Origin of the sequence: Paenibacillus arenosi, from assembly GCF_014841135.1 — a bacterium.
Classification (GTDB): Bacteria; Bacillota; Bacilli; order Paenibacillales; family Paenibacillaceae; genus Paenibacillus_B; species Paenibacillus_B arenosi.
In genome coordinates this window covers 1-57,671 of record NZ_JACYTN010000026.1, presented here as the reverse complement: position 1 = coordinate 57,671, position 57,671 = coordinate 1, and the positions used below count along the sequence as shown (strand labels likewise).

At 44.8% G+C, this 57,671-nt stretch carries 58 protein-coding genes, 1 rRNA gene and 2 riboswitches (1 of these 61 running past the window's edge); of the genes, 2 read left to right on the top strand and 57 right to left on the bottom strand.

The genetic code is table 11. The annotated features are described in order from the left end of the window. From IFO66_RS20705 to IFO66_RS20480, 46 genes are all read right to left on the bottom strand, one after another. Nucleotides 1–716: the 5' portion of an aminotransferase class IV gene (locus IFO66_RS20705; protein ID WP_192026942.1), read on the bottom strand. The gene continues 166 nt to the left of window position 1, outside the view; the window shows 716 of its 882 coding nt (coding positions 1–716); it begins with the start codon at nt 714–716; the stop codon falls past the left edge of the window. Continuing rightward, a complete protein-coding gene (locus tag IFO66_RS20700; protein WP_192026941.1) occupies nt 717–1,292 on the bottom strand; it encodes an anthranilate synthase component II in 576 nt (191 codons plus the stop codon). Nucleotides 1,293–1,523: 231 nt separating this feature from the next. Further along, the gene (cysK, locus tag IFO66_RS20695; RefSeq protein WP_192026940.1) at nt 1,524–2,462 is read right to left on the bottom strand and encodes a cysteine synthase A; all 939 of its coding nucleotides are present in this window, start codon (nt 2,460–2,462) and stop codon (nt 1,524–1,526) included. Between the two features lie 171 nt (nt 2,463–2,633). Then, the gene (locus IFO66_RS20690) at nt 2,634–3,566 is read right to left on the bottom strand and encodes a peptidyl-prolyl cis-trans isomerase (RefSeq protein WP_192026939.1); all 933 of its coding nucleotides are present in this window, start codon (nt 3,564–3,566) and stop codon (nt 2,634–2,636) included. A 48-nt stretch (nt 3,567–3,614) separates the two neighbouring features. Further along, complete coding sequence (hslO, locus tag IFO66_RS20685) at nt 3,615–4,529, bottom strand: Hsp33 family molecular chaperone HslO (RefSeq protein ID WP_192026938.1); 915 nt, start codon at nt 4,527–4,529, stop codon at nt 3,615–3,617. A 117-nt stretch (nt 4,530–4,646) separates the two neighbouring features. Then, nucleotides 4,647–5,417 (bottom strand): type III pantothenate kinase, encoded by a 771-nt coding sequence (locus tag IFO66_RS20680; protein ID WP_192026937.1) that lies wholly within the window; start codon nt 5,415–5,417, stop codon nt 4,647–4,649. Between the two features lie 4 nt (nt 5,418–5,421). Continuing rightward, nucleotides 5,422–6,285: a carboxylating nicotinate-nucleotide diphosphorylase gene (gene nadC, locus IFO66_RS20675; RefSeq protein WP_192026936.1), complete on the bottom strand. Its 864-nt coding sequence runs from the start codon at nt 6,283–6,285 to the stop codon at nt 5,422–5,424. Then, nucleotides 6,278–7,894 carry an L-aspartate oxidase gene (gene nadB, locus IFO66_RS20670; protein WP_192026935.1) on the bottom strand — a complete coding sequence of 539 codons (1,617 nt, stop codon included), beginning with the start codon at nt 7,892–7,894 and terminating at the stop codon, nt 6,278–6,280. The genes nadC and nadB overlap by 8 nt, the downstream gene beginning before the upstream one ends. 70 nt (nt 7,895–7,964) lie before the next feature. Then, complete coding sequence (gene nadA, locus IFO66_RS20665) at nt 7,965–8,903, bottom strand: quinolinate synthase NadA (RefSeq protein WP_028595182.1); 939 nt, start codon at nt 8,901–8,903, stop codon at nt 7,965–7,967. A gap of 244 nt (nt 8,904–9,147) precedes the next feature. Then, entirely contained in the window at nt 9,148–11,292 is a 2,145-nt protein-coding gene (gene ftsH, locus IFO66_RS20660) for an ATP-dependent zinc metalloprotease FtsH (protein WP_192026934.1), read from the bottom strand. A gap of 96 nt (nt 11,293–11,388) precedes the next feature. Continuing rightward, nucleotides 11,389–11,928, bottom strand: a complete 540-nt coding sequence (gene hpt / locus IFO66_RS20655) for a hypoxanthine phosphoribosyltransferase (RefSeq protein ID WP_192026933.1) — start codon at nt 11,926–11,928, stop codon at nt 11,389–11,391. Between the two features lie 168 nt (nt 11,929–12,096). Next, nucleotides 12,097–13,677, bottom strand: coding sequence for a tRNA lysidine(34) synthetase TilS (gene tilS / locus IFO66_RS20650; protein WP_192026932.1), 1,581 nt, complete (start codon nt 13,675–13,677; stop codon nt 12,097–12,099). A 71-nt stretch (nt 13,678–13,748) separates the two neighbouring features. Beyond that, nucleotides 13,749–14,753: a protein kinase domain-containing protein gene (locus IFO66_RS20645; RefSeq protein ID WP_192026931.1), complete on the bottom strand. Its 1,005-nt coding sequence runs from the start codon at nt 14,751–14,753 to the stop codon at nt 13,749–13,751. Nucleotides 14,754–14,775: 22 nt separating this feature from the next. After that, nucleotides 14,776–15,549: a vWA domain-containing protein gene (locus tag IFO66_RS20640; protein ID WP_192026930.1), complete on the bottom strand. Its 774-nt coding sequence runs from the start codon at nt 15,547–15,549 to the stop codon at nt 14,776–14,778. A 94-nt stretch (nt 15,550–15,643) separates the two neighbouring features. Next, entirely contained in the window at nt 15,644–18,145 is a 2,502-nt protein-coding gene (gene spoIIE, locus IFO66_RS20635) for a stage II sporulation protein E (RefSeq protein WP_192026929.1), read from the bottom strand. Nucleotides 18,146–18,636: 491 nt separating this feature from the next. Then, nucleotides 18,637–19,128: a S1 domain-containing RNA-binding protein gene (locus tag IFO66_RS20630; RefSeq protein WP_192026928.1), complete on the bottom strand. Its 492-nt coding sequence runs from the start codon at nt 19,126–19,128 to the stop codon at nt 18,637–18,639. Nucleotides 19,129–19,312: 184 nt separating this feature from the next. Continuing rightward, a complete protein-coding gene (locus IFO66_RS23905) occupies nt 19,313–19,681 on the bottom strand; it encodes an FtsB family cell division protein (RefSeq protein WP_225445944.1) in 369 nt (122 codons plus the stop codon). Nucleotides 19,682–19,695: 14 nt separating this feature from the next. Then, on the bottom strand, nt 19,696–20,364 hold the full coding sequence (yabQ, locus tag IFO66_RS20620; protein WP_192026927.1) for a spore cortex biosynthesis protein YabQ: 669 nt from the start codon (nt 20,362–20,364) through the stop codon (nt 19,696–19,698). Then, complete coding sequence (yabP, locus tag IFO66_RS20615; protein ID WP_028595190.1) at nt 20,361–20,645, bottom strand: sporulation protein YabP; 285 nt, start codon at nt 20,643–20,645, stop codon at nt 20,361–20,363. Before yabP ends, yabQ begins: the two co-directional genes overlap by 4 nt. Before the next feature lie 83 nt (nt 20,646–20,728). Then, nucleotides 20,729–21,220 (bottom strand): preQ(1) synthase, encoded by a 492-nt coding sequence (queF, locus tag IFO66_RS20610; RefSeq protein WP_192026949.1) that lies wholly within the window; start codon nt 21,218–21,220, stop codon nt 20,729–20,731. Nucleotides 21,221–21,285: 65 nt separating this feature from the next. After that, nucleotides 21,286–22,008, bottom strand: coding sequence for a 7-carboxy-7-deazaguanine synthase QueE (gene queE / locus IFO66_RS20605; RefSeq protein WP_192026948.1), 723 nt, complete (start codon nt 22,006–22,008; stop codon nt 21,286–21,288). A 41-nt stretch (nt 22,009–22,049) separates the two neighbouring features. Beyond that, complete coding sequence (gene queD / locus IFO66_RS20600; RefSeq protein WP_192026926.1) at nt 22,050–22,538, bottom strand: 6-carboxytetrahydropterin synthase QueD; 489 nt, start codon at nt 22,536–22,538, stop codon at nt 22,050–22,052. After that, on the bottom strand, nt 22,535–23,257 hold the full coding sequence (gene queC, locus IFO66_RS20595; protein ID WP_192026925.1) for a 7-cyano-7-deazaguanine synthase QueC: 723 nt from the start codon (nt 23,255–23,257) through the stop codon (nt 22,535–22,537). Before queC ends, queD begins: the two co-directional genes overlap by 4 nt. Nucleotides 23,258–23,407: 150 nt before the next feature. Continuing rightward, nucleotides 23,408–23,451: riboswitch (PreQ1 riboswitch) on the bottom strand. A gap of 241 nt (nt 23,452–23,692) precedes the next feature. Beyond that, nucleotides 23,693–23,971: an RNA-binding S4 domain-containing protein gene (locus IFO66_RS20590; protein WP_028595194.1), complete on the bottom strand. Its 279-nt coding sequence runs from the start codon at nt 23,969–23,971 to the stop codon at nt 23,693–23,695. After that, nucleotides 23,971–24,243 carry an HU family DNA-binding protein gene (locus tag IFO66_RS20585; protein ID WP_028595195.1) on the bottom strand — a complete coding sequence of 91 codons (273 nt, stop codon included), beginning with the start codon at nt 24,241–24,243 and terminating at the stop codon, nt 23,971–23,973. Before IFO66_RS20585 ends, IFO66_RS20590 begins: the two co-directional genes overlap by 1 nt. Nucleotides 24,244–24,444: 201 nt before the next feature. Continuing rightward, nucleotides 24,445–25,935 carry a bifunctional methyltransferase/pyrophosphohydrolase YabN gene (gene yabN / locus IFO66_RS20580; protein ID WP_192026924.1) on the bottom strand — a complete coding sequence of 497 codons (1,491 nt, stop codon included), beginning with the start codon at nt 25,933–25,935 and terminating at the stop codon, nt 24,445–24,447. A 181-nt stretch (nt 25,936–26,116) separates the two neighbouring features. Continuing rightward, on the bottom strand, nt 26,117–27,772 hold the full coding sequence (locus IFO66_RS20575) for an oligosaccharide flippase family protein (RefSeq protein WP_192026923.1): 1,656 nt from the start codon (nt 27,770–27,772) through the stop codon (nt 26,117–26,119). 424 nt (nt 27,773–28,196) lie between these two features. Then, on the bottom strand, nt 28,197–28,739 hold the full coding sequence (gene spoVT, locus IFO66_RS20570; protein ID WP_192026922.1) for a stage V sporulation protein T: 543 nt from the start codon (nt 28,737–28,739) through the stop codon (nt 28,197–28,199). Between the two features lie 597 nt (nt 28,740–29,336). Continuing rightward, nucleotides 29,337–30,479 carry a peptidylprolyl isomerase gene (locus IFO66_RS20565; protein ID WP_192026921.1) on the bottom strand — a complete coding sequence of 381 codons (1,143 nt, stop codon included), beginning with the start codon at nt 30,477–30,479 and terminating at the stop codon, nt 29,337–29,339. After that, the gene (gene mfd, locus IFO66_RS20560) at nt 30,466–33,993 is read right to left on the bottom strand and encodes a transcription-repair coupling factor (RefSeq protein WP_192026920.1); all 3,528 of its coding nucleotides are present in this window, start codon (nt 33,991–33,993) and stop codon (nt 30,466–30,468) included. Before mfd ends, IFO66_RS20565 begins: the two co-directional genes overlap by 14 nt. Nucleotides 33,994–34,270: 277 nt before the next feature. Next, nucleotides 34,271–34,501 carry an anti-sigma-F factor Fin gene (locus IFO66_RS20555; RefSeq protein WP_192026919.1) on the bottom strand — a complete coding sequence of 77 codons (231 nt, stop codon included), beginning with the start codon at nt 34,499–34,501 and terminating at the stop codon, nt 34,271–34,273. A 64-nt stretch (nt 34,502–34,565) separates the two neighbouring features. Beyond that, nucleotides 34,566–35,126, bottom strand: a complete 561-nt coding sequence (gene pth / locus IFO66_RS20550) for an aminoacyl-tRNA hydrolase (protein WP_192026918.1) — start codon at nt 35,124–35,126, stop codon at nt 34,566–34,568. Nucleotides 35,127–35,267: 141 nt separating this feature from the next. Further along, entirely contained in the window at nt 35,268–36,221 is a 954-nt protein-coding gene (locus tag IFO66_RS20545) for a ribose-phosphate diphosphokinase (protein WP_028595203.1), read from the bottom strand. A gap of 68 nt (nt 36,222–36,289) precedes the next feature. Beyond that, nucleotides 36,290–37,687: a bifunctional UDP-N-acetylglucosamine diphosphorylase/glucosamine-1-phosphate N-acetyltransferase GlmU gene (gene glmU, locus IFO66_RS20540; RefSeq protein WP_273015770.1), complete on the bottom strand. Its 1,398-nt coding sequence runs from the start codon at nt 37,685–37,687 to the stop codon at nt 36,290–36,292. 115 nt (nt 37,688–37,802) lie between these two features. Beyond that, on the bottom strand, nt 37,803–38,087 hold the full coding sequence (gene spoVG, locus IFO66_RS20535) for a septation regulator SpoVG (RefSeq protein WP_028595205.1): 285 nt from the start codon (nt 38,085–38,087) through the stop codon (nt 37,803–37,805). A 138-nt stretch (nt 38,088–38,225) separates the two neighbouring features. Further along, the gene (locus IFO66_RS20530; protein ID WP_192026916.1) at nt 38,226–38,609 is read right to left on the bottom strand and encodes a RidA family protein; all 384 of its coding nucleotides are present in this window, start codon (nt 38,607–38,609) and stop codon (nt 38,226–38,228) included. A 25-nt stretch (nt 38,610–38,634) separates the two neighbouring features. Then, the gene (gene purR, locus IFO66_RS20525; protein ID WP_192026915.1) at nt 38,635–39,489 is read right to left on the bottom strand and encodes a pur operon repressor; all 855 of its coding nucleotides are present in this window, start codon (nt 39,487–39,489) and stop codon (nt 38,635–38,637) included. A 126-nt stretch (nt 39,490–39,615) separates the two neighbouring features. Continuing rightward, a complete protein-coding gene (ispE, locus tag IFO66_RS20520) occupies nt 39,616–40,470 on the bottom strand; it encodes a 4-(cytidine 5'-diphospho)-2-C-methyl-D-erythritol kinase (protein WP_192026914.1) in 855 nt (284 codons plus the stop codon). A 199-nt stretch (nt 40,471–40,669) separates the two neighbouring features. Next, entirely contained in the window at nt 40,670–40,849 is a 180-nt protein-coding gene (locus tag IFO66_RS20515; RefSeq protein ID WP_144995402.1) for a small, acid-soluble spore protein, alpha/beta type, read from the bottom strand. Between the two features lie 192 nt (nt 40,850–41,041). Further along, the gene (gene veg / locus IFO66_RS20510; protein WP_028595210.1) at nt 41,042–41,317 is read right to left on the bottom strand and encodes a biofilm formation stimulator Veg; all 276 of its coding nucleotides are present in this window, start codon (nt 41,315–41,317) and stop codon (nt 41,042–41,044) included. Between the two features lie 153 nt (nt 41,318–41,470). After that, entirely contained in the window at nt 41,471–42,364 is an 894-nt protein-coding gene (gene yabG / locus IFO66_RS20505) for a sporulation peptidase YabG (protein ID WP_192026913.1), read from the bottom strand. Nucleotides 42,365–42,485: 121 nt separating this feature from the next. After that, nucleotides 42,486–43,379, bottom strand: coding sequence for a 16S rRNA (adenine(1518)-N(6)/adenine(1519)-N(6))-dimethyltransferase RsmA (gene rsmA / locus IFO66_RS20500; protein WP_273015767.1), 894 nt, complete (start codon nt 43,377–43,379; stop codon nt 42,486–42,488). 35 nt (nt 43,380–43,414) lie between these two features. Next, the gene (rnmV, locus tag IFO66_RS20495) at nt 43,415–43,987 is read right to left on the bottom strand and encodes a ribonuclease M5 (RefSeq protein WP_192026912.1); all 573 of its coding nucleotides are present in this window, start codon (nt 43,985–43,987) and stop codon (nt 43,415–43,417) included. Between the two features lie 146 nt (nt 43,988–44,133). Further along, nucleotides 44,134–45,255, bottom strand: coding sequence for a ubiquitin-like domain-containing protein (locus tag IFO66_RS20490; protein ID WP_192026911.1), 1,122 nt, complete (start codon nt 45,253–45,255; stop codon nt 44,134–44,136). Nucleotides 45,256–45,547: 292 nt separating this feature from the next. Continuing rightward, nucleotides 45,548–45,740: riboswitch (cyclic di-AMP (ydaO/yuaA leader) on the bottom strand. A 194-nt stretch (nt 45,741–45,934) separates the two neighbouring features. Further along, nucleotides 45,935–46,699, bottom strand: coding sequence for a TatD family hydrolase (locus IFO66_RS20485; protein ID WP_192026910.1), 765 nt, complete (start codon nt 46,697–46,699; stop codon nt 45,935–45,937). Between the two features lie 47 nt (nt 46,700–46,746). Beyond that, on the bottom strand, nt 46,747–48,045 hold the full coding sequence (locus tag IFO66_RS20480; protein WP_192026909.1) for an HD domain-containing protein: 1,299 nt from the start codon (nt 48,043–48,045) through the stop codon (nt 46,747–46,749). A 350-nt stretch (nt 48,046–48,395) separates the two neighbouring features. Between IFO66_RS20480 and IFO66_RS20475 the strand changes: the two genes are divergently transcribed. Beyond that, nucleotides 48,396–48,650 carry an AbrB/MazE/SpoVT family DNA-binding domain-containing protein gene (locus tag IFO66_RS20475; RefSeq protein WP_028595217.1) on the top strand — a complete coding sequence of 85 codons (255 nt, stop codon included), beginning with the start codon at nt 48,396–48,398 and terminating at the stop codon, nt 48,648–48,650. 304 nt (nt 48,651–48,954) lie between these two features. Here the strand turns inward: IFO66_RS20475 and rsmI are convergent, their stop codons facing one another. The 10 genes from rsmI to IFO66_RS20425 all read right to left on the bottom strand — a co-directional run bounded on the left by rsmI (nt 48,955) and on the right by IFO66_RS20425 (nt 56,599). After that, nucleotides 48,955–49,866 (bottom strand): 16S rRNA (cytidine(1402)-2'-O)-methyltransferase, encoded by a 912-nt coding sequence (rsmI, locus tag IFO66_RS20470; RefSeq protein WP_192026908.1) that lies wholly within the window; start codon nt 49,864–49,866, stop codon nt 48,955–48,957. Continuing rightward, complete coding sequence (locus IFO66_RS20465) at nt 49,859–50,635, bottom strand: tRNA1(Val) (adenine(37)-N6)-methyltransferase (protein ID WP_192026907.1); 777 nt, start codon at nt 50,633–50,635, stop codon at nt 49,859–49,861. Before IFO66_RS20465 ends, rsmI begins: the two co-directional genes overlap by 8 nt. 107 nt (nt 50,636–50,742) lie before the next feature. Then, a complete protein-coding gene (locus IFO66_RS20460; protein ID WP_192026906.1) occupies nt 50,743–51,129 on the bottom strand; it encodes an initiation-control protein YabA in 387 nt (128 codons plus the stop codon). 37 nt (nt 51,130–51,166) lie between these two features. Further along, complete coding sequence (locus IFO66_RS20455; RefSeq protein ID WP_028595221.1) at nt 51,167–51,967, bottom strand: PSP1 domain-containing protein; 801 nt, start codon at nt 51,965–51,967, stop codon at nt 51,167–51,169. Next, nucleotides 51,968–52,948, bottom strand: a complete 981-nt coding sequence (gene holB / locus IFO66_RS20450; RefSeq protein ID WP_192026905.1) for a DNA polymerase III subunit delta' — start codon at nt 52,946–52,948, stop codon at nt 51,968–51,970. A 61-nt stretch (nt 52,949–53,009) separates the two neighbouring features. Continuing rightward, nucleotides 53,010–53,453: a DUF327 family protein gene (locus IFO66_RS20445; RefSeq protein WP_192026904.1), complete on the bottom strand. Its 444-nt coding sequence runs from the start codon at nt 53,451–53,453 to the stop codon at nt 53,010–53,012. Between the two features lie 13 nt (nt 53,454–53,466). Next, complete coding sequence (locus IFO66_RS20440) at nt 53,467–53,796, bottom strand: cyclic-di-AMP receptor (RefSeq protein ID WP_028595224.1); 330 nt, start codon at nt 53,794–53,796, stop codon at nt 53,467–53,469. Nucleotides 53,797–53,932: 136 nt separating this feature from the next. After that, complete coding sequence (tmk, locus tag IFO66_RS20435; RefSeq protein WP_192026903.1) at nt 53,933–54,568, bottom strand: dTMP kinase; 636 nt, start codon at nt 54,566–54,568, stop codon at nt 53,933–53,935. A gap of 75 nt (nt 54,569–54,643) precedes the next feature. Further along, a complete protein-coding gene (locus IFO66_RS20430) occupies nt 54,644–56,209 on the bottom strand; it encodes an aminotransferase class I/II-fold pyridoxal phosphate-dependent enzyme (RefSeq protein ID WP_192026902.1) in 1,566 nt (521 codons plus the stop codon). A gap of 204 nt (nt 56,210–56,413) precedes the next feature. After that, the gene (locus tag IFO66_RS20425; RefSeq protein WP_192026901.1) at nt 56,414–56,599 is read right to left on the bottom strand and encodes a sigma factor G inhibitor Gin; all 186 of its coding nucleotides are present in this window, start codon (nt 56,597–56,599) and stop codon (nt 56,414–56,416) included. A 243-nt stretch (nt 56,600–56,842) separates the two neighbouring features. Here IFO66_RS20425 and IFO66_RS20420 point away from each other — a divergent pair, with 243 nt between their 5' ends. Beyond that, a complete protein-coding gene (locus tag IFO66_RS20420) occupies nt 56,843–57,367 on the top strand; it encodes a hypothetical protein (RefSeq protein ID WP_192026900.1) in 525 nt (174 codons plus the stop codon). Between the two features lie 222 nt (nt 57,368–57,589). On the opposite strand, the gene rrf is transcribed toward IFO66_RS20420, so the two are convergent. Beyond that, nucleotides 57,590–57,671: ribosomal RNA gene (gene rrf, locus IFO66_RS20415) — 5S ribosomal RNA — on the bottom strand; the annotation flags it as partial.

The window sequence follows — 57,671 nt, the reverse complement described above, 5'->3', positions numbered from 1 at the left end:
AGATGAGACCAAGTGTACGCCCCTTCTTTATATCGAATACCTTGCTGTTCAGCCAGTTCCAACACAGCAGCACGAGTAATCCCAGGTAAAATACCTGTTTCGATCGCAGGCGTATATAGCTGTCCCGCTGTAATCCAAAACACATTACTTACTACACCTTCAGCAATACTTCCTTCCGCGTTCAGCATCAACCCTTCTGCTCCTTGCAGCGCCGAAGCGTATGTGCCTAATTCCCGCTTCGCAATAATATTGTTCATGTAATGACCTGATTTTACTCGAATTACAGTCTCAGGACTGCTTCTCTTCGTATTCAACAGCTGTAGCGGTTTCCCTGTCTCATATAAAGTTCCGGGTAGCTGCGGCAGTGGCTTAGCAAACACAATAACTTGTGGGTTGGTGTAATCCCCCGTTGGCAACCCATCGCCTTGCTCGCCTGCACTAATGGTTAAACGAATATAAGCCTCAGATAATTTATTCGCAGCCATTACATCCTGAATATGCTGATGCAGCTTCTCCTTATCGAGGAGCAATACTATACCCACTTCGTGACAGGCACTGCACAAACGCTCCAAATGCCTCTCCCATAGAAAGGGCTTGCCACCATAAGTCCTCATCGTCTCAAACAAGGTCATTCCGTACAAAAAACCGTGATCTGCTACTGAAACCATGGCTTCGGAACTTGATTTTAACTCCCCATTCCAACCGATAGTAACCATCTAGCTACTCACTCTCCTGCTAAGGAAGTTTTTCAGCATGTGATGACCGTGCTCCGTAACAATAGATTCCGGATGAAATTGCACGCTTTCTATTAAATAATCTCTATGACGCATACCCATAATTTCACCTTCAGCAGTTTGCGCTGTAATTTCTAGAGCATCTGGCAATGAATTATGTTCAACAATAAGCGAGTGATACCTAGTGGCTGTAAATGGATTCGGTAGCCCTTCAAACACGGACATCCCATGATGATAAATGGATGAGGTTTTGCCGTGCATCGGACGTCCGGCACGAATGACTCGGCCACCGAACGCTTGTCCTATCGCTTGATGCCCTAAACAAACTCCTAAAATAGGAATCCGGCCTTTGAAATGTTCAATGACAGCAAGTGTTATTCCCGCTTCATTTGGTGTGCTTGGACCTGGAGACAGTAAAATATGGTCAGGTTCCAACTGCTCAATTGTTGCAAGATCGATATCATCATTGCGGTAAACGGTAACTTCTTCTCCAAGTTCCGATAAATATTGTACGAGATTATACGTAAAGGAATCATAATTATCGATTACGAGTATCAAAATGACACCCCCATCCTATCCTTATCTATGCGCCAACATGTATGAATGGCGGGCGAATACTAATATTTAATGCGATCTCATCGCCATAGTCAATCATTCTAGCAACCATTATAAAATAAAGAAGAAAATGTATAATGATGAAAAAACCCTGTTAGGTAGACACTTATCATACTCAGTGCCTACCCAGCAGGGATGTTATCGTAAACGATCTATTATAGGATAACGATAGTATTAGTTCTCGAAGCTGAACAATGGTGTACTCAAGTAACGCTCACCATTACTTGGAACAACAGCCACTACACGCTTGCCAGAGCCTAGTTCCTTAGCTAACTTCAATGCAGCAAGAATCGCCGCACCTGAGGAAATACCGCACAAAATTCCCTCTTCCTTAGCTACGCGACGAGCAAGCTCGAAAGCATCGTCATTTTCCACAGTAGTTACTTCATCATAAATATCACGGTTCAAAATATCAGGAATAAAGTTCGCGCCGATACCTTGAATCTTGTGTGGACCCGGCTTGCCTCCAGACAAAATAGGAGAAGCAGCTGGCTCTACTGCAACAATGCGAATGTCCGGGAAGTTCTGTTTCAATACTTCACCTGTACCAGAGATCGTTCCACCTGTGCCGATACCAGCAACAAATCCGTCCAGTTTACCATCAAGCGAGTTAATCGCCTCAACAATTTCTGGCCCTGTTGTTTCACGGTGAATCTTTACATTTGCTTGATTCTTAAATTGCTGTGGAATAAAGTAGTTCGGATTCTCTGCTGCGAGTTCCTCTGCTTTACGTACTGCTCCATTCATACCTTCCGATCCAGGAGTCAAAACAAGCTCAGCTCCGTAAGCACGAAGCAAGTTGCGACGCTCCAAGCTCATTGTCTCAGGCATAACGAGAATAGCACGGTAGCCCTTTGCAGCAGCCACCATTGCGAGACCGATACCCGTATTACCGCTTGTAGGCTCAACAATTGTATCTCCTGGCTTAATGATGCCCTCTTGCTCCGCAACGTTAATCATGCTGATCGCGATACGGTCTTTAACGCTAGCACCCGGATTCTGGTATTCCAACTTCACGTATACCTCAGCACTGCCTTCCGGTACTACACGGTTCAAACGCACAAGTGGTGTATCTCCAATCAATTCCGTTACATTGTTCACGATTCTTGCCATAAGTAACCCTCCTACTATGAGCGTATAATATTATTTCCGACTAATTCACTTGGTTTTAATTACTAATAATATATCAACGATAACCGTTGATGTCAATAACTTGTTTGTAAAATAAGGAAAAGAGCTCTTATAAGAACGTCTGCCGTTTTCTTATAAGAGCTCTTTCTTGTTCTATGAATGTGTGCTCTTCCATTGCGCAGCGTACTTGTCTCGAAGCTGCTTCTCTACCTCCCGCAAAGGAGGTGCCTTTGAAAGCGCTAGGTCACGAGATACCTGCTCGCGAATGGTCATTCGATCCTCAGGTTCAACATCTCTTCTGCCAGACAACAATATAATAGCATAGCCGTCCTTCACCTTAATCGGTCTTGAATAATCACCGACCTCCATAGCCGCCGCGGCTGCAAGCTCATTGGAATCAATAAATGGATCATCATCTTCAACCCAACCTAGCTTGCCCTCTTGCTCAACTGTGTAAGGATCCGTAGATATTTGACCAGCTAATGCACCAAATGAGATACCTTCACCGAGCCGTTTTAGAGCTTGTTCTGCATCTTTAAATGTATCGACTACGATATGCGACAATTCATAAGCGACAGGATGATACTCTTGACGATTTTCTTTAAGGTACTGACTAATCTCTTCTTCTGTTACGCTGATGTCCCGTATTGCAATTTTCTCAAGCAGCAAATTGTACGTTGCATCCTCTCGAATCTGTTCAGGCGTCAATCCTAATTGCTCCTGCATGGCTAAATAGTACGCTTCCATACTTTCATAGCCGGCCATCTGTTTACGAATCTCTGCCTCAACTTCCTTGCTCGTTACTTGCACATCAAGTGCTTGTGCCTCCTGATCCACCGCTCGCTTGTTAAGCATTTGCTCCATTACGATAGAGCCATATTGCTTCTTCAACTCATCTACCCACTGTGATTCTGTAATCTGATCACTACCCACAGAGGCAACGACCGATGAACCACCACCCGGAAGACGAATCGTACCCACATCTGAACGATCAATAAGACGAAACAAGAGCACACATCCCAACACAAGTACGCAAGAAAACAACACGATAATACAGCCCCATAAGCTTTTAACTTCCTTTGTCATATGGCAGCTTCCCTGTCCTTGTGAATTGACTTCTTTATCTCTAACTTCCTACGTGTCTAGTCGCTCAACCAAAGTAGTTAAATCCTCTTTATTAAACTGATAAGCCTCGTTACAGAAATGACAAACGACTTCTGCCTGCCCTTCCTCTTCAATAAGATCGTTCAATTCTTGCTTACCTAGGCTAATTAATGTCGCCTCCACACGATCACGGGAACATTGACAGCGGAATTCAATCGGATGCGTATCCATGATTTGTACATCATCTACGATCTGGCCAAGCAGCTCTTCAAGCTCAAGCCCTTGATCCAACAATGTCGTCACTGGCGGCAGCACACTTAGAGATTTCTCAATCTTCGTAATCTGCTCATCGCTCAAGCCTGGCAACAGCTGAATAATAAATCCACCCGCATGAAGAACCGTATTGTCGGTATCTACTAGAACGCCTAATCCTACAGCTGATGGTGTTTGTTCAGATGTAGCAAAGTAATACGTAAAGTCCTCACCCAGCTCACCCGAAACAATAGGAGAACTCCCCCGATAAGGCTCTTTAAGCCCCAAATCTTTAATGATGTGAATGAATCCATCACGACCAACTGCACCTGCGACATCTAACTTGCCTTCACTATTACTTGCAAGATGGACTTGCGGGTGTGTCGCATAACCACGCACTTCCCCTTTAGCGTTGGCATCTGCCACAATTTTACCAATTGGGCCGTCGCCATTTACTTGCACAGTCAGCTTCTCTTCACCTTTAAGCATTGCTCCCATCATCGCAGCTGCAGTAACCGTACGGCCAAGCGCAGCCGTAGCTGTAGGATAAGTCTGATGACGGCGTTGTAATTCATCGACTAGCTTCGTCGTACGAACCGCAAATACACGCACCTGTCCTTGCATAGCCATACCACGCACAAGCATGTCTGAACGATTTTCTGTCGTTGTTTGTTCTGCATTTACTTCTATCATTTCAATTGATGCCTCCCGTTCCTACATACACTTAGACGCGAATACAGCCATTTAGGTTACGCATCTAAAAGCTTTCTTTATATTTACTATTTGTTATGTTTGTTAATTATATCGACTTTATTTGTTCCGAAGATAAATTAAGCGCAATCCTTCCAAGGTTAACAGCGGATCTGTCTTGTCGATGGATTTAGATTCACTTGCTATCATCTCAGCTAACCCGCCAGTTGCAATGACAAGCGGCTTTGTTCCAAGCTCATCTTCAATACGACCAACAATTCCATCAACCTGTCCAGCATACCCGAAAATAATACCCGCCTGCATCGAATGCACTGTATTTCTTCCAATGACTGATTTCGGCTTCGTCAATTCAATACGTGGTAGCTTGGCTGCACGTTGATAAAGTGCCTCCGTAGAAATGCCAATACCGGGTAGAATAGCCCCACCCAAATAACTACCTTGCTCATCAATTACATCAAAAGTTGTTGCTGTACCAAAGTCAACAACAACAAGCGGCCCGTGACCGCCATATTGGTCAATCGCAGCAACCGCATTCACAATACGATCTGCGCCTACTTCTTTCGGGTTCTCATAGCGTATGTTCAATCCTGTCTTTACACCAGGACCTACAACAAGCGGTGTATGCTTCAAATATTTCGTACACATTTCCTCAATTGTACGCATAATAGGTGGCACCACAGACGATATGATAACCCCGTCGAGATCGTTAATAGCCACTCCCGCCATCGAGAATAAATTATTGATCATCACACCATACTCATCTGAAGTTGCTTGACGATTAGTCGATAAGCGCCAATGATGGAGCAGCGTGCTCTCTTCATACACACCTAGTACTATGTTGGTATTGCCTATATCGACGACCAATATCACAACGTTAACCTTCTTTCTGTTCATTCAAATCAAGACTTATATCCAAAGCATGGAACGAATACGTAAGCGCACCAACTGAAATAATATCTACACCCGTTAATGCCTTATCACGAATTGTATCCAGATTTACGCCACCGGATGCCTCAATCAATATATGAGGAGAATGGGAGCGAATAACTCGGACTGCTTCACGCATCTGTTCCAGCTGCATATTGTCGAGCATAATAATATCAGCCTTTGCCTCCAGCGCTTCCTGTACTTGCTCCAAACATTCCGTCTCTACTTCCACTTTCATGGTGTAGGGAATGTGCTGTTTAGCCCGAGCAACCGCTTCACGAATACCACCGGCACCTTTAATATGATTATCCTTGATCATAACTGCATCATACAACCCAAAGCGATGGTTTGATCCTCCACCAACTCGGACTGCGTACTTTTCCAATGCACGATGACCAGGCGTCGTCTTACGAGTATCAACGAGTCTAACTTCAAGATCAGCTATCGCTTGTACATAAGAAGATGTTTTAGTAGCAATGCCAGATAAACGCTGCATCATATTCAATGCTAACCGCTCACCTTGCAAAATACTAGCTGTATTGCCTTCCACTTCAGCCAATACCGTCCCTTTGGAAACACGATCTCCTTCTTGCACAAGGGCATGGAATCGCAAGCTAGAATCAACTACTTCAAATACAGCTTCTGCAACAGGAAGGCCTGCAATGATTCCTTCTTCCTTCGCATGAATAATACCTTTTGATAAGTGACCTTGAGGAATGGTAAACGCAGTCGTTACGTCCCCAGTACCAATATCCTCACGTAACCATGCAGTTATTTGATCACGCAGCATAAGCCGTTCGATATTAAACATGAGCAATTCTCTCCTCTGTTATCCCTTGTCCCCGTTGAACGAGCGTATGCTTCAACCACCGTTCATCACTACGCTCTGGATAATCCAACCGATAATGAGCACCACGGCTCTCTTGCCGCCATTGCGCACTATCTGTGGTCAGCTTGGCACAAGTAAGTAAATTCGCAAATTCGAAATCTTCTCGCCGTGTTAATCTAGCTTGTAAGAAACCAAACTGACGCTGCAATTCTTCTTGACCTTTGCTGAGGCTTTGTTCATCTCGATGCAGCCCAACGTAACGAACCATGACCTTTTGCAGCTTCAAACGACGCTCGACGACAGCCTGTATCGGCAAGTCCTTTCGCCCATCATCACACGCTAGCTTTGCATTCAACTCTGACATAGGCTCAAGTGTATCGATGCGCTCCACGATTCGTCTTCCGAATACGATTGCCTCCGATAGTGAATTACTGGCCAGACGATTAGCACCATGCACACCTGTAGAGGAAGCTTCACCACAAGCAAACAATCGCGTTAGATTGGTCTCACCATTTAAATCTGTCTTTACACCACCCATCGTATAATGCGCAGCTGGTGCAACAGGAATCCAATCACTAGATAAATCGAGCCCATACTGTAAGCATGTTTCATAAATAGTTGGGAAACGATGCTTAACCATCTCTTCTGATTCATGCGTCATATCTAAGTATACAAAGGTTGACTTCGTCTCTTCCATCTCACTTACAATCGCTCGAGCCACAATATCACGTGGAGCCAATTCGAGCTGTGGATGGTAGTTACTCATAAAGCGCTCACCTTTAATATTTCGTAAAATAGCTCCTTCACCACGCACAGCTTCCGATACTAGAAAACGAGGAGCACCTGGATAACAAAGTGCCGTGGGATGAAACTGAATAAACTCCATATCTTGTATAATCGCTCCAGCTCGATAAGCCATTGCAATACCATCTCCAGTAGCAACCTCAGGATTGGTCGTGTAGCGATACATTTGTCCTGCTCCGCCTGTACATAGCACAGTCGCCTTCCCAGTTAAGTATAAACGTTCTCCCGTTGGCCGTTGAATAAGAGCGCCCCGACATTCGCCCTCATGGACCATGAGATCTATCGCAAAATGATCATCCCATACTTCAATATTAGGAATCGTTCCTACCTTGTCAGCAAGAGCACGGACAATTTCAAAGCCCGTTGCATCACCTTGCGCATGCAGAATACGACGGTGACTATGAGCACCTTCTTTTGTTAAGGCAAGCTCTCCATTTTCCAGATCGAATGTCGTGCCCATCTTCATAAGTTCTTTTACGCCTTCAGGCCCTTCGTGTACAAGTGCATCTACAGCTCCTTCTACACAGAGACCTGCTCCAGCAAAAAGCGTGTCTTGTCGATGATATAATGGCGAATCATCATCTGCGATAACAGCAGCAATGCCGCCTTGGGCGTAACGCGTATTGCTGTCGAATACTGATTTCTTCGTAATGAGTGTTACCCGATAGTGTTTGCTCGCCAAAATAGCGGTATATAGACCAGCTATACCAGCTCCGATAATAATAACATCTGTCTCCACTTGTGGCAGGGTATCTAAAGAGAAATCAACTAAGTAACGCGGTATCATGACCGTTCACTCCTTCTATCTTTATACCTCTACTAACTTACGATAGGCTTGAACAGAAGAGTAGCGCATGCTACTTTACCTGTAACATGCGCTCCAATGATAGCCGTGCTTGCTCAGCAACATGTGGCGGCACATAAATTTGCGGCGCCATGTTCTCCAAACACTTCACTAGCTTCTTTAAATTGTTCACCTTCATATTCGGACATACCAAATACTTCGTAGCAAAGTGGAATGACTTATGAGGACTGTCTTTCCGAAGCTGATACCCGGTTCCGTCCTCAGTACCCACAATAAATTCTGTACATTCTGAATCTCTACAATATTCAAGTATGGCTGTTGTACTACCTACAAAGTCTCCCATCGCAACCACTTCAGGGCGACACTCTGGATGAACGACGAATTGAGCATTCGGATACTGAGCTTTCATTTCCACAACATCCTTGACTGTAAGCATGTCGTGCGTATTACAATATCCTTCCCAAATAATCATTTCTCGACCTGTCTTCTGCTGTACATAATGACCTAGATTCTTGTCAGGCACCCAAATAATTTCTTCCGCATCCAACGACTCGATCACCTTCACCGCATTGGATGAAGTACAGCATATATCGGTTTCCGCCTTTATATCAGCGGATGAATTAATATATGTAACCACCTTAGCATTCGGATGCTGAGCCTTCAACTTTCGAAGACCATCAACATGGACCATATCTGCCATTGGACAGCCGGCACGTTCATCAGGAATGATAACCGTTTTGTTCGGTGCTAGTATTTTAGCGCTCTCACCCATAAAGTGAACTCCGCAAAATACAATCACTTCCGCATCTGTCTGTGCGGCTTTTTGAGCCAATAAAAAAGAATCCCCTCGAAAATCTGCCACTTCTTGAATCTCATCTCGCTGATAATAATGAGCTAAAATAATAGCGTTTCTTTCTTTCTTCAACTGCTCAAGCCGCTCGCGCAGCTCGCGATTCTGCTCTTCTTTGCGCGCTAATGCCAATGCTTCCAATTGCACGTAGGACCCACTCCTTGGCCTTGTCATTAACACTTAATTTACACAACGGTAGTACGTGTGTCAATTCACAAATACAGCTCAAGTAATAACTAATCACCTGATATTTCATGCTTAATCACCGTCAGCCGCCCTGATGCGCCGAAAACTAATTTTTTCTAATTTAAAAAAGCATAAAAATAAGAGCACACCTAAAAGGCGTGCTCTTATCTAAATGAACAGCAGACTAAGCTACTGTTGTTTACTTATCTTCACCCTTCTTCTCCACATCAGGAGTTGAAGAATCATTCGTCGTTGTTTGTTCAAGATTAACTGCTGGCTTTTCCTCATTATCAGGCTTACCAACCAGATTAACCTTCACATCACTTGTACGATTGTTATCCGATGGAGGAAGAATATCCACATGCGGTTCTTCCTTAGATTCCGTTGGCTGCTCCACAGAAGTTGGAGCTTTCTCAGCGTTATCTTCGGATGTAACCGTTGTTTCCTTCTTGCTCAATGTTACGGATGGACCGCTAGTTGTTGTATCCGAATCAGCCAACTTACCAGTGTCGATAAGTTCTTTAATCTGTTCGAAATCAAGCGTCTCTTTCTCAAGAAGCGTCTGTGCGATAAGATGAACTTCACGCTCATGCTTCTTAAGCAAGTTTCTTGCAATATCGTAGCAAGAGGTAATCATAGCTTGCATCTCTTGGTCGATTTGATAAGCAATCGTATCCGAGTAGTTCTGCTCATGTCCAATATCACGACCGAGGAACACTTCGCCTTGACGATTACCGAACTGCATCGGACCAAGCTTATCGCTCATACCGTACTCCATAATCATGCTGCGCACGATGCGTGTTGCTTGTTGGAAGTCACTATAAGCCCCTGTACCGATCTCGCCGATGAAGATTTCTTCAGCGACACGACCACCGAGTAGACCCGTTACTTTATCCAACAACTCTTGCTTCGTAACGAGCATACGATCTTCCTTCGGTAGCATAATGACGTATCCGCCTGCTTTACCGCGTGGAATAATCGTAACTTTATGAACCATATCAGCATGCTCTAAGAAGTAGCCAATAATCGTATGACCAGCTTCGTGGTACGCCACAATACGCTTCTCACGGTCACTAATCATGCGGCTGCGCTTCTCAGTACCAACGATGACACGGTCAATTGCTTCATCGATGTCTTGCATAATGATTTCTTTATGGTTCTTACGAGCGGCTAGAAGCGCTGCTTCATTCAACAAGTTCTCAAGATCTGCACCCGTGAAACCAGTTGTCCGCTTCGCAATTGTGTTCAAGTTAACATCTTTAGCTAACGGCTTGTTGCGTGCATGTACATGCAACACGGATTCACGGCCTTTAACATCTGGGCGATCTACCGTAATCTGACGGTCAAAACGTCCCGGACGAAGCAAGGCTGGATCCAAGATGTCAGGGCGGTTCGTCGCTGCGACGATAATAATACCTTCATTAGCACCGAAGCCATCCATCTCAACAAGCAATTGGTTAAGCGTTTGTTCACGCTCGTCATGACCACCGCCGACTCCAGCTCCACGCTGGCGACCAACTGCGTCAATCTCATCAATAAAGATAATACATGGTGCATTCTTCTTTGCATTCTCGAACAAATCCCTTACACGGGAAGCACCAACACCGACGAACATTTCGACGAAGTCAGAACCAGAGATACTGAAGAATGGCACACCCGCTTCACCTGCTACTGCACGCGCAAGAAGTGTCTTACCTGTTCCCGGAGGACCGTTCAACAGGACACCTTTAGGAATACGTGCACCAAGTGCTGCAAACTTGCGAGGGTCTTTAAGGAACTCAACGACCTCAACAAGCTCCTGCTTCTCTTCATCTGCACCAGCTACGTCCTCAAACGTAACTTTCTTCTTCTCTTCATTGTACAAGCGAGCACGGCTCTTACCAAAGTTCATAACCTTGCCGCCGCCACCTTGGGCTTGATTAAACAAGAAGAAGAACAGGATGAACATAATAATTAACGGAAGGAAGGAAGTTAAAAGCGTTAGCCAAATGCTAGGCTCCTTCATCTTCACCCAATCAACCTTCAGATCCTTCTGCGTATCAGTAGCTTTTGTAATCTCTTCTACAGCCGAATCAGTGTCCGGTATGTAAGTAACAAACTCCTTGGACTTAGTCCCTGCTGGGGCATCTTTAGGAATGTTCTTATATTTACCGATGACTAGGTTGGATCGACCTTCATATTGAACTTTAAGTTCTTCTATATTACCGGCTGCTAGTTCTTTACGGAACTGGTCGTATCTTGGATTGTGAGCGGCTTCTTTCCCACTGCCTAAAAACTGGGCGATCCCCACTACAACCAGAAAAATAATTAGATAAAAACCAGAGTTCTTGATGAAGCGACTCATCCCCTACCTCCTCTCAAAGACACGAAATTATTGTATCATAGCATGTCTCGCCATCACAACTCGACGCAACAGCAAATAGGTGCGACATGCTGCTGATTATTTACTGTAAATGTGTGGCTTTAGAACACCGATGTAAGGGAGATTACGATATTCTTCGGCATAATCAAGACCATAGCCAACGATGAACTCATCCGGAAGTACAAATCCTTTGTAATCAGCTTCCATATTTGCAGAGCGTCTTGCAGGCTTATCGAACAAGGTTACTACTTTGATAGTAGCTGCCTTGCGTCCCTCTAGAATGTTGATCAAGTAGCTCAATGTAAGCCCTGTATCAATAATATCCTCTACAATGAGTACATCTCGACCTTCAACAGAAACATCCAAGTCCTTCAAAATACGAACGACTCCAGAAGACTCTGTAGATGCACCGTAGCTGGAAACAGCCATAAAGTCCATTTCCATTGGTACTTCAATGCGCTTAACCAAATCAGCCATAAATATAAATGCGCCTTTTAGTACACAAATGACAAGCGGCTTCTTGCCAGCATAATCGCGAGTTAGCTGTTCGCCCAACTCGTTTACTCTCGCCTGAATCTCTTCTTCACTTATTACTACTTTCTCAATGTCGTTATGCAATGATGGGCCCCTCCTAGAGTGAATACTAATACTTATGTAGTCCATTCCACCTTGATACGCCATTCACATCAATAGACGATACAAAAATTAGAAATAGACCCATATAACCAGCAAGCAGGCATCTGCCGCGCTGCATACAAGATAACGGGAATCCGCCATGCACATTACCTAGATGTTAGTCTCCAAAGACAAATAAAGCATTGTGTCGGTATGAACCTGCACGAGTGCCTGATCAGAGCGACGTATGCCCGGCACCCAAAGTACCGTTCCGTTACGATCTGTTACGATTGGATAAACCTCTCGTAGTGACGCAGGAACTTTAGCATCGACGAACATATCTTGCACCTTTTTGCTTCCATTTAGTCCTTGAATCCTCATCCGGTCACCAGACTGCCTTGTGCGTATGCGGATTGGCCATTCCAATGCATCTGCATCGAATGCTGCATCATATGTCCCAACTGCTGTCGAGCTGCTTGATTTCCGCGATGTAATACGCCAATGAAGCGTTGAGGCGTGGAACGGAATAACCACACAACCTGCCTCATTAGGACGCTGCAAAGTTATGGTCTGTTCCTCATTCAACTGTTCCATGCGGGGAAATGGTCGTAGCCAGAGCAGTTGGCCATATTCACGTCGGCATTCCATGCCTTGGCCTATATCCGTCTTCCAAGTGGAAGGTACGTCACGTAGCGTTGCTAGTCGAACGCGCTCAATGGTGTCATAATCAATCGGATCCGCTACTTTATAAAGATAATTTAATATTAGTTTAATCAATCTACGTTGTAAAGCGACATGTAGCTTCAAAAAGTCCTCTCGTGCCACGATACATCCCGCTTCATAGAGCGTTCGATATACCTCGACCCTCGAAACATGATTCCTGACACTGGAAATATGTACACCTGTCTCTACATCCCACTTCTCAACATAGCTGCTATACCACGCGTTTGCTTCCTGCTCCATCCAGTCATGATCGGCTCGGAGCGTATCTGCAATCCGACAAATGGAGTGTACAGCCTGAGGGTTCTCCTGTTCAAGCAATGGCATAATATCCAATCTTAAACGATTGCGCAAATACGTTCTTTTCTCATTGCTGCTATCCTCAGCATATTGAATTTGCTCTTGTGCACATATGTCGACAATGTCCTTTTTTCGCATATCCAGCAACGGTCTTATGTAATGGAATAAAGGTGCTGCCTCAAGAGAGACGCTACTACTTTGTGTGTCATCTGCCCGTCTCCAAGACATACCTGCCAAGCCGCCAGTCCCTGCCCCGCGTAACATACGCATCAGAACGGTTTCTGCTTGATCGTCAGCATGGTGGGCTAATGCTATGTAGGAAGCTCCATATTTTCCTGCGATTTGACGCAAATATGTATAACGCAGCTCTCTTGCTGCTGCCTGGGCATTCATCTTTTGTTCTGTTGCATAAGAAGGTGCATCTACCCTTGCGATCTCACAGGGGAGTCCAATTAATTGTGCCTCTCTACGGACAAGCTCGGCCTCTACGTCCGATTCTTCTCCTCGAAACCCATGATGGACATGTGCAACAATGACCTGCCTAGGGGCAACATCTACATGTTGACGTAGGGCAGCAAACATATGCATCATCAACATGGAATCTGGACCTCCAGATACAGCCAGCACTACACTGTCTCCTTGTTTCCATGAGCAGTGCTGTTGTAGCAACTGTGCCCGTTCCTCAAGCCAATGCGCCCATCCCTCTGTATGATCTGCCTTGCTTGCTGTCATTGTTGGTCCTCCAGCCTATTAACCAATACTATTATGGTTTATTCATCCGCTCATAAATTTTAATTACATAATCATGACATCAGCAAATCTTGTATCCAACGCTCATGCCAAGCCCAATATCCGATACTAATTAACAATAAAAGAATAGAGACACCAAATGACCATTTCAACCAACTTGGAGTGGGTATAGGTCTACGCGGTATAGTTCGCCCTACTTGCCTTGTTATTCGCTGCCATTCTTGAAAAGCCCTTCTTGAATCACTGAATTTACCTGACAACGCCTTATAGTACCATTCTCGATAAGGGATGAGCACAGCATTGGAGTCAATGATATGAAGCAGCTCATCCATCTGACGGGTCTGCGGAAGTGAGCCCTTCATGACTCGCTTAAATGCGCTGTCCTGGCATAAATGGATCGTCATTACGGCAAACGAAAACAGATCGTAGCCGACATCAGCCGCCCTAGAGCCGGCATTCCAGAATCCACGATCATACCATTCCGTAAATTGCTTAACACTTTTCCCCAGCTGAGTAAGCCCGCCGTAATCGATCAGATCTACGTCACCATTTGGCTTGACCTTAATATGCTCCAACTTCAGATCACCAAAAATAAAGCCTTGCTCATGCAGCGTTGCAAGCCGCTCCAGCACTTGGCCACACAATGGCCCAAACCAGTCAGAGCCTCTACTGCTTACAAACGACTGCACAGATTGCCCTGATATGTAACGCATCACATAGAAAGGGCGTTTACCGACTCCCGCTTCCCAGTCATCTGCTTCAATGAAATAAGGAGAAAGGGGGCTGCCTCGATGATGATTCAACCCCTGATTCAGTCCAAGCTCCAAAGCACGTATAGCATTGATCTCCGACTGAAACTCGATCGTATCAGCCCCTAACTTCAACGCATAACGAGTACTCCCCGTCCTAACGCTCTCATCCTCAGCTAACGCCGCGACAAGATAAACGACTCCATTAGAGCCTTGTCCAAGGCATCGCTCAATGCGATAGCTTCGTTTATTCCATAATCCTGTAATGACAGCACCTGTGCTAAGCTTTTCGTTACGTAGCTGCTTCATTTGAAAACTTCTATTGTTCCGATTATAAGACGTAGTCACTCCATACCCCGTCCGATCCATATTCATGTTGGCGAGCAGGTATGTCGCCATATTGTTCACTATGATTATAACTACTATCATATTGGCAATAGTCCAGCACATGCAAGAGGGCAGGCCCTGTAGGTGTCGTTCCTCGCATCGGGATTCGATGCAGCAGTCGCTTCATTTTACTTAAATCACTCGCCCACTCCACATCCAACTTAGCCGGCTCATCACTGTGATTACCCGGAAAGTGAAACACAGCAATCTCACTTTTCCCCTGCCGTGCCTGTAAACTAAGCATCAAATCACGTATCGCCTCTTCCACAGACGGAAGCTTGGGCTTCATACTTGCACTTGCATCAATAAGCAAAGCAACTCTCAAGGAGGATTGTTCGCTCATTTCATCCATAACACGAACCACCTCGGCTCGCTGCGAAGGTGGCAGTGCTTCCACAGACGTTCCTCCTTCCTGCCTTCCTAGAATATGCTTCAGTTCATGATTAACGACTTGATGAATCGTCTGGACAACCGTCTTACGAGTCATCTGCTGAATCGTATAGGACAAATTCCTTTGATTCACAACTCGACTAACACCGCCCCCCATTCTAGCAATCTCTTCTATTTCAGCCGCTCCATATTCGCCAATGGTACCATCGTCTACAATTCCCACTACATTTACCACAATACCAGCCTCACGTGCCTGTGCCGCTGCCACTGCTGGCTGAATACCAACATTTGAGCACCCATCCGTAATAAGTAGTATTTGTTTTAACATAGGTATTGCCCTCCTATCGATAGTTACTAGCTTCTATTTCGCTACTAGTGTTGCCGAATAGAGAGAGCTTTAATCTTATATCACCTCCTGTTATCTAGCTTACTGTAAGAGGACGCTCGAACTGCTTCTCCCCTCCTGACCAATATAAGGTTGCCCATTGTGGTATATGACGATCTAGACGCGCAACAACAACCGTCATGTCATCAACAATATCGCCTTGGGAATAGCGAACAACCGTATCGAGTAGCACGTCTGCAATTTCCTGCGGTTCGTCCGTCTCCATCTCCGCAATAAGCCGCTTCAGCCAAATATCTTTGTTCAGCGCTGGACCTGGGGCATCATAAACACCATCGGACATCATAATAAGTAGATCTCCTGGCTTCAGTGTCATATGCATTGCTTCTACATCTATATCTTGTAAAATACCAAGTGGTAAATTGCCGATGGCTACCGCATGAACATCTCCTCCACTCTTCACAAAGCTCGGGATAGACCCACTTTTCATCAACGTAGTTTGTGCAGAATAGAGATCGATGACGGCAAGATCGACCGTCGCATATACCTCCTCAGGTGAACGAACCATGAGGATCGAATTCACGGATTGAATAGCTAACTTCTCATCCATGCCGGACTGCAGCAGCTGAGATAACACAGTTAGCGCTGTACTACTCTCTAATTGAGCTCGCTCCCCATTCCCCATTCCATCACTCAATGCAACCGCATATTTTCCCCCACCAAGCTCCACAGCATGATGGCTGTCACCGGATAAAATTCCCCCTCCTTTAGCTGCTGCAGCTACACCTACTGCTACTTCAAATGATTTTGCAGATACAAATGTAACAAGTCCTTCTCCTTCCACAGCCGTTGATCGTTCATCTCGAACTGATATTTGTTCTCCCAAAATATCCGACAATAAAGGCGCAATTAATTTACGGCACTCATCGTAACCTTCCGTAAATGAATGAACCATTTCTATTTCCACATGACCTCTATCAAGCGATAAAATATCTACGTGATGAACAGACAGACCCAACTCCTCCATCGCATGCCGGATCTGTTCCTCCTGCATAAACATTTCTCGCCCTTCCCGCTGAATCTCTTGAGCAAGATCATCCATCACTTTGGATACTCCGGCCAACTGCTCAGATACGAACGTACGGCTATCTTGAATTTGCTTGCGCCATACTTGATCTGAACGATAGCGTTCCACTTGATCCTTCATGACATGCAGCACTTGTCCTGCTTTAGGGCAGGCATCTTTCCATCGTTTTGGGATTTGCCGTTCACGGAAATCAGGCTCTTCCTCCACGGCATGCAGCATTTCATTCATCCATGTGACCGTTTGTAAATACTTACTGCTCCAGCAAGCATTTTGACGCGGGCAGCCACTGCATGTCTTATCGCATGCAGCCGCAATGAACGAATTGTATTCCTCCTCTTTACGGCGCATCTCTCCATATCCTGTGAGCTGATTAAAGCTTTTCGATAGCTGCTTGAATAACTCAGAGAACTGCATCACACGTTCAGCTGTCATATCTCGTACTCTTTTTGCATATTCATGTTGGGACTTGAGATGTTCCTGTGTCCCCGGTATATATTTGGCTAAGGTTAAAGTTAATCCGCGCGGGGTAAGTAGAAATAAAGTCGCTGCTGCGATCGTTTCCCAAGTTGAAGTAAGTGCCCCTGTTGAAGGGCCCAAGTAAACGGATAAGATGGCAGTTCCCAATAGCATGCCGAACGCGACTGCCCAGCGCCGGCCTTCTCTCATTAATCCAGCTAACAAGCCGGCAAATGCCAATAGACTCATTTGCATCATCGAACCTGGTGCAGCCAAGCTCAAGATGAGCCCCAGCACAACCCCGACTGATGCGCCAAGCGGAGCACCGCCAACGAAGGCGAAGAGCATGACAAGATAACGGGATAATACATGATCAACTTGGAGTCCTTGTATGATCCATCCTACTGCTCCTGTCATTAATGAGGCGAGTAAAATCATGAGGCAGACAACTTCGTCAATACGAAGTGTGTAGTTACGCTTAGATAGCGTGAGGACTGGCAGCGCCTGAACAAATACAAGTGTCAGCATAAAACCGAGCATCGCATCAGTAACGTCCATCGCGAAACCGTACCAAGTGAAACGATCCACAACAAACGTCATAAATAAGTGAACGAGTAAATTAGCACCGAACACCATAAATGGTGCATAGTTTAACTCTGATTTCTCATAGGCCTTTAAACCACGCTGTAAAAGAACGATAACGAGAAGCTGCATAGCAATCATGACAGTCGTCGGCTCTGAGGCAAACAAACTGCCCGCCAATACAGCTGTTCCGCTCCATATGGCCATTTCCGGCCTTGTAAAATACATAACCGCAAAGAAGGCAGAAGCAAACGGGAACAAGTCTTCTAAGATGACCGCTCTTCCTAGTAAAAATCCAACACATAGAATGATAATGGTCCATTTGCGCGTGCCGATCAATTGCTTAAACCGCTCATAACGCCAACGCTTAGCCCCGGCCTCCAATGTAGTAGCATGTTGTTGGAATGCCTCATTCAATCTATTAACTGGAAAAGGAATCACTTTTGTCTTGCTCATGTTCGATGCACCACCTAATCTCTTAATTTGTGTCTCTTATTATAGATAGACAAATAGGAAACGTTTGTCAGAACATGATCTTGTATACCAAAAAGTTTCCGACACGTACTGAGCCACTAGCGCGCAGCCGTCGATTATAGATGCGTCAAGGGGTTTTAGCCCTCACCCTATACACATAGACCAATAGAAGTATCGCCTATTTGTCGCAATCCGCTACACCCATGAACGGCAAAACGCCCTGATCTTGCAAATTATCAAGGGAGAAGCTGTCGCAAAGAGTGAGCAGGACGACAAAAGAAGTGTTGTGACACTTTGTCACTTCAATCGTTGTCGTTACTTTTACACGCAGACGGGGCTTTTCCCTAAAAAATGCCCCATAATAAGAGGCGCATCGCATATTTTAGGTTATTTATGCAAAGAAAAACCGCTGAGAGCATAAACTCTCAGCGGTTCTGTGTGCTATATATGGAATGCGGTAAACTTAAACCGGACTACACTCGGCGAGCGCCACGGCCACCGCGTTTGCCTTCTGTGTTCTTCTTGAGCGATGAAATGCGCTCTTCGCTGTCCTTAAGGAAACGTGACATTTTATCCTCAAAAGAAGGGGTGTTAAACGACGGTCTACGTCCTCCCCGATCCCGATTCCCAAATCCTCCTGGTCTTCCTCCGCCTTCTCTGCCGCCGCCGCCACTTGGACGATCCATACGTGGACCTCTTGGTGGTCGTTGCTGCTGTTCAGATGCAGGTTTATCGACCGCTTGCTTAATAGACAAACCGATCTTACCGTCCTTATCGACGTTAATAACTTTGACCATAACGACATCGTCGATCTTCAGATGGTCATTGACGTCCTTGACGTAGTTATCGGCAATCTCAGAGATGTGAACCAGTCCCGTGACACCTCCCGACAGATCAACGAACGCTCCGAAATGCGTAATGCCTGTCACTTTGCCTTCTAACTTGGTGCCCACTTCAATTGTCATAGAATAAAACGTTCCTCCCTTAAAATGTTAAACGGCACATTGCTCAGAATAACCAGAACCTTTGCTCACTGCGAATCATTCATGTACAAAGAGCTCTGTATATCATATGCAAAGTACAGCTTATGTCGTGATTATACTGTAATGGCGCAAGTTTGGTCAACTGACGCATGTCCCGATTATGAGCCTATTCTTCCTCTGTGCGGATAAGTCGCTCATCTGGCAAAGTCATACCTTTGCTGCGTGCGATATCAAGTAAATACTCAGGGTCATCCAGTCGATTCACTTCATGCTGAAGATCATTGCGAATCTGTTCGGCTTTCTTTTTCTCGACCTCATTCTGGGCATACTCTTTCTGCATGTCCTCTAATTGGAAAATTTGACTGACATACGTATACCCCGCCCAACCCAAGAACACGACCATGAACAACAGCCACAGTTGAAGACGACGCTTCACTGTCTTATGCACACCAGAAGGTGCCCCCGTATTGGATCTGTTTGATGTCATTCGTGCTGTTGAACGGCTGCTCTTATTATCTTTCCGGTAGTCTCGCATAGGTTGTCCCCCTTTCAAGCTTGGTTGTTCCGGTTAGGCCAGTTGCGCAATTGGTTCCAGCATTTTGCACACCATGTTGTTGCTCGTCTGCACAATCGTGAAGCAGCTCTTACTCTTCTTCCCCCGTATTGCTTAAGACGAATCAGTCGCTCAGTCATGCCAAGGCGACGCCATACCGGCTCTACAAGCGGGCGCAACAACCATTGCAGCAGCCACCATAAGGGCTGAATACATTTTAGCACAACTTTTCCGAGGAAAGTAGCCGTCTTTACCAATATACGGAATATATAATATATGAAAAACACGACCCCTTTCAAGGGGAGAAAGACCGTAATATATAGCAGCTTTTGTACCATTCGCACGATTACTTTTATCGCTTGGACAAGCCAGTTTACAACAACAACCGTCACGCGGCTGAACAAAACGACATAAGTCCACGCGCCCACAGCCAGTCCAAGTATGACGTAGAACCGAAATTCTCCCTGATTGCCCTTAATGAGCATATGAAAGACAAACCAAGTGGCTGCTATCCAATATAGGATGTCCATAACGGGTAGTATCCATCGAGGGATGCGAAGCTGTCCTGCAACAACTCGACTAGCATCATAAGCGATACCAAGTGTAAGGCCGCTAACGAACATAAATAGCATTGTTATCCACTGGCTATGCAGAGAAAGGCTCACTTAAACAACTTCCCAAAAAAACCTTTTGATTTATCCGTTTGATTCGCGTCCAAATAGGTCAGGGAGTTGACCACGCCTTCGATCGCTACAAGGCCTTGTTCCAAGCTCAAATTTTTAATATGAAGATTATGGCCTTTAATCGTTAAGAACCCGCTGTCGGTCTCCAACAGAAATTCCTCACTATCAAAGCTTTCGACATTACTAACGCCACTGATTTCTAATACTTTTCGATTCATCATCTTAATTTCTTGCCGCTTGCCAGCCTTGTTCGGTTCTAACATGGCATGTACCCCTCCTTCTCTTTATTAACCTATGAAGGAGGGGAGCGAAAATAGAACTCTATATAAGTTGAACGATTGCTACACTATCGATTGTCGACCTTCTCAGGATATAGATCGTGCTGCATCAAACGCTGCTCAGCCATCTGCTCATACTTGGTACCTGGCTTACCATAATTGCAGTAAGGGTCTATCGAAATCCCCCCACGCGGTGTGAACTTGCCCCACACCTCTATATACCGTGGATCCATGAGCTTAATTAAGTCATTCATAATAATATTGACACAGTCTTCATGGAAATCACCTTGATTGCGGAAGCTAAACAAATACAACTTGAGAGACTTGCTCTCTACACAGCGCTCATCTGCAATGTAGCTAATATAAATAGTCGCAAAATCCGGCTGTCCTGTAATCGGACATAAACTGGTGAACTCCGGACAGTTGAATTTAATGAAATAGTCCCGATACGGGTGTTTATTTGGAAAAGACTCTAGCACCTCTGGTGCATAAGTGGACTTGTACGTTGTATGTTGACCCAAATGAGTTAGTGGAAGCTCTGCTTCCGTGCGTCCTGCCATTGTCATGATTCATACTCCTTTATTTATCGGAAATATTGCTTTGAAATTACAGACTACCTAGAAACTTATACTCCGCGCTTATTCCCCCACACAAGCGTATGCAGCTGGGGGAGTACCCTAGCGTCATTTAACCTTGATTCTGCCGACACTTGCTCAATTAGCCATTCATAACGTCGCAGCAAGCTTTCTACTAACGCCATATCGTCATCAGCCTGTACGGCATCGTTACCCGTTTGAAGAACAAATGGTACCGTGGGATAGCGTTCATGAACGGCAATGGCATAACGAAGATCTTGTTCGTTGAACACGACAACCTTCAAACATACCGCTGTTCGCTCGGCACGAGATAAATGGCTCATGACTTCGTCGAGCCGTTTCCAATCTGTATCCATACCCGAACTAGGTGGTTTCGGAGACACGGTTACATCGTCTATCCCTGCAAGCCATGGCTGCCACTTGGAGCCCTGTGTTTCGACAGCTGTGCGAATACCTCGTTGTTGCAAAAGGAGGACAAGCTCATCAAGCTGTGGTAGCAATGCTGGGTTGCCCCCAGATATCGTCACGTGTGAAAATCGTCCTGCTGCTAGCTGCTGCAACTGTTCCCATACTTGCTCCGCTGTGAGCATCTGTATGTCATGTTTGGCACTTCCATCCCACGTAAATGCAGAATCACACCAAGAACAACGGTAATCACAGCCTGCCGTTCGTACAAACATCGTCTTTTGCCCAATAAGCAACCCTTCCCCCTGCACAGTAGGACCAAATATTTCTAGCACAGGAAGACGCATGTTCCGCCTCTCTCTGTCTAGCAGCTCACGTTGTATTGTACTCATTCCATCATCCACTCTCGTCTAGCTTCTGCATAGCTAGTCGGGGTTTCATACAAACGAACAAACTCTGTTCTGCCACCTATACAACCACTTTTATATGGCTCTACGACTAATGCAGCATCCATCTGTTCAAACAGCCAAATCACCATATTTTCTGCAGTCGTATTCATAGGCGGTAGCGTCTCATTCAAATAACGGTGATCCAAATAAGGCTCGATCCGCTCTTTCCATATATGTTTAATGTCTCCGAAATCAATCGCTAGACCAATGTCGTTAATCATGCTGCTAATACCAAATTCAACTTTATACGTATGCCCGTGCAAGTTTTTGCACTTACCTTCGTATGCATGCAAATGATGCGCAGCGTCAAATGTAAATGCCTTGCTGACCATGACTCTTTTCTGCTTGTAACGCAGTTGATGCCCTTCAATATCTACACCATAGCATTGAAGCTGATCAACGATACGGAATGCTCCCGGCTGTTTCATCCACTCGCCTCCACCGTTTTAGATGTGGCAACTGAGCACCCTTGAGCTTGCGGATTAGGTGCACAATGCAGGTCCCGCTCTTTTAAATAGGTATCTAGACCAGCCCGGCGCAATTTGCATGCTGGACATACTCCACAGCCATCCCCAACTAATCCTTCATAGCACGTAACTGTCTTTTCGCGAATGAAGTCGAGTGCTCCCAACTCATCTGCCATGTGCCAAGTCTGCGCCTTATCTAGCCACATAAGAGGCGTATGAATAACAAAGCTCGTATCCATCGATAAATTGAGCGTTACGTTCAATGACTTAATAAATACGTCTCTACAGTCTGGATAACCACTAAAGTCCGTTTCACACACGCCTACAATTAGATGCTTCGCTCCTAATTGCTTCGCATAGACCGCCGCAAAGGAAATAAAGAGCAAGTTACGCCCGTCTACAAATGTATTCGGCAGTTCCCCATCTTCATGCTCAATTTCCATATCGCTGCGAGTAAGTGCATTTGGCGCCAGCTGATTAAGTAGCGACATATCCAAAATGCGATGCCGAACATTCAGCTCTTCTGCGATGCGAGTTGCATGCTCTAACTCCGTATGATGCCGTTGGCCATAGTCAAATGAAATAGCCTCAACTTCTTTAAATTGCTGTAACGCCCACCATAAACAGGTTGTGCTGTCTTGACCGCCGCTGAAGACGACGACCGCTTTGTCTTGTTTCATCTTGATTGTCTCATCCTTTCGTTTCCCTCAATCGGAGAAAGGCAGACCTGTTATGTAGACGCAAAAAAGGAGATGTGCATCGCACATCTCCCGAAATAAACGTCAACAAATACAGCGCGGATTAGAGCTTACATTTACCCTAATAGAGCTGTGGCCTTAGTTTTTTATAGAGGGAGATTGCGAACCTCTCCCGTACGCGTACGTACGGATTTGATGAAGTTGTAAGGGTCAGTATAACACACCCTCGCAATCATCTGCTACCCCTACTGACTTAAGAAGTAGCTGACTCGTACCTATGATCCTCCATATGTAATGATCACATTATATCTCGTTTCTTTCCATTTAAAACCTATTTTAGACTAAATTCTAAATAACAAAAAGGCAATCGCGAGCCGCCTTCCAACAGCATCACGATTGCCTCTATTCATTACTCATTTACCATCCAAAATCATCTTGCTTTGGAATCGGTTCCTCTCGTAGCAGCGTATACATGCCAGCGGCCTCATCCTTCTTGGTCGTCTCTTGGAGACGCTCAACACGGACCGTTACGTATTTCTGCCCGAACTGAACCATAATTTCGTCGCCTACTTTTACGGCACTGCTAGGCTTCGCTTCGCGGCCATTCAACACAACGCGCCCTTGTCCAGATACATCTTTAGCAACAGTGCGTCGCTTGATGAGTCTAGATACTTTCAGGAACTTATCGAGTCTCATTACTTAACTGCTTCTTTAAGCTTGTTACCTGCTTTGAATGCAGGAATTGTGGATTCTGGGATCTCGATTGTTTTACCTGTTTGCGGGTTGCGACCAGTACGGCCAGCGCGTTTGCGAGTTTCGAATGTACCGAAGCCGATCAATTGAACTTTGTCACCTTTAACAAGTGCGTCAGTTACTTCGCCGAAGAAACCGTTCAATACTGCTTCTACATCTTTCTTAGTCAAACCGCTTTTCGTTGCAATGTTGTTCACCAAATCTGTTTTGTTCATGTCTATTGGCCTCCCAATTTTTTAAATCAATAATAGAGTTGTTGCGGCAACCGCAAACCTGCAATCGTCTTTACTAACAAGCAGTATGAAATACGTTGCATGTATGTATTCTTGCTTAATTAGTAAATTCCTCCCCAAGCACGGCACTTTTTCGAAATTTGACGAAAATTAAGGAATTATAAGAGCCAGCGCTCGCTTGGATTACGATTCTATCAGTTTAGCCTCTTGCCACCACTTCTCCATTTCTAGTAAATCAGTCTGGTCAAAAGATTTTCCGTTTATACGAAGTTGCTCTTCTATATAGCGAAATCTTTTTACAAACTTGCGATTCGTGCCTGTAAGGGCTTCTTCTGGATCTCCCTCGATAAAGCGAGATACATTCACAGCAGCGAACAGCAAGTCGCCCAGCTCTAGCAGCGTATCCTCTTGACTTATGTCGTCTGAAAGAATAGCCTCTCGCAATTCTTGCAATTCTTCTGCTACTTTGTCAAGTACATCTTCTACGCGCTCCCAGTCAAATCCAACTTTTGATGCCTTCTTCTGGATTTTGTAAGCTTTCATAAGGGCTGGAATATCACGCGGTATACCGTCTAAAACGGACGCAGAAGCCTGCTCGGCTCCCTTCAAACGCTTCTCTTCTGCCTTCATTTGCTCCCAATTTTTGAGCGCTGCTTCAGCATCATTTGCTGATTTGTCACCAAATACATGGGGGTGACGGAAGAGTAGCTTTTCATTCAAGCTTTGGATGACATCATACACCGTAAAGCTGCCTACCTCTTCTTCCATTTGGGAGTGAAGCATGATCTGGAGCATCAGATCTCCAAGCTCCTCCTGCATCGCAGTCGGATCGTCATCATCAATCGTCTCCAACACTTCGTACGTTTCTTCAATCAAATTTTTCCGAATAGATAGATGCGTCTGCTCCTGATCCCATGGACAACCATCTGGACTGCGCAAAATACCGACGATTTCATGCAATCGTTCAAATGTCCTATTGCGTACGGCTTCATCTTCTGTTCGTGGGACATAAATGAGAGATAGATTTCCATATCCTTCTACGCGATCCAACTCATAGAGCGGCACGCGAACAATTTGTTCTGCGCCGTGAACACCTAGAGCATGTCCTACAACGACCTCATAGTCATCTGGGTACACTTCCATGAGACTAAGCTTCACATCTGAAGCTGTAAACATATCGTACACCTGTCCGATGACGATATGCAAACGTGGAGATATGGATGCTGGATTAAGCATCGTTGCATCGAGCAATTGGAAGCCATCAATGGGGTCAAAGCCGAGTCGAACAAAGGCTTGATCGAGGAAGCTTTCTCCCCCAAGTACGGTTAATTCAATCCCTTTAGATGGACAGCGTTCCGATAGTAGGCTGACTGTCGATTCAGCCACACGAGGATGCCCTGGCACTGCATAAACGATTGTACCTTTTGTAGTAAGCGCCTTAGCAATAAGCCGCTCTGTAATATCATCATACACTGCTGGGAAACTTTCATGCTCCGTATATACGCTATCAAAGGTTGTATAGGAGATGCCTTCTGCACGAATCCATTCAACAACAGGATGGTCTTCTGTACGAAGGTATAGATGTGCTGCGTCGCGCAGTTGCTTGGCTATGCCGAGCGTCAGCTGGCTCTCGTCGCCGGAGCCTAGGCCGACGGCGATTATTTGTCCGCTCATCGTGAATACAGCCTCCTTCTTGGGCTAAAGGTAGTAGAAATAAGCTATAGTGCACCACAATACGTGATGCGTGTATAAGCAATGTTTCGTGCACGTAAGTGCCCATGCTGCTGCGCTTAGAGGCATGCAGCAGCGCGAGCTAGGCACTGCGTGCCTAGGCTGTGGCGCAGTGCATCACAGCCTATTTATCGCGCGTTAAGCGCGTGGCCAGCGCAGCTAGACGCTGGCCTACTTTCGGCAGTGCGGCAAGCTCAGCCGGCCGCACAAGCCGCAGCATCACTGCGAGCGCGCCGAATAACAGCGCGCCGAGCAGGACGCCTATGGCGGTAGCCGCGCTGGCACCGCCACGGCCACCGCCGCAAAGGTGGGCAACCGCGGTGGCCGTTAGCCACACCGCGCCGCCCATAGCGGCTAGCGCCAGCGCTAAGCGCGCTGAGCCCCAGGCCCATACACTAGGGCCTGCGCCGCCTGCACGCGCAAGCGAGCGTGCTCCTAGCATCGCTGCAACGCTAAGCGATGCCAGCGCGGACAATGCCGCGCCTTCCAAGCCCAACGTCGGCACAAGCCAGACGTTCAGGCTCACCTTCACCAGCGCCGCTACCAGCAGATGCAGCGCTGGTGAAACAACAGCACCGACACCCTGCAGCATCGCAGCACATACTGCTTGCAGAGCGCCTGGCAGCGCTGTACAGGCCACGAGCACGAAGACAAGCGTGCCCTTGTCCTCCATATACAAAGCGGCGTTTACATGCGCCGATAAGGCGGTCAATCCGACCGCAGAAGCAGCGGCAAGCAGCCACGTCCACTTCATCGCAGCCGCCGTCAAGCTTTGCACCTGCTTAGCGTCACCACTCCGCTGAGCTAGAACTAGCGCTGGCACAAGCCCCACCGCCAGCGAGCTAGCAACCATCGTCACGAGCTGAACCAACGGAAATGCTCGGCTATATACACCAAATTGCTCCATCGCCTCGAGCTCACTTGAACCGCTTGCATGTAGCAAACGCGGAAGCGTGAACGTATCTACTACATTCATCATGGGCACTACGACAGCGCCAAGGCAAATAGGTAGTGCCGTCCATGCGAGGCGCCTCATCCACAGCCAAACACCAGATATATTCGATATGGCATCCCGCATCGTAGCTGCCATAATAGTGCCTTTAGCTCGCATATCCTGTACGGCTCTCCATCTTCTCCGTACCATGGTAACAACCAGTACAATAAAAGCAAATAATGCACCAGCAAATGAACCAAATGTGGCACCGGCAGCTAATTCCGCCTCGGTCGATTCATAAACATACAAGACAAGCAGCAGCACAATCATGACGATGACACGAGCCGTCTGCTCCACAACCTGTGATACAGCTGTTGTTGTCATGCGGCCCCGGCCTTGATCATAGCCGCGCAGAACCGCTAATATCGGCAGTATCAGCATCGCATATGACGAAGCACGAATTGCTGCTTCCGTATGCATATTGCCAATCCAACCCGCGATATTTCCTGCTCCCATATACATAGCCACAAAACCGACGACACCAGTTATAGACATCATGATAAGGCCCGCAGCAGCTATTTGATACGTGCCTGTCCGATCGTAAACAGCTTCCGTATCTGCAACTAGCCTAGCGACTGCTACAGGAATACCTGCTGTCGCAATTACCGTTAATAAAATATAAAATGGGTATACCGTGTTATAAATGCCAAACACACCATCGCCCGCAATATTTTGCAGTGGAATCTTCTGTAGGGTTCCAAGCAGCTTGGACGTTACGGTAGCCAAGCCCAACAATAAAGCTCCCTGCACAACAACTCCTGTATGGCCCGTATGTTGTTTCTTCACGACCAATCACGCCTTTAATAAAGTTCTAAAGTTCGAATCATTTCGTGAAGTATTATAAGCATTTACACTGCCCACGTCCACCAACAACAACGCCCTTTAAGAGATAAGCTGTCAGTTATATCAGCTCTACAGCACTCCTGTGAGTGTTCTTATCTTCAACATGTGTCAGTGCAGACTGCTTTATACGTATACATATGTAAATACCTCTACAAATTCTATATGACCGTCCTATACACACCAACACCATGTCATCCAATTCAATCAGCTGTATAGATTTGTGCCGGCAGCATGCAAAAAACTCCCGTCGCATAAACGTGTGCGCCTTCGCGCCCGCTTACGACAAGGAGTCTAATTTGCTTAAGTATAGGTAGAACCACTCATCATTTAAAATGGGAGTGCTTCTGACTGTTTCATTAGTGGAATCTTATTGTTCCATTTGCTTGCCCAAGAAAGCAGCAGCTGTCTCAGCCATTTTTTGTTCCATAAGTCCCATTTTCACGGACTCATCTTTGTTCATCAATACAACTGTACCAATTGGGTCTCCACCAGAGATAATTGGAGCGATAACATAAGAAGACAATGTCTCACTGCTATCTTTTACAATTTCATAAGTACCTGCATTTGTTTCTGTAACCGTCTTGCGGTTTTCCATGCAGTTTTCCAACAACATGCCGATCTGCTTGTCCAAAAATTCTTTCTTGGAACCACCAGCTACTGTAATTACAGTGTCACGGTCAGAAATAAGTGTAATGTGGTTTGTGCTCTCATATAGAGATTCTGCATACTCCTTAGCGAAGTCGCCCAACTCACCAATTGGAGAGTATTTCTTCAAGATTACTTCTCCATCACGGTCAACGAAGATCTCAAGCGGATCTCCCTCGCGGATGCGCAACGTGCGACGAATTTCCTTAGGGATAACGACACGTCCAAGATCATCAATACGACGAACAATACCAGTAGCTTTCATGACATATATGCCTCGCTTTCACAATTGTGTGTGGTTAGGACTTGCTTAAGTATTATTGGTAATCAGAGGCGATAACGATATGGACTGTTAAACTGACCATAGTATTCAACTGCCTCCATGTTCTTATACATACTTCATAATACGTAGGGAAACTGATCCAGGTTACAAATAAAATCACATTTTTCGACACTGTGCGACAAAAAACATTGCTGTTTTCAAAAAGTTTTCACATATTCATCTATCATTTATGAAAAAACCAGAAAATTGGTCAAGTATCCCTTTCAAAAATCCACCTTTGACATCTTACTCGATTATCCCAAAAATGTCCACCTTTGGAGGACGATTATTTTACATTCTTGCATAAATAACGTAAGTTTTATACCGATAAATCAACAATGTTACCAATTTCAATCAATAGAGTGTTTACCTGGAATGTATTTACGTCTATTGTGAGTAGACATTTTTTAGGTGGTTTCTTGTTACTTATTTACGGTTTCCCTTTTGCTGCACAAGAAAACAGCCATCCTTTGGCAAAAGGATGGCTGTCGATTATTTAGAACCATGTAGTAATATTTATTCACATATAGGTCTTTAGAACTATTTTTTATCTGCCTCTTCAACTGGCTTGTCCGCTTCTGAACCTGCAGCAGGTTTGTCAGCTTCTTTTTTATCAGCTGGCTGCTCTGTTTTAGGTTGCTCCGTCTTAGGCTCCTCAGCTTTAGGTGTTTCTGGCTGTGGAACAGGAGGAAGTTCAATTTTCTTGATAAGTTTTGGCAACTCATCTTTCATGAACTTGTCCATGTATTGCGTAGCAGCAGTTGCACGCACCATGTTCATTTCTTCCTCTGTCAACTTATCAAACTGTTTCTCTGTACGCTTTTCAACACGCATAACATGATAGCCATACTCTGTCTCAACTGGCGCAGAGATTTCGTTGATTTTCAACGTCAATGCCGCTTCTTTAAAAGCAGGTACCCATTGACCCACTTGTGCGTCTGCATACAAGCCGCCGTTTGCCTTAGAACCACCATCTTCGGATACTTCTCCAGCAAGCTTAGCGAAGTCTTCACCCTTCTTCAGGCGAGCCTCGTACCCTTTAGCAATTTTCAATGCTTCTTCCTTCGTACGCTCTTTACCGCCTTCAGGCTTGAATTGTACAAGGATGTGACGCACGCTTGCTGTCGTCATTTCGTTCTTAACTTTTTCGAACTCAGCTTTCAGCTGCTCGTCAGTTACTTTTTGATTCATATCTGCTACAACCGTCAAGATACGGGCTGTGAAATCTCTCATTTCAGCTTCTGTTACTTTTTGAGCTTCAAGCATTTTTTTGAACTGCTCATCGCCAAGCTGTTTTTTAATTGCGTCGATTTGCTCGTTCGCTTTTTTCTTTCCTTCATCTTTCGCCTTATCTGTCGCTTTCTCAGCTAGATATTTATAAGCGATCGTTTCTTTTGCAAAATGCTCACGGAATTGTTCAATTTGCAACAATTGTGCAGATTGCGGGTCGAAAATAGAGCGGATTGCAATTTCTTTATTGAACTCATTCTCTGTAAGTTGGCCGCCTTCATACGTAGCAACCACTTTGCTTGTGTCTTTCTTAGCTTCTGTTTTTGTGCCTTCTTTAGTCTCTCCAGCGTTGTTTTCAGAACCAGCTCCACAGCCTGTTACGACAAGTGCGAATACAAGCGTTAGTGTCATCAACATCCCTTTCCAGGAACGTTTCGAATTATTTTGTGACATTTTGGAGTTCTCCCTTCGATTTTATTGCATCTTTTGCTTCTTGCATCAATTGCTCCAGCTTCATCAAGAGTTGCATTCCATCGTAGCCGCGAGCTTGTAACTTAATTGGACCGTTGACATTTTGGTCTACGACGAATCGTCTGTCGACACTAGTTGCCACAGTAGCCAACTTCTTGCGATCAAGACGCGCCTCTGCCATAGGATGTACCTTTAACTGTACATCATCTCCACGTTGGGAGAATGCTTCAAAGCCATACTGCTTGGCGTACCACTTTAGGCGCGAAACAGCTAGCAATTGCAACACTGCAAGCGGCGGTTCACCGAAGCGATCGACCAACTCATCACGCAGCCCCTCAACTTCATCAAGTGAAGTAAGGCCAGCAACTTTTTTATATATTTCAATCTTTTGAATACTATCATAAATATAATCGCCGGGCAAATAGGCATCAATATTCAGATCGATCAGCGTCGTCCAATCTTGCTGCTCCTCCATAACAATGCCATCCAACTCCGCTTTGCGCTTGGCCACTTCATCACTCAGCATTTGAGAGTACAAATCAAAGCCTACTGACGCAATAAATCCATGCTGTTCTGCACCTAATAGATTGCCGGCACCACGAATGGATAGATCTCGCATTGCGATCTTAAAGCCCGATCCTAGCTCGGTGAACTCTTTAATGGATTGAAGACGCTTCTCTGCTAATTCATTTAGTACTTTGTCGCGCTGATACGTAAAGTATGCATAAGCAATCCGGTTCGAACGCCCAACGCGGCCCCGCAACTGATAGAGCTGAGAGAGGCCCATCTTATCCGCGTCATGTACGATAAGTGTATTTACGTTAGGTATATCCACACCCGTCTCGATAATACTCGTGCTTACCAATACGTCGTGTTCGCCATCCAAGAAATCAAGAATCGCCTTCTCCAGCTCCTGTTCAGACATCTGCCCATGTCCAACCGTCACCTTTGCTTCAGGAACGAGCATTTTAATGTGATCCGCCATTTGTGTAATTCCTTGTACCCGGTTATACAAATAATACACCTGGCCACCGCGCGCTAGCTCACGCTCAATCGCCTCTCGCACAAGCGCATCACTGTGTTCCAGCACGTACGTCTGCACTGGGAAACGATTTTCTGGCGGCGTTTCAATAACCGACAAATCCCGAACACCGAGCATTGACATATGCAGCGTTCTAGGAATTGGTGTAGCTGTTAACGTCAGCACATCCACATTCATTTTCAGCTTCTTCAGCTTCTCTTTATGAGTTACACCAAAGCGCTGCTCTTCATCTACGATTAATAAACCAAGATCCTTGAATACAACATCTTGAGAAAGTAAACGATGCGTACCGATAATCACATCGACAACACCTGACTTAACACCCTTCATCGTTTCATTCTGCTCCTTACGAGAGCGGAAACGGCTTAATACCTGGATGTTGAACGGATAGTCTGCAAAGCGCTCACGGAACGTTTCATAGTGCTGCTGTGCCAAAATCGTGGTAGGTACGAGCACGGCTACTTGTTTGCCTTCAATAGCTGACTTGAAAGCAGCACGAATTGCCACCTCGGTCTTGCCATATCCTACATCGCCGCATAGTAAACGGTCCATTGGACGAGGCAACTCCATATCCTTCTTGATTTCCTCAATGGCGCGAACCTGATCTCGTGTCTCATCATATGGGAACATATCCTCAAACTGCTGCTGCTCAGATGTATCCTTTTCAAAAGCATAGCCTGGTGAAGACTGCCTGGAAGCATACAATTTAATTAAGTCATCTGCAATATCTTTAACCGAAGAACGAACTTTATTTTTTACTTTTGTCCATTCCGTACCACCGAGCTTATTGATCTTCGGTTCTTTCTCTTCCGAGCTTACATAACGCTGAATCAAATGTAACTGATCAACAGGAACGGATAGCTTGTCGCCTCCCGCATACAAAATATGCAGATAGTCTTTGTGAATACCATTAATCTCTAGCGTACCTATACCTACATACTTACCAATTCCATGATTATGATGAACGACGTAGTCGCCCACCTTCAATTCAGAGTAACTGCGAATCCTTTCCGCATTATCTACTTTAGCATCCGATCTTCGCACCGTTTTACGCTGCTTTTGGGAGAACATTTCTGCTTCGGTAATAACGATCAAATGGACCGACGGAAGCTCAAAGCCACTCTGTAAATTGCCTTTCATAATCGTCGGCTCAGGAATTTGATAGTCTTCTAGCACCCGGCGCACTCGATCTACGCGTTCATCACCATTAGCTAAAATAATGACATTCGCATTCGACTTTTTCCAACGTTCCATCTCTGCTTTTAGCACATTCATTTGTCCGTGGAAATTTTGCATCGAACGGCACATCACATTAACGATATTTTGTGGATGTGTATTAGGTACTTGGCGAAGGAAGAGTGCAATGAAAATAGTTTGGAATGGTCGCTTCGTCAATATATCGTCAGAAGATTTACCAAGACCAAGTGCAGGCATCGTCTTGCCATGCTGAAGCAAATGAGTATTCCATTCTACTTCATCCCGCTCTAGTTGCTTAGCTGTTTCCAACACACGAGCAGGTTCGTCAATGATAAGTAAAGTATCTTTTGGCATGTAGTCATACAAGGTGTAGCCCTCTGGATACATCAAGGTTACATACTTGTACATTTCATTGAAATACATGCCTTCACGCAATTGATCAATCTCATGATGAATCTCTTGGCGAAGTCGATCTTTTACATGACGATCACTCATCTTAGCCAGCTGCTCATCAAGTAACTGCGCTGCTCGATCAGCAGCCTGTTCGAACTGGCCGCGCTCGCCAATTAGCTCTTTACTCGGCGTAATAAGTAAACGGTCCAACTTCTCCAACGATCGCTGATCGGTTGGATCAAAAGAACGAATAGACTCTACTGTATCATCAAACCATTCCAAGCGATAAGGCAGTTCTGATGTGTATGGATAAATATCCAGTATTCCACCACGAACACTCATTTCACCTTTGGACTCGACGCGTTCCGTACGCTCATAGCCGACCGACACCAAAAATGACAGCAATGATTCGAGTGGCTGTTCTTGATCAACAGCAATCGTCACTTCTGCCTTCGCCATTACTTCCTTATCTGGTAAATATCTGCGCAACCCGGCATAAGGAGTTACAACAATTCCTCGAAAACCTTTAGCCAAGCGTGTCATTGCTTCAATTCTCTGGGCAATTACTTCAGGGCTTGAAATGGCTGCTTCAGCCGCTACCAATTCATTGGCAGGGTATAAGAGGACTTGGTCTGGAGATAGACACTCTTGTAAATCTTCCGTAACTTTCTGTGCGGAAAACATATTATGTGTCACTACAAGTACTGGACGATCTAGCTGTTCAGCCAATGATGCCATCATCACTTGGCGTGCAGAGCCAGATAATCCAGATACAAGTTGTTCTTTCATACCGGCACGAACGCCAGATACGATAGAATTCATATCGCTCTCAGTAGATAATGCTTGCATGAGTGCATTTAACAAAGATAGGCACCTCTTTCTGTAACCAACCAAGAAATAACGAGCAAAGTTCCCTTTATGTCAGAAACCATACTCCTATATCATTACGAATATGTATACGATGATCATCGCCATATTCGATTGACTAACCACCATGTTGTGCTCCGTCTCATGAAAGCCTATCTTGCTGTAGCACGGATAAACAATAGGTACATGCTTATGACATTCGCGCCAAAAGAGCCTCGGCTAATTAGCCAAGGCTAGCAGAACGACCTTAACGATAGTAGGCGGATACACATCACTATTGAAGGGGCGAAGCTAGAAATGCTAGTTCTGGATGCCTGCTATAAGCCTCCTGACATAAATCACATGTCATTCGCACCGTTATGTGACCATCTGCTTGATGCTGAACATAGTGACGGTGCTCCTCCTCCGTGAGCTGGTGGAATCCAAGCCTCACATCATCTGCTGTCGCTGCTTCTAGTCGACCTAGCAGCGAGTGGCAATGCTCGCAAACATAATTCACCGACATGTATATGCCTCCTCAGAACGCAATATACCGTCTATTATGCCCCACAGTTGCCACCATTAGCCGATTAACCGTTGTATTTTGCCATTGTCTGCTCAAAATTATGGGTTAATGCATATTCAACCGCATCACAAGTACGCTCAACGGTCTGCTCTAATAACGAAGCGTCCGCCTTCGGAAACGCTTCCAGTACATAATCCGCAATATCACGCCCAGGCGCCGGACGGGAAATACCCATACGCACTCGATTAAAGGACTGTGTGCCTGTATGTGCAATAATAGACTTTATCCCATTATGCCCACCTGCGCTGCCTTGATAACGGAGACGTACTTTTCCAAGCTCTGTATCCATATCATCATACAAGACAATAAAATCATCAAGACTAGCTTTGTAAAAGTCCATATAAGCACGGATAGTCTCGCCCGACAAATTCATATAAGTCATTGGCTTGATTAACACGACCTTCTCTGTACCTACACGTCCTTCTCCGATCAATGCCTTAAACTTGGTTTCTTTTACTTCAATGTTGAATCTTCTTGCCAACTCATCAATCGCCATAAATCCAATATTATGGCGCGTGTTAGCATACTTTGTACCCGGGTTTCCGAGTCCAACAATCCATTTCATGCTCTCTCACCTTTCTAAGCATCTTGCATTCCCTAGCTCCTAAAAGGATTGCTATAGGTGAATGCTGACAAGGGTTACATCTACCGATGATGAACCGGTTGATGTAACCCTTATGCTATGGGACTAAATCCCTATACGGTATTACTCAATTTCGAACAATTTACTGATCGAAATTTCTTCATGAACACGAATGATAGCTTCGCCCATAAGCGGAGCTACAGACAACGTGCGAATTTTACTTGATGGGTTCGGATGGGTAACCGGAATTGTATCCGTTACAACGACTTCCTTGAATGGAGAGTCTTCAATACGCTGCATCGCAGGACCTGACAGTACAGGGTGCGTACAAGCAGCATAAACTTCTTTAACACCAGCTTCAACGAGCGCATTTGCACCAAGTACAATTGTACCTGCTGTATCAATAATATCGTCGATAATGATAGCTGTTTTGCCTTTAATATCACCGATAATATTCATAACTTCGCTGACATTCGGCTCTGGACGACGCTTGTCGATAATCGCAAGCGGAGCATTCAAGAAGTCTGCCAATTTACGTGCACGAACGACACCACCATGGTCAGGTGAAACAACCACAACGTTCTCCATTTGTTTGGAGCGGAAGTATTGTGCCAAGATTGGTACACCAAGCAAATGGTCAACTGGAATATCGAAGAATCCTTGAATCTGTGTAGCATGCAAATCCATCGTAATGACGCGATGAGCTCCTGCTGTCTCAATCAAGTTCGCAACCAATTTCGCTGTGATAGGATCACGGGAACGTGCTTTGCGGTCTTGGCGAGCATAGCCATAGTAAGGAATAACGACGTTGATGCTCTTTGCAGATGCACGTTTCAACGCGTCAACCATGACGAGAAGTTCCATTAAGTTATCGTTTACAGGTGCACATGTTGATTGAACGACATACACGTCGCAACCGCGCACACTTTCATGCAAATTCGTTTGGATTTCGCCATCACTAAAGCTCTTTGTAATCGCATCTCCTAGCGGAATACCAATATAATCGGCAATTTGTTGTGCTAGCTTAGGATTCGAGTTACAAGTGAAAAGTTTCAGCTTGGAATCACAATACGTCATAATCGTTGTTTACCCTCCGGATGGTTTAAATTCAATTTATTTTAATATTACTTATTACTTATAACTAGTTAAGAATCTAATCTTGCTTTCTTTGCTTTTGCGCGAGAACGAAGTTTCTCCGCATAACCTGGCTTGTTTACTTGTCTTTCACGGGCGATAGCCAAATCATTGTCTTCTACATTTTGCGTTATTGTAGATCCCGCAACGACGTAAGCACCATTACCGACTGTTACAGGAGCAATTAGATTGACATTGCTGCCTACGAAAGCATCATCACCAATCTCTGTAACGGATTTATTATATCCGTCATAGTTTACGGTTATTGCACCACAGCCAATGTTTACGTTTTTGCCAACCTTAGCATCGCCAATATAACTAAGATGCGATACTTTGGAATGGTCATCTACTGTTGCATTTTTGATTTCTACGAAATCACCAATTTTGACGTCTTGTCCAATACGTGAACCTGGTCGCAAGTAAGCAAATGGGCCAATCGAGCTATCATGCCCAACTTCAGCCTCTGCAAGCACAGATTGTTTCACGCTCACTCGATCACCAATTGTAGAATCTGCAATCTCGACATTAGGACCGATCGTAGATTCTATACCGATTACAGTGTTGCCTTTAAGCATCGTTCCAGGATACAGTACTGTATCTGCTCCAATGCTTACTGTAGACTCGATATACGTCTGAGCTGGATCGATAATCGTTACGCCATTCAACATATGCTGCTTGTTGATGCGCTCTTTCATGAGGCGTTCTGCTTCAGACAGAGCCAGACGATCATTTACTCCAATAGACTCAGCAGCATCTGCCGTGCAGTATGCACGCACGATATCGCCATGCGCCTTCATGATGCCGATGACATCTGTTAAATAGTACTCCTGCTGCGCATTCGTATTCGTCACCTGTTCTAGCGCGGCAAACAGCTTAGCATTATCGAAGCAATACGTACCTGTATTGATTTCGTTAACGAGTTGTTCCTGCTCTGTCGCATCTTTCTGCTCAACAATTTTCATGACCGAACCATCTTCTGCACGAATAATACGCCCATATCCATGAGGATTATCCAGTTCAGCCGTCAAAATCGTTGCCGAAGCGCCTGATTCTTGATGTAGCTTCATCAACATCTCTAGTGTATCAGATGTTACAAGCGGTGTATCACCACAGATCACAATTGTCGTACCTTGCTCTCCATCAAGAAGAGCCTTTGCTTGCTTGACCGCGTGACCCGTGCCAAGCTGTTCGGCTTGAAGAACGAATTCTGCCCGATCCCCTACGTAGCCTTGAACGGCTTCTGCACCATGTCCGACAACGACAACTTTACGTTCACACTGTACTTGCTCAATAGCTGTCATCACATGACCAACCATCGGCATTCCACATACCGGATGCAGAACTTTATACAATTTAGACTTCATTCGCTTGCCTTGTCCTGCGGCTAGCACAATGGCCATTCTTTTCAAAGTGTCCGACCTCCTGCTCCTGTACTCCATACTAGAATATATCCTATTATAGCAAAAAAGAAAAGAGAGCCCCATGATTGGCCCTCTTTCTTTGTAACCCCAAATATTCCCTTGATTAAGCGCCCTCTTCAATAACTTCCTCTTCTGTTGCAGCACGCTCATATTCAGCCAGTACCGCAGCTTGAATCTTTTCGCGAGTTCCTGAAGATATAGGATGGGCAATGTCGCGGAATTCGCCATCTGGCGTTCGTTTGCTAGGCATTGCCACAAACATTCCGTTGTTGCCGTCGATAACACGAATGTCATGAACTACAAACTCGTTATCGATCGTAATCGAAGCGATTGCTTTCATTCTCCCCTCAGTGTTGACGCGGCGGAGTCTAACATCAGTAATTTGCACGTGTGTTCACCACCTTTTTCCATACAAGACTTGGTGTAATATTCCACACGCGCAAACAAAATCCTTCTTTATTTTGCCAAGAAATTAACTTTTGTTTGAACTTTTGTTCCGATTTTAATTATTTCGACAGAGTTCGATTTACTTCGAAGCAATCAATTCGATTTCGACAAGTACATCTTTAGGCAGTCTCGCTACCTCAACCGTTGAACGTGATGGCTTATGCGAACCGAAATAGGTTTCATAGATTGCATTCACTTGTGCAAATTGATTCATATCTTTCAAAAATACGGTTGCCTTTAATACACGATCGAACGAAGAACCTGCCTCCTGTAGAACAGCCTGCAAATTCTGAAATACTTGGTGAGTTTGCTCTTCGATGCCACCCTCTACGAGAGAACCGTCTGGACGCAGTGCAATTTGACCTGAAGTAAGAACAAGGTCACCGTAAGTAACCGCTTGCGAATAGGGACCTATTGCTTGCGGGGCATCCGATGTTGCTACTGTATGAATCCGTTGAGACATCTTAAAACACTCTCCTTTGGATGAATTAAGCTTCTTCCGTACCGAACTCCATATTTTTGTCAAATAAGTTACCAGGCTTCACGGACATCTGGCGTGTTCTTGTATCAATCGTTCCAACACGCATAAGCGATACATAATCATGCAGCAGACGTTCGTCGCTTGCCACGTCTTTGGACTCTACAAGTACGCCTACACCTGCTACGGTCGCATTGAACTCCTTAAGCAGATCGATCATACCGTTTATCGTTCCACCTGCACGCATAAAGTCATCGACAACTAATACACGTGAGCGCTCTTTAAGAGCACGGCGAGCCAACGTCATCGTATGAATACTTTTCTGCGAGCCAGATACATAATTAATGCTAACAGCAGAACCTTCCGTTACAACATGATCTCGTCTAACAAGAACAACAGGTAAATTGAGATGAGCAGCTGTTGCATACGCAATCGGAATACCCTTTGTCTCCACTGTCATCACACAGTCGATCTCGTGATTTGCAAATACGGAGGCAAACATCCGTCCAATTTCATTCATTAGACCAGGCTGACCGAGTATATCGGTTAAGTAATAGTATCCACCTGGCAGCATACGATCAGGCTGCTGCAATTCATTGCAGAGCCCTTCGATAAGTTCAAGTGCCTTTTCTTTAGAGCACTTCGGGATAAACTTTACTCCACCAGCTGCACCCGCTAAGGTAAGCAGCTCACCCGTACCTTCACTCTCGCACACTTCTTTAATAATCCCCAGGTCTTCACTTATAGAGGACTTAGCTGCCCCATATCGCTCTGCAAACGTAGTTAACGGAATGAGCGTATGCGGTTTGGACATCAAATATTGTGTCATTTCCACGAGACGGGCACTTCTTTTTAATTTTTTCATCACGTTCTTCCTCGCTAAAAACCGAATATTATATTCGGTATAATACATTAATGTTCGTTATTTTTCAAGGAAAACCGCATTGTCGTTTTCATTTATTTACATATTTGAATGACCTACACATTTATCCTACGTGAGCATACGCACTGCATACACTTCTTTGCAGAAACCGCGTAGACCATTATAAATTCTTGCAACTTTTGATTCTTTTGATACCAGCCCAAATACAGTAGGTCCGCTTCCCGACATAAGCACACCATCGGCACCAAGTCGAATCATCGCTTCTTTGAGCTGAAGCACTTCGGGATGCATTGGTAATGTGACATCTTCCAATACGTTGCCTAAATGCGCACATATATCTGCAAAAGATTGCTGTTCAATCGCTTGTACCATATTTACCAAGCTTGGATGCTTACCAATTCGATCTACCTTGAAGTTCCCGTACACATCTGCCGTTGATACGTTAATAGGTGGCTTAGCTAGAATGACCCAGCATTGCGGAGGATTGATAATTCGCTCCAACTGCTCACCCCGTCCACTCGCAATGGCTGTCCCACCTGTGACACAAAATGGTACATCCGAGCCAAGTTCAGCCCCTAGCTTTAGTAGCTCTTCTTGCGGAATATTGAGCTGCCACAATCGATTTAATCCTCGCAGTGCTGCTGCTGCATCACTACTGCCTCCAGCAAGTCCAGCTGCAACAGGGATATGCTTATCTAAGTGAATGTATACGCCCTTACGGACGTCATAGCGTTCTTTGATGAGTTTAGCAGCTTGGAAAGCCAAGTTCTTCTCATCAAGAGGTATGTAGCCTGCTTGGCTGGATATGATAATGGTGTCTCGCGGAAGTTCCTCCATTTCCAAGCGATCTGCCAAATCGACCATTGTCATGACCATTTCGACCTCATGGAAACCATCTTCCCGCTTATGCAATACGTCCAGCATCAAGTTAATCTTAGCTGGCGCTTTCTCGTATATTTTCACCGGCCTTCACCCTTCTTTATCCTACGGATCGCTTTCGTTATTATAACAGACTCTCCGAATCAAGTCATTCGAGAACAGCCTGCATAACGAGCTACCATATAACGAAAGCGAACCCGCTCTTCTTTTCAAAGAGACATGGCTCGCTTCTAACTTCTTGTCACCTTGTTCCATGGGAACTACATACCCACCCTTTATCGAACTACCCTTTGCGCGCAGCTGCTTCCTCCGCCATTTGAATAGCTCGCTTGATCATATTGCCTGCATCCTTAGCGCGTATTCCTCCCCAACCTTCCTTTTGCACCGTATCATAAAAGCCTAACTCCTTCGCTAATTCAATTTTCAATTCTTCGGACATGATACTGCGTCTACGACGACTCATGAAACTACCCCCTCAAAATAAAAAAATAATAAGACCGTATGTCAATCAGAGAAGGATTCCCTCCTGCATTAGTTTGCGCGTCCATGCGACCATTATGTATGAATTGTAAAGATGCGGGCTAAGGGCTGAGCACCTAACTGTTCCATATAAGAAAAAAAGCAGCCCAAAGGGCTGCAATTGAAACGGGTTATACTAACCGCGAATAAATTCGATCTTTAATTCGCCGTTGTCTGCGCAGACGGTAATCTCTACCGACTCCGTCAATATATCTGCATAGCTGTAGGATACTCGTTTGAACGCATTCTGTTCCTCATCCAGCTTAACAATAAAAACAGAATGGTAGGTCTCTTCCAATACGCCTGTACGCTCAATCGTCTTGCGACGGCCACCATTTGCTCGAAGCAAAATCTTCTGACCGACGTGAGATTCTAGATTGCGTCGTATTTCCAAAAGCGCGTTTTTCGCCATTGGTACTACCACCTCTTTCTTGTCCCATTATAACGAACAAAAGAGGTAATGTCAAATTAAACAAATAATTATAGCAACAACTATGTTTTAATGTCAATTCATTTTTTTATCCAATTTTGTAGCTTGCCCGTTCCAAGCCCATCCTATTCGATCTCATACCATGGATGGGGTAACTTGCAAACTGGAGAGGTCTTTCCACTTTGGCATCCCTACTCGATAACTGCCTCTTGTCTCCACTCCACCCAACCCCTCCATACCTGTAACCATATGCGGCGTAATATCAGCCATCTGTACGGTATCTTTCACAGAAGTATAGGCTGCTTTAGCAGCTACATAAACAGGATCAAGCGCATGTATCATAATACGCCCTGGCGAACTGGCGAAGTTAGCCCCGACTTGCAGTAGAGCTTCAAAATGAGATTGACACGCCCCCGCGACAACATTGAGCAAATCATAATGCTTCTCATATTGTCGAGCGGTTCTTACCGCATTCACAAAATGCTGCGAGTTTTTATAACTTTGTAAGCTGTACAGATCACGATGCTTCAAACCCTTCAATACCCCATCATGCCCGGTAATTACAATGATGTCCGGCTTTACACGAGGAAGCAGTTGTGCCACGGTATCAGCCATTTTCGACTCCGGTACATAATGCCCCTCAGCCGGCACTCTTAACTGATGATATACAGCCATACTTTTACGTAAATAAGAAGCATCCCCATCCAGATGAAGAATTTTGCCTGGCATCTCAAAATAGGAGGACTTGCTCGTTGTTTCTGAAGATTGAAAATCATTCTTGCGGCGTTCTGTTTGGCGCTTGCGATGCTGCTGGATCGATTCAACCGACTGTAACATCTTAATTTGCGCTTGTCTTGTGCGACGCCTTAGTGTCGTATCTGACACGGTAAGGAGGTCGTTCAACGGAGAATCTGCGATCAAGCGATAGTCCGTTCCTTTAAGGACCGTCATCTCGTTCATAACGTGCTCTACACGAAATGTAATATCTCCGCCGTAGGACTTGCGCACGACCAAGTCTCCTACCTTCATAGGTTCATCACCTCTTTGACTATGGTATGGGCAAGAGCTTGATTTGGTTCATGAACATACCAAAAACGCACAACGGATAGAAGCAGATACTGCTCATCCATTGTACGTTCTCCGTTAATTGCTATTCAGGTTGCTTTAGTAAAGCTCCAATGGCATCGCTAAGGCGCGCAAACTCTTCAAGTGACAATGTCTCTCCTCGACGCTGTGGATTGATATCTGCCGTCTCAAGAGCTCCCTGGAGCCCCTCTATGCCTGCCTCAGCACCATAACGAGCTTTAAGGTTGTTCCACAGGGTTTTGCGGCGCTGTGCGAAGCTAGCTTGTACCACATCGAAGAACAAGCGCTCGTCATTTACTTGTACAGGTGGATTCTCACGAACCTTTAAGCGAATAACAGCCGATTCTACGTTCGGCTGTGGAATGAATACGGTATGAGGCACCGTACACACAATTTCCGGCTTACTGTAATATTGTACAGCCACCGTTAAGCTTCCGTAATCTTTGCTGCCCGGAGCTGCTGCCATCCGTTCAGCCACTTCCTTTTGGATCATCACGACGATATTTTTAAGGGGCAAGCGCTCCTCTAACAGTTTCATCATAATAGGTGTTGTCACATAATAAGGCAAGTTTGCTACAACACTAACCTTATCCATACCAGAGAACTGCTCTGCAAATAGTGCTGATAGATCCACCTTCAAGACGTCATTGTTTACTACACTCACGTTGGCATATGGCTCCATTACTTCAGCCAAGATCGGAATGAGACGCTGATCAATCTCAACAGCTGTAACCTTGCCTGCTTCGCGAGCTAGCTGCTCGGTCAATGCTCCGATACCAGGACCAATCTCTAATGCCCCTGTTTTTTCATCCAAGCCAGCAGCCTGAACAATTCTGCGCATAATGTTCATATCGACAAGGAAGTTTTGTCCCAAACTTTTCTTAAAGGAAAATCCATGCTTCTTAATAATTTCTTTCGTACGCGACGGTGTCGCAATATCCATCATTGAACGCGTCATCTTGTAGTCCCAGCCATCCTCTCGTACTATCCTTACTATTGTTCTTCTTTATGCTTGGCTTGCTCAATCTCTCGATACAAATGAGTTAAAGCATCCTCGAACTCTTCACGGCTAATCTGGAATGCCGTACAGCGCTTTAGAAATTGCTTCGCATTGCAATAGCCAATACCGAGCAACTCCCCGAGCCGCATTCGACGATCGGCAGAACCAGGATGTGTGGTTAATCCCGCTTCGATTAGATCGGTCCATGACAACACCGTGCCATGAAAAGCCCCCATTTCACTTTTTACACGGGATAATGCTTCTCTTATATGTTCAGGGGAGGCATTTTCCACCCCGATATCTCCATTGGCTGTTGCTTTGTCTTTTGTGATAAAGGCATGCTTACAACCAGGCACTCTTGCTGCAATCGCCTTTCGAATCCGCTCACCTGCAAAATCAGGGTCGGTAAAAATAATGACACCTCGTCGCTCCTGTGCAAGGGCAATTTTGCGGAAAGTCATCTCATTGAGTGCAGAGCCTCCGGTCTCAATCGTGTCCGCCTTTACGGCACGCTTAATGGCAACGGTATCATCTCTGCCTTCCACTACTATTAGTTCCCGAATCAAGCAAATAGTACCCCTTTCCTTTGTCAACTCCATTCACGCAAAAAAGAAGAGGGAGTCCCCTCTTCTTAGCATGACATAAACCGTTGTGAATTACTATATGTTAAATCAACAGCTGCATTTTCACAGCGACGTGCAGTCTGTATCGTTTAGTTTGCCTCCGGTTTCACAGGGCCGATAATGTACACCGTATACCCTTTCTTACGACCGAAGCGATTTACTTGCTTAGAGCTGTCAAAGTATAGGTCTATAATCTTTCCTTTAACGGCACCGCCTGTGTCCTCAGCACGACGGAAACCGATTCCTTCAATATAGACCCACCAGCCAAGCGGAATAACCTTCGGGTCAACAGATATCGTTCTCCCTGCGGTTACTTTGGTGCCGGAGGCAGTTGTTGCCCCAGCCGAACCTGGCGTTTCTGTATAAGCGGTCAATTGGAAATTGCCCAGCTTACGCTTATAATCAAAGTTAACACCATCTTTAAGTACACTGCCTTCGATATCTCCATCTGCCGATAGAACAGATACTTCCGGAACTTTCTTCGTTCCATACGTAATGACTTGAGATACTGCCTTCGTCTTAACGTTCTTATCAATCATCTTCTTATATACGAGCTTACCATCTTCATACGTCTTTTCAATCTGCTGAACGACAAGTCCTGCTTTGCCCTTTTGAACCGTCTTCTTCGTTCCCTTTTTCATGTTCGGGTCTGCTTTCTTAACGACCGTATATGGAACTTTGACTTCTCGCTTCACAATATCCTTCTTTACACGAACAACTCGGATATGCATGTCACGCTTAATGGCTGCATCTTGGCTTGGATACACCTTATCTTCTTTATTAAGCTGAATCTTATGCGATTGAAGTGCTTCTCCTACATCATCCTTAGTCGTGAACAGTTTCTTGCTCTTGCCGTCTACTGTCACTTTAATAGGCTGCGCACGTTCAATCGTAATGCGTGACCCCTCTTCTACTTTCGTATCCAATTTAGGTGACACTTCATCGTGCTCACCTACAACGATGGCCTGCTCATCCAAAACAGCGCCAATCGTTTGCTTGCGGGACTCTACCTGTCTTTCAACATCGTCAATGACGATGGAGACGGATTTCTTTGCGTAACTGAACCCGACTAAAATACTAACGACTGTTATAGCAACTACTATAAGTGATATAACTGAAATAATACGCATATTTTCATGCTTCCACCGCATTGCGAATGACTTGCTGGATGATCGGGGTTCATGGGGTTCGTTATGAACGAGTTTGCCCACTTTCTCGGACCTCCTTACATAGTCCCGCCGTCGAGAGTTGTGCATGATACATCTGACGCGACTATAAAGTATTTTTGCAGAGAGCCTACTAGGATTATGCTGCATAACTCTCCACACCAACTAGCAGCTAAGGTCTAGTTCACCTCCTGTTTCTTACAACCTATGAACTTGCTGTAACTATTATGCAAGCTTTTGAGGCGTAAATAACAAAAGAAGCCTGTCTCAAGAGGTGTCTCTGTGACGGCTTCATAGGTGACCTAAACGAAACATAACCGTTTAGGGACTCAGAAGAGCGACCTCTCTCCAAACGCTTGCGAGGTTAGCTGTCGGGTTCGGGCTATGAGAGTCGCCCTAAGCAAATGCCCGGCTCATGGCTCGGCCATTCACAATTCACCCCAAGGAATCAATCCTACCGATGCGTGGCACTCGCATCAAGCTTTTGGTTCCCCCGCTCTCCATAACTGGAGACTCAGCGATACTGGTTAGTTGGAATATTATTCAAGTTGATTCAAACATCTGTGAGCATCATAACGTTTTTATGACAAAGTTGTAAAGTTCCCCGCAATTCCGTTTTTCGTTAAAATTGATTAAAAAAAAGTAACAATTCGGCTTTTTGTTGAAGAAATCCACTTATCTCTTGCCATAGAACTTTTTTTCATACTGTTTTCATCGATTTTCATCACATGTCAAAACATGTTAGAGCATTGGCCGTCGTTATTTTGCAAATTTCTTCAAATTCCATACTTTTTATCTCAGCAGCCACTTCTGCTACATAACGAACATAAGCGGATTCATTTCTTTTCCCACGGAATGGATGGGGGGTTAAATAAGGCGCATCTGTTTCCACTAATAAACGATCATTTGGAACTTGTTTTAGCACTTCTTTTGGCTGCTTAGCATTTTTAAAGGTTACTGGTCCTCCAAAGGAAATATAAAAGTTCATGTCCAAGCACTGCTTGGCCGTTTCCCAGCTACCAGAGAATGCATGCATAATGCCACCAACTTCATGTGCCTTCTCTTCTTTTAGTATACGCACAACATCCTCATGCGCGTCACGGTTATGAATAATAATAGGTAGTTTTAATTCACGTGCTAGCCCGATTTGCTGACGGAATACACGCTGTTGAACCTCTTTCGGGGACGTATCCCAGTAGTAGTCTAAGCCAATTTCTCCAATAGCCACAACCTTTTCATGTTCAGTCAGCTTTGCAATCCAATCGATATCTTCAGGCTTCATATCAATTGCATCAACCGGATGCCAACCAACAGCTGCATAAATAAATGGATATTGTTCGGCCAACTCCATAGTCGTTGGAATCGTCTCCCGATTGAATCCGATATTGACCATACGAGTTACACCCTGCTCATAAGCACGAGTGATTACCTCATGGCGATCTTCATTAAATTTTTCATTATCTAAATGAGTATGTGTATCAAATAACATGAACAATCTCCTTTACGTTGTGTTTCTTCATGATGAACAATGGGTATTTATTTTACGTGTCGATCAAGTCGCAACAACTGTCTCGCTTCTTCAGACAGCCTGTCTCTTACACGCATCAGCTTGTCTACTGGGTAATAAATATAAGCCTTGCCTCTTCTTAAGCCGCTAATCGAATGTACAATATCAGATCGCTTTGACAACTCCACCAGCTCATACTGACGATCCAACAGCAATATATGCTGCTGAGAAGGAACTTCACCCGAGCGATACACATCATACGGCATATCAGTAGGATAATCAAACCATAGGTCATAGGCTGGATCCAAGCCAACTCGCTCCCATTGCTCACGAAGAAGCGTCTTGTATGACTCTTTCATTTCATCAAGCTCCACGTACTTGTATAGCTTACGTTCCATAAATCGCTGACTGAGTTCTGCCAAGCGTTCATCTTCTTCTGACATCCACTGTGTGAACATCGTTTGTACAAATGCCTCATCAAGCTGTACGTATTGTTGTGCGTTAAGTGTTCCTTCAAATAACGAATCAAGAGGTGGTAAAAAATATTTAAAACGATATCCTGATCGATATAGCTCTGTAGCCCGCTGGAATATTAGGCGCAGCATAAGTTCTGAGCTCCGTGTGACAGGGTGGAAGTACACTTGCCAGTACATCTGGTAGCGTGACATTAAATAATGTTCAACCGCATGCATACCGCTTTCTTTTACGACTACTCTGCCTTTATATGGTCGTAATACCCGTAATATTCGATCCAAATCAAACGTACCATAATGAACACCTGTATAATACGCATCGCGCAGTAAATAATCCATACGATCGGCATCTAGTGGGCCTGTTACAAGATCAACTACAATAGGATTTGGGTAAGTTTTGCATATAATAGAAGCAACTCGTTTTGAGAACCCTTTCTCAACCTGTTCTAACACCTGATGAACTTCTGTATTTTCAAGTAAAATACGGCATGTCCAGTCCTCATGATGAACATCAAATGCTTCTTCAATGGAATGCGAGAATGGACCATGACCAACATCGTGCAATAATGCCGCACACAACGTTACTAGTCTCTCTTCCTTGGACCAATCCTCGTAGTTTTGACGCTCAAACTGAGATATAATGCGTCTTGTAATTTCATATACACCTAGTGAATGAGAGAACCGACTATGCTCAGCTCCATGAAAAGTAAAATACGACGTCCCTAATTGACGTATCCGCCGTAATCTTTGAAACTCCTTCGTATTAATAAGATCCCAGATGGCTTGATCTTGTACATGAACATAATTATGAATCGGATCTTTAAATACTTTTTCTTCTGATAATAAAGAATGCATACTGGCGTGTTCCTCCTTTGTGCAAATTAGGGATTCCTTGTGTAATTTGGCGCCTAGATTCGACAATCTCATATAAATGTTGACGTTACGATAAAATTGTCATATTATTCTTTAAGTTCCTGATTTTTCGCGCTATTAAGCCTCTTATTTCCTGATATTTCAATTCATAGACTTGTTTTAACCTGTTCAATAACTTAAAAATATGATAAAAACCATAAATTAACACAAGAACCTATCATTTTGCATGTTGACTAATATGGGAATGGTTGGTACGATATAAAGCACAGAACATCAAAATTTGTCGAATAATGACACTATTATGTGTTTCTAAAAGAGGAGAGCGATGATTCATGATGAAGTCAACAGGTATCGTCCGTAAAGTCGACGAACTCGGTCGTGTTGTCATTCCAATTGAACTACGCCGGACATTGGGAATCGGTGAGAAAGACGCGCTAGAAATCTATGTAGATGGTGAGCGCATCATGCTTAAGAAATATGAGCCTGCGTGCATCTTCTGCGGTAATGCAGAAAAAGTTACATACTTCAAAGGTAAGATTGTTTGTCACGAGTGTATCTCTGATATCCCGCAACCTGTGACAAAATAAAAAAAATAGGTTATAATAGTTTCATCACATATGTTAATTCTAACCTTTTTCATATCTTCCTTGCGCCTTCACGGTATTGAACCCACCGTGAAGGCGTCTTTTTTTTGCAAATTGGAAGAATTGAACCCATCTTTAAGACGTTACATGAACCCTGATCATAATGAAAATCTGTGAAAAAGTACCTCTCTCTAAAACTTTTTAGCATTTCCACTCATTGTTCACAATTTGTTCACAAATATATTATTTTTCATTTTATGATAATGGAATATGTCCTTGTCCCATCATCAACTTATACCCTTGTCTGTTACTCTGCCTCTTCTCCAGACAATAACTGCTGATAAATATCACGTCTGGAAACCCCACGATCCTTAGCTGCAAGCTTCATCGCTTCTTTGTGCGTTGCTCCCTGCTCTTCTTCGTAGCGCGCTACATGCTCAGCTACGGACAAAGATGCCCACCATGTCGATTGTTCGGGTGGAAGTTCCCATTGACCCACGGCACCCTGCACAACGATACAGCATTCTCCTATTGGAGCTACTTCTTCAAACTGACGCAAGCAGGAACTAATTGTTCCTCTTACAAACTGCTCATATCGCTTGGTAAGCTCTCTGGCAACTACTACTTCACGATCACCTAGCTGTTCAATCATACGTTCAAGCGTCTTCACAATGCGATGAGGAGATTCATAGAAAAGCAAAGTACTTGTATCACGTTGAACGGACTGCAGGATTTCCTCCTGACGTTTCTTATCGCGTGGAAGAAATCCGACAAACGTAAAGCGATCCGTAGGCAATCCAGATGCAATTAACGCACTAAGGGCAGCATTTGCACCTGGAATAGGGACAACAGGCAATCCCGCTTCAATAGCAAGGCGTACAAGATCTGCACCAGGGTCTGAAATGGCTGGAAGACCTGCATCACTAACAAGTGCCAACTTGCGTCCTTCTTGCATCAACCTCACTAACTCTGGCCCACTTGCATCCTTATTATGTTCATGATAGCTATATAAAGTCTTTCCTTGAATATCAAAGTGAGAAAGTAGCTTTCTCGTTTCACGTGTATCCTCTGCAGCGATCAAATCCGCTTCCTGCAGCATACGTACAGCACGATATGTCATATCCTCCAGGTTGCCTATAGGGGTAGCAACTAAATATAACTCTCCTTGCTTCCTGTCCGACGATGCGTAACTATTTTGAATTGTGCAATTATTATTCATGATCACCATTCCTCAATTCACTACGTCTGCCATAGTAAATATCGTTTAGTTCTTCAACATACTCGTTTTTATCAGTATATACGATCAATGGCGGTAGCAAACGAACATCGGGCTTGCCGTTGCGAATCGCTTCCACAAGTACCATATTTGCTTCTGTATCTATACGAGAGTGTACAAAACGAATACGCTTGGGCTCTAGTCGATAACGACGTAGCAGGTCCAATATATCCGTTAGACGAGCTGGTCGATGCACCATGGCCAACTTACCACCTGTTTGCAGCAATCTTGCTGCACAAGCAACAACATCCTCAAGCGTGCATCCAATTTCATGTCGAGCCATCGCTTTGTAGACATTCTCCTTGGGTTCACCTGTTGTAAGTGGCATATAAGGTGGATTCACCGTTATACAATCATAATAAGACTTGTCACCTTCAGGCATTAACTCCTTCAAGTCTCCTTGCTTAATCTCAATACGAGACTCCAGACCATTAAGTTGAACACTTCGTTGAGCCATATTCGCAAGACGCGGTTGAATCTCGATACCACCAATATGAGCTGATGTTCTGGTTGAAAGCAGTAGCGGAATTACTCCATTGCCTGTACAAAGATCAAGTACTCTGCCACGTGGAGGAACAGAAACAAAGCGAGCCAAAAGTACTGCATCTATTGAGAAGCTAAATACTTCATCACTTTGAATAATACGCATATCATGGGTTAGTAAATAATCAAGCCGTTCAGACGGCTCCAACATAACGGAATCTTCAGTCATTTGTATTGCGCTTCTCCTTCATAAATAAGTGTTCTATACTTACATGCCTATCAATACACAAAAACCGTAGGCTGAGGAACGCCATGTTCCTTTACCTACGGCATTGTTTATTTGTTGAGGAAAGAAAGGCAGAACAAACAGTCGCCCTCTGTCCGCAAGTGACCGTAATATACATTGCAAATATGGAAGCCTTCATAATACAATCTTGCCAAGTTATCGTAACCTTCACCGACAACATTATCCTTTGTCAGTTCATCTAACTGAGGATTATCGACTGTAGAAGGGACAGATTGCTGTGAGCCTTTCAAGGCTTGCTCAGAATCATGATGATCATGCTGCAGCACTTTGCGAAGCTGCTCATTTTCCATAAGAAGACGTTGATTCTCTTCTAGAAGCTCTTTCACAATCAACTTCAATGAGCCAAGCTCTTCATGAACACTGCCCATCTTTGTCTCCAAATCATGTATTTGTGCGAAAATATCTTTCTTCTCCAAGTTCCCACCCCAGAGCACTATGCGTAGTTCATCATCGTTACTTCACGACAACATCGTCGAACAATAGTTCTTTTACTTTGCCGATTTCAAACAACTGAACGTGCACTTTGCGTTCGCTTGCGTTCATTCCAACAACTTTGCCATCCCCTAAGGAAGTGACAACAAGTTTGCCTACCGTTGGCAGTTCTTCTTTTGCACTTTCATAATTATCATGCTCATACTTTAAGCAGCACATGAGTCGACCGCAGAGACCGGATATTTTAGTAGGATTCAACGATAAGTTCTGGTCTTTTGCCATTTTAATAGAAACCGGTTCAAAGTCGCCAAGCCACGACGAGCAGCACAATACGCGCCCGCATGGACCGATACCACCTAGCATCTTTGCCTCATCTCGAACACCAATCTGTCTCAATTCAATTCGGGTGCGGAACACACTTGCTAAATCTTTAACAAGTTCCCGAAAATCAACACGGCCCTCAGCTGTAAAGTAAAAGATGATCTTGTTACGATCAAACGTATATTCTACATCCACCAGCTTCATTTTTAACTGATGGGTCTTAATCTTTTCCATACAAATACCGAACGCATCTTTTGCTGCTTTTCGGTTGGAATCAACAAGTTCACCATCTGTATCCGTTGCAATACGAATGACTTTCTTCAGTGGAAGTACCACATCGTTCTCGCCGACCGTCTTCGGACCGATCACTACTTTGCCGTACTCGATGCCGCGCGCCGTTTCGACGATAACATGCTGATCCTTCAGGACCGGCCATTCAACCGGGTCGAAATAGTAGATTTTGCCCGCTCGCTTAAAACGGACGCCGACCACATTATACAATTACGTACCTCCTTGCATACCCACCAGGAACTGCTCAAACACCAGCTGCGGATTGACGTTTGCACGTAATCGCTTCTGTGCCTCTGCTGCCGAATCCATCACATGAACCCATTCTTGAGTCGACTTGGTCCATGCAATCTTGCTAATGGTATCGACTTGGTCAGAGAAGATGAGATGGTCTTGTCGGTTCAATTGGTAATTTAGCATATCTCGAAACCAAAGATGGAACAAGTCAAAGAGCATGTCCGCGTGCTCAGCAAGTTCCGTCTTGAATACTTTCTGTTGTGCAATAAGAAGTGCAGTACCTAGCTTAGATGTGCACTCCTTTCCTAATTGTAACATTACGTTTCTTAATTCTGCAAACCAATTCTGTTGGCATAATTCCCTGCCCGCATCCAATCCATTTACCAAATGCACAGATGTTCGTGCCAATGCAGCCGGATAACCTTCCTCCACTAAGCGCTGAAGCATCATTTGTGGTGCCTGTGGCGTAAAAGGTACCGACTGTGAGCGTGAAATGATGGTAGGCAGCATAGCTTGTCCATTTTCAGTGATTAGAATGGCTACAGTAGGGCTTGTAGGCTCCTCCAGAAACTTTAACAGACTGTTAGCGGCCTGAACTGTCATTTTATCTGCATGTTCCATAATATAAACTTTTCGTCCCGTTGCCTGAGTACGATAAGATAATTCTCGCTGAAGCTCACGAATCTGATCAATTTTGATCGACTGGCCTTCTGGCGCTATAACATGTACATCTGGATGATTACCATGATCGATCTTACGACATGACAAACAGGAATCACAACAATCATCCTGTAGACGCTCACAAAATAGTGCCTTAGCAAACGTCTGAGCGAACAACTTGCGTCCTGTACCGATAGGTCCACTAAATAAATAAGCATGGGATACCTTGTCGGCACGCAGCCCATGCTGAACAATTTTCTTGGCCCTTTCCTGACCAAGAATCGTTTCAAAAGACATATGCTGTTTCCTTTCCATACCTTACTGCTGCATAAAAGACTCCGCCACTCGTTAAAGTTGTCTAAAACGAAAGATTAATTAGCATTCCACGGATCTCGCCAACTTTATTCAAGAGCTGCATCTTACCTTCTTCTGTTTGCAATAATTGCTCCGCCATCTCCAGCAATGCTGTATCAATCTCTTCAATAATCTTATACCTCTTGCTGCGACCACGACGATCCCAGCCCGTTACCTCACGAATACCAATTCCACGCCGAACTGTATCTTCTAAGAACCGTTTTACCATCGTACGGTACATTCGCAGCTCACGTACTGTCATGGACTTGCCTAGGCGCTCTCCCTGGCGATAAATATCTTGCAGCCGCTGCTGCAGCTCATCTCTTGATGCATTTCCATCCTGCTGCTGCATCATATCAGAGAATGACTTGCTGGCAACTGGCTTTGGAGTTGACTCACCCATACGAATATCTTTACCGAATGGACGGAAACCTGGATTGATTTTCACTTATCTCACCGCCTTAAAAATGCTCGAACCGCTCCACAGGGAGGACGAACACCGTTGCTCCACCAACCTGTACTTCAACAGGCATAGGCATATAAGAATCGGTTGCACCACTCATTGGCGTAACCGGAGTAACCAGCTGATCCCGAACTTTGCAGTTCGAACGGATGACATGCAGCGCCGCTTCAATTTGTTCATCTTCAACACCAATCATAAACGTCGTGTTGCCTGAACGGAGAAATCCGCCAGTGCTTGCCAACTTGGTTGCACGAAAACCTTCTTTGACAAGAGCTCGACTGAGTCGATTGCTGTCTTTATCCTGAATAACCGCGACTATTAACTTCATGCCGTCATCCTCCTTATATTTTATCATAAGAGGCATAAGCTAGATAAGTTGCAGGTGGGCATTTACCTTATATAGGTCATATACTCCACATGCTGTACCGATATCTGCCTCATGAACTTATTAGACGTTATTAACCTTAATTCCTTGTTCGCACACGCAAAATATCTAACATTTGTGCAACAATCGACTGCGGTTCTGCTGATGCGTCTATGCGAACGATCCGCTCTGGGTATTTTTCAGCTAAAAGTTGATAGCCTGCCCGTACCTGTTCATGGAATGAGAAACCCTCCTGATCTAGGCGATTTACTTCACGATCTGCATTTGCGGCAATTCGTGCAAGCCCAGCAACAGGATCAATATCCAGCCAAAATGTAATATCCGGCATTAAATCATGTATGGCAAATCGATTAATCTCCCACACAGCATCAACGCCAAGTCCTCTTGCATGGCCTTGATAGGCCAAGCTGCTGTCTACGAAACGATCGCATAGCACAACTGCTCCTGTATCCAACGCAGGCTTAACCTTCTCAACCAAGTGCTGACGACGAGCTGCTGCGTAGAGCAAAGCTTCGGTACGAGCATCCATTGCTGTATGTTCTTTATCTAGAATCACTTCACGAATCCGCTCAGCAATGTGTATACCCCCTGGCTCACGAGTAACAACGACAGATTGACCTAATTGTTCTAGCTGCTCCTGCAGCAATCGAATTGCTGTCGATTTACCTGCCCCTTCGCCGCCTTCTAGCGTAATAAATAATCCTCGTTTAACCATTGCAAACTACTCCTTTTATATCATATGCACATTACCCAGTGCGGTTCCTATTCCCTATTTGCTACCCTCTATTCTCTAGTTGGCATCATCAACATAAACAATAAGGCTTCTAAGCTGCGGATCACTTACATCTTGGCATTTGGCACCCGCTAGAGCTAATTTGCCAAGCTCATCGATATGTGCCTTTGTAATACGCTCACCTGCGTAAAGAAGTGGAATACCAGGTGGGTATGGAATAACTGATTCAGCCGATTGCTTACCTATAGACTGTTCTAGGCTTACCTTATAAGAAGGCTTGTCCTCCTCAAAAATAGAGAACAAAACCGGCTCAGATACACCTTGATTATAGTGATTCATCTCTATTAAAGGATGATTATCATTTGTTACTGACCCTAGATTACTCGTTGACTCAGACATAACCATGCTATGGCTGCGGCTTTGCAAATAATCATCGAGTGCACAAAGTACTGCCATTATTTTTTCAGCATCTGCTTGCGAACTAGCTAATGTAAATAACAGAACTACGTATTTTATATCGGCCATTTCCGCAACAATACCATGCACAGTCAACTGTTCAAGCAGCTCATACCCCGTCATCTGCCCTGTCCTATCTTGAATTACAAGTTTAAAAGGATCTTGGGATTCGTAGGATGTGGAGCTGTTCATAGAAAGATTTATAGTATCAAATGACTCCAGCTCACACAGCTGTTTACGTACAGTATTTACTGCTGCCAACCCTGTTGTAAATGCATCCTGACCCTTTGTTTGGATCCAATGACGACTCATATCCAGTGAAGCCATTAATGGGTACGATGGACTTGAGCTTTGAACCATAGCAAGCTTACGCTGCAATCGCTCACGATTTATACGTGCCCCTTGTACATGCAGCATCGCGCTCATCGTCATTCCAAGTAGCATCTTATGCGTGGATTGCACAACAAGATCGGCTCCTGCCTGAAGAGCCGACAGAGGTAAGTCTGGATGCATCCCATAATGTGCACCATGAGCTTCATCAATAAGTAATGGCACACCATGGCGATGTACTATCTCTGCCACAGCTTGCACATCGACGCCCAGCCCGTAATAATTCGGGCTGCAGAGAAATACAGCTTTCGCTTGCGGATATTGTGTCAGCCCTGCCTCCACCGTATCAACGGATGGAGCTGTGAGCAAACCGCTAGCGCGATCATGTCGCGGGCTTAGAAATACAGCCTGCGCTCCTGCCAGCTTCAAGCCGTTAATAATAGACTTGTGCACGTTCCGCTGCACAAGTACGATATCCCCCCGCTTCGTGCAGCAAGTCAATAGGGCCGCCACATTACCGGCTGTGCTGCCCCCTACAAGGAAATGCGTTGCCTCCGCACCAAAGCAAGCGGCAGCAAGCTCCTGAGCCTCACGGATAGGCCCTGTCGCCTGATGTAGGTCATCCGTGCCGTCTACTTCCGTCACGTCCTGCCTTAACAGTGCCGCATAGCGTCGGTACAACTCAGCCCTTTCGCTATCGTCTTCTAATTCGGCGGCTGTTACATAGGCCGCCCCATCTTTATGGCCCGGCACGTGCATGGAAACGTGCGCCTGGCCTTCATATCGAAGCAGCGCCTCTACAAGTGGGAGGCGATCATAAGAATTACTGTTACCCATAGTTTCCCCTTTGTTAACATAGCTATGAAATATTCTCAGGCTCATTACATCCATTGTACCCTATCTCCCTACTGTAGCAAGGAGTAAGGAATAAGAAGTAATAAACACAAACGAAAAAGAGCCCATCAGGGCTCTTCACAAACATCTTAATTAGCCTAAGTAAGTATTAAACAGCAAACCTTTTTAGCCTTCCACGACAAATGATTAGGCTTGAAGCTGCAACCATAATTTCCTCATCCGATCAATAAAAATAGGATATTTCTCATCTTTAACATCTGTACGAACAATTTCTTGTTCACAACTCGAACATATAAACTGATGGACAACGACAATGCCTTCCGATTTCATTTCCCCGCAAATCATGCAGCAAGATTCCGACTGGCGATCCATGACCATCCCACCTTTACATATTTTCAATAATACTAGCTTGCCCCGATTAATAGAAAATTAAACAGTTTCATAGCCTATTTTCAAATAGTTATCCGCGCTTCCTTAGCTGCATCCTATGCTCATCATGGGCAAATGGTGTTTGTACTAAGCTGATAACTGATATTTGAGTCTATATCTTCATTCTAGCAGTCAAAGAACCGATATAATACTTGTTCTAAATCTCCGCGTGAAAGGAGTGATTCCATGCAGCCACCGCAAGAAAGAACCTTTTATCACTACAAGCTGCTGCGAAAAATCAGATATGGACCTTGGGTAAACAGAGTCTATATTTTACTTGGATTCGCTGCGTGGATGGCGGCATTATGGGCTGAAGGAATTATTGGTCTCACATATGGGGGGCTCGCTTGGCTCGTATTATTTTGGATCCATTATGTCATACCACGTTCCTTATTCGTTATTAATCGATACCATTATCGCAAGCGTTGGGGTTTCCAATTCAAACTGCCTTGGATCGGGTTCTTACCATATGAGAAACAATATGTGGGCTTTCACTACTGGATGAAGGTACTCCTATATATAACTCTTATCGGGGCTTTAATTATAGGGGTAATGAGTATTTGGCTTCCAATAGGATTTACTATACAATTCCTATTCTGGCACATTTGGTTCTTAGGACCACGCTGGTTTGCTTCCATAATAGCCCTTAACATCTCCGATGATAAGCTTATTAAACTTGGAACACAGGAGTTCTCTATTTACAAAGCATAAAAAGCACCTAGCTAATCATTAGTAAGCAATCAAAGAGCCATTAGTAGATTATCACTACTAATGGCTCTTTTTATTTACACTACAACTACATATAAACACTTATAGTAATCTGATATCCCATAACAAAGAATAGGATTATATTATAAATAGGCAAAAACACGTTCATTTTAAAGAAAAATACAAAACAAAACCCACCGATGGAATCATCAGTGGGCTGTGTTTGCTTGGCAACGTCCTACTCTCCCAGGACCCTGCGGTCCAAGTACCATCGGCGCTGGAGGACTTAACGTTCGTGTTCGGGATG

Coding starts and splice junctions, on each gene's coding strand:
- cysK (WP_192026940.1), bottom strand. CDS start 2,462: ATGGCAAGAATCGTGAACAATGTAACGGAATTGATTGGAGATACACCA.
- IFO66_RS20690 (WP_192026939.1), bottom strand. CDS start 3,566: ATGACAAAGGAAGTTAAAAGCTTATGGGGCTGTATTATCGTGTTGTTT.
- hslO (WP_192026938.1), bottom strand. CDS start 4,529: ATGATAGAAGTAAATGCAGAACAAACAACGACAGAAAATCGTTCAGAC.
- nadC (WP_192026936.1), bottom strand. CDS start 6,285: ATGTTTAATATCGAACGGCTTATGCTGCGTGATCAAATAACTGCATGG.
- nadB (WP_192026935.1), bottom strand. CDS start 7,894: ATGATACCGCGTTACTTAGTTGATTTCTCTTTAGATACCCTGCCACAA.
- ftsH (WP_192026934.1), bottom strand. CDS start 11,292: ATGAGTCGCTTCATCAAGAACTCTGGTTTTTATCTAATTATTTTTCTG.
- tilS (WP_192026932.1), bottom strand. CDS start 13,677: ATGACAGCAAGCAAGGCAGATCATACAGAGGGATGGGCGCATTGGCTT.
- IFO66_RS20645 (WP_192026931.1), bottom strand. CDS start 14,753: ATGAAGCAGCTACGTAACGAAAAGCTTAGCACAGGTGCTGTCATTACA.
- IFO66_RS20640 (WP_192026930.1), bottom strand. CDS start 15,549: ATGTTAAAACAAATACTACTTATTACGGATGGGTGCTCAAATGTTGGT.
- spoIIE (WP_192026929.1), bottom strand. CDS start 18,145: ATGAGCAAGACAAAAGTGATTCCTTTTCCAGTTAATAGATTGAATGAG.
- IFO66_RS20630 (WP_192026928.1), bottom strand. CDS start 19,128: ATGACAATTGAAGTGGGCACCAAGTTAGAAGGCAAAGTGACAGGCATT.
- IFO66_RS23905 (WP_225445944.1), bottom strand. CDS start 19,681: ATGCGAGACTACCGGAAAGATAATAAGAGCAGCCGTTCAACAGCACGA.
- yabP (WP_028595190.1), bottom strand. CDS start 20,645: ATGTTAGAACCGAACAAGGCTGGCAAGCGGCAAGAAATTAAGATGATG.
- queF (WP_192026949.1), bottom strand. CDS start 21,220: ATGGCAGGACGCACGGAAGCAGAGCTTCCACTAACTCATTTGGGTCAA.
- queE (WP_192026948.1), bottom strand. CDS start 22,008: ATGCGTCTTCCTGTGCTAGAAATATTTGGTCCTACTGTGCAGGGGGAA.
- queD (WP_192026926.1), bottom strand. CDS start 22,538: ATGAAACAGCCGGGAGCATTCCGTATCGTTGATCAGCTTCAATGCTAT.
- queC (WP_192026925.1), bottom strand. CDS start 23,257: ATGAAACAAGACAAAGCGGTCGTCGTCTTCAGCGGCGGTCAAGACAGC.
- IFO66_RS20590 (WP_028595194.1), bottom strand. CDS start 23,971: ATGAGACTCGATAAGTTCCTGAAAGTATCTAGACTCATCAAGCGACGC.
- IFO66_RS20585 (WP_028595195.1), bottom strand. CDS start 24,243: ATGAACAAAACAGATTTGGTGAACAACATTGCAACGAAAAGCGGTTTG.
- yabN (WP_192026924.1), bottom strand. CDS start 25,935: ATGAGCGGACAAATAATCGCCGTCGGCCTAGGCTCCGGCGACGAGAGC.
- spoVT (WP_192026922.1), bottom strand. CDS start 28,739: ATGAAAGCTACTGGTATTGTTCGTCGTATTGATGATCTTGGACGTGTC.
- IFO66_RS20565 (WP_192026921.1), bottom strand. CDS start 30,479: ATGTCACAAAATAATTCGAAACGTTCCTGGAAAGGGATGTTGATGACA.
- IFO66_RS20555 (WP_192026919.1), bottom strand. CDS start 34,501: ATGTCGGTGAATTATGTTTGCGAGCATTGCCACTCGCTGCTAGGTCGA.
- pth (WP_192026918.1), bottom strand. CDS start 35,126: ATGAAATGGATTGTTGGACTCGGAAACCCGGGTACAAAGTATGCTAAC.
- IFO66_RS20545 (WP_028595203.1), bottom strand. CDS start 36,221: ATGACGTATTGTGATTCCAAGCTGAAACTTTTCACTTGTAACTCGAAT.
- IFO66_RS20530 (WP_192026916.1), bottom strand. CDS start 38,609: ATGTCTCAACGGATTCATACAGTAGCAACATCGGATGCCCCGCAAGCA.
- purR (WP_192026915.1), bottom strand. CDS start 39,489: ATGAAAAAATTAAAAAGAAGTGCCCGTCTCGTGGAAATGACACAATAT.
- IFO66_RS20515 (WP_144995402.1), bottom strand. CDS start 40,849: ATGAGTCGTCGTAGACGCAGTATCATGTCCGAAGAATTGAAAATTGAA.
- veg (WP_028595210.1), bottom strand. CDS start 41,317: ATGGCGAAAAACGCGCTTTTGGAAATACGACGCAATCTAGAATCTCAC.
- yabG (WP_192026913.1), bottom strand. CDS start 42,364: ATGAAGGTAGGAGACTTGGTCGTGCGCAAGTCCTACGGCGGAGATATT.
- rsmA (WP_273015767.1), bottom strand. CDS start 43,379: ATGACGCGTTCAATGATGGATATTGCGACACCGTCGCGTACGAAAGAA.
- IFO66_RS20485 (WP_192026910.1), bottom strand. CDS start 46,699: ATGTTATTTGATACACATACTCATTTAGATAATGAAAAATTTAATGAA.
- IFO66_RS20480 (WP_192026909.1), bottom strand. CDS start 48,045: ATGCATTCTTTATTATCAGAAGAAAAAGTATTTAAAGATCCGATTCAT.
- IFO66_RS20475 (WP_028595217.1), top strand. CDS start 48,396: ATGATGAAGTCAACAGGTATCGTCCGTAAAGTCGACGAACTCGGTCGT.
- rsmI (WP_192026908.1), bottom strand. CDS start 49,866: ATGAATAATAATTGCACAATTCAAAATAGTTACGCATCGTCGGACAGG.
- IFO66_RS20465 (WP_192026907.1), bottom strand. CDS start 50,635: ATGACTGAAGATTCCGTTATGTTGGAGCCGTCTGAACGGCTTGATTAT.
- holB (WP_192026905.1), bottom strand. CDS start 52,948: ATGTCTTTTGAAACGATTCTTGGTCAGGAAAGGGCCAAGAAAATTGTT.
- IFO66_RS20440 (WP_028595224.1), bottom strand. CDS start 53,796: ATGAAGTTAATAGTCGCGGTTATTCAGGATAAAGACAGCAATCGACTC.
- tmk (WP_192026903.1), bottom strand. CDS start 54,568: ATGGTTAAACGAGGATTATTTATTACGCTAGAAGGCGGCGAAGGGGCA.
- IFO66_RS20430 (WP_192026902.1), bottom strand. CDS start 56,209: ATGGGTAACAGTAATTCTTATGATCGCCTCCCACTTGTAGAGGCGCTG.
- IFO66_RS20425 (WP_192026901.1), bottom strand. CDS start 56,599: ATGGATCGCCAGTCGGAATCTTGCTGCATGATTTGCGGGGAAATGAAA.
- IFO66_RS20420 (WP_192026900.1), top strand. CDS start 56,843: ATGCAGCCACCGCAAGAAAGAACCTTTTATCACTACAAGCTGCTGCGA.